Source organism: Amycolatopsis acidicola, from assembly GCF_007713735.2.
Lineage (GTDB): Bacteria > Actinomycetota > Actinomycetes > Mycobacteriales > Pseudonocardiaceae > Amycolatopsis_E > Amycolatopsis_E acidicola.
Genome location: NZ_VMNW02000028.1, coordinates 1 through 57474 on the forward strand (window position 1 = coordinate 1; position 57474 = coordinate 57474).

Consider the following 57474-nt stretch of genomic DNA (forward strand, 5'->3'; position numbering starts at 1 on the left):
TGTTTACCCCTCCCGCGGGCGTGTTTGCCCCTCCCGCGGGCATGTTTGCCCCTCCCGCGGGCATGTTTGCCCCTCCCGCGGGCATGTTTGCCCCTCCCGCGGGCATGTTTGCCGCGTACGGCGGCGTGCTGGCCCGTGGCGCCGGCGCGTTCGCCCCGGCGGCGGCCAACGCACGCACGCGAGCGGCCAACACATACACGCGAGCGGCCAACACACGCACGCGAGCGGCCAAGACGCGCGGGCGCGCGGGCGAGCGGCCCGGCGCCGAGCCCGGGACCTGGGCCGCGCAGGCTCAGGAACTCACTCCGCAGGCGTGTTCGGCGGCTACGAAGCCGAAGACCATCGTGTTCCCGATACTGCCGCCCGCGCCGAGGTACGTGCGGCCCATGACCGTCGAGGTGATGTTGCCGGTGGCGTACAACCCCGGCACGGGCTCGCCGGCCTCACCGAGGACGCGCGCGTGCTCGTCGGTCACCAGGCCGCCGCACGTGCCGACATCGCTCGGGTAGATCCGGAGCGCGTAGAAGGGCGCGCGGTCCAGCGGCCCCAGCGCCGGGTTCGGTTTGTTCCCCGGGTCGCCGAGATGCCGGTTGTACGCCGACTCCCCGCGCCCGAACTCCGGGTCCTCTCCCTTGGCCGCGTGCACGTTGAAAGACTCCACAGTGGACACGAGCCCGGCCGGGTCGATCCCGCAGGCCGCGGCCAGCTCCGCCGGCGTCGCGCCCTTCTTGATCTTCCCGCTCGCCAGCCATTCCTTCGGCAGCCTGCCGACGCTGGTCTGCGAATGCGTGTACTTCCGCCGGTAGTTGTCGTCGAACACCAGCCAGCACGGGACGGCCCTGGCCGTCTTGTCCCGCGCGAACATCGCCTTCCCCACCTCCACATACGAGTTCGCCTCGTTGCAGAAGCGCTTACCGGCCTCGTCCACGTAGATCGTGTGTGCCCGCTGCCGCGCGCTGTTCAGCGCCGACATGCCGAAGTACGAGGACGGGTTGGGCAGCCACCACGCCTCGTCCAGCAGATCCGTCCGCGCGCCGAGCGCCATCGCCGTCGCGAGCACCTCACCCGTGTCGCCCGGGTTCGACATCGACCACTCGCCCGTCGTCCGCTGCTCACCGCCGTGCTCCCGGCGCATCTTTTCGTTGTGCGCGAAGCCTCCCGCCGCGAGCAGCACGCCTTTCCGCGCCTGGATGTTCTTCGCGACGCCGTCGCGGGTGATCCGCACGCCCGTCACCTTGCCGTCCTCGACCACGAGATCGTCCACTGTGGTCTCCAGCCAGATCGGGACACGCCGCTCCACCGCCCGCTCCACCAGCTGCCCGACCAGCGAGGACCCGTTGGTGAGCAAGGGTTTCCGGCGGATCTTCGAGACCAGGCCCCGCAACGCGATCCGGCCCGCGACGCGCAGGCTGCCCAGCGAGCGGTTGAAATGCATCATGGCCGGGATCTCTTCGGTCATCGCGGGGAACCCGATCGACGCCGCGAGCCCCGGCTGGAGCTTGTGCCGCCACTCCCCAAGGCGCCGCCCGTCGTACGGAAGGCCCTCGATGGACCGGCCGGCAGCCTTGCCGCCCTTGCGGTTGTCGTAGTAATCGGGATACCCATCGCACCGCTTGAACCGCATCCCCGCGCCCTGCAGGAAGGTGATCATCCGCGGCCCGTCGGTGAGGTACGCGTGGCGGCGTTCCCGCGAGGAGCCGGGGCCGGAGTCGCCGACCACCTCCTCGAAGTACGCCATCCCGTCCTCGTAGGAGTCTTCGCCGGCCCGCAGCAGCGGGTTGACCGGCAGCCAGACCATCCCGCCGGACATGGCCGTCGAACCGCCGACGAGCGCCTGTTTTTCCAGGACCAGCGCGGAAAATCCGGCGTCCGCGGCGCGCAGCGCGCCCACCAGCCCGCCGCCACCACTGCCCACGCTGACGAAATCGTATACTGAATCCCACTCAGGCATCGTTGCCTCCGGGTCGGTCAGGAAGTGACGGAGCTTTCGTCCACCGGCGTCACGGCCGCAGTCCACATGCCGACGAGCACGTCCACCAGTCCGGTCGCCGCTTCGTCCCAGCCGGCAGGGTGCACCTGCTGCCCGTCCGCGAGCGCGCGCTCGCGTTCGGCGCACATCTGCAGGATCACGTGGCTGGCTATCCGGTATCGTTCGCGCAGCACGGGTTCGGGCAGCTCGGGCAGGCACCCGGCGAGCCCGTCCAGCACCCGCAGCATCGACTCGGACGTCGCCTCCTCGACGACGATCCGGCGCAGCCCCGGGTCGGTCGCCACCTGCGCCATGAACCGCGCGTACCAGGTGGGCGGCCCGCCCGCTTCGAGCAGTTCGAGGTACGGGTGGACGAGGCAGGTGGCCCAGTCGCGGAGCCCGGGTTTCGCGCCGAGGCGGGCTATCCGGTCCTCGCGGGCTTCGTTGACTCGCGCGTTGAACCGGCGGACCAGCGCGCGCACCAGATCGGCCTTGGAATCGAAGTAGTACCCGACCACGGAGGTGTTTCCCTTTCCCGCGGCAGCACCGATCTGGCGGTTCGACACCGCCAGCACCCCCTGTTCGGCGAACAACCGCACGGCCGCTTCGAGGATCGCGTTGCGCGTCGCCACGCCGCGACTGTCCGAAGTGGCCGACTCGCCGCGGGGCGGCAGTGCACCGCCGGCCGCCAGCTTGAACTCATCCACCGGTCCGTGCGCCTTCCCGTTTCGCTTCCCCGCGAATCATACTGGCCTCCCGTGCCCCACCAAGTGCAGCTTCACCGGCGGCGCCGTCGTGCACGGCGCCGTCCAGATGCCGGCCAGCGCGTCGATGAGCCCGCCGGCCAGCGCCCGCCAGCTCGAACGCTCGGTCCGTTCTCCGGCCGCCACGGCCCGTTCCCGTTCCGCGCACATCTGCACGATCACCTGCTGCACGACCTCGTCCCGCGCGGCGGCGACGTCGGCGGGCATCGCGGGCAGGCAGCGCGTCAGCGCTTCCCGCGTGCGGCGGAGGCTCGGCGAGAGGCAGGCCTCCTCGGTGATCACCGCTTTGAGCTTCGCGTCGGTCATCGCCTGCGCGCACAGCCGGGCGAAGTAGGTGGTGCCCTGCGTGGCGAAATGGTCCGTCCACGGATGGATCAGGCAGCCGAGCCACTCCCGGATCCCGGCCGAATCGTCCAGCCGCGTGAGCATCGCCGCGCGCGAGCGTTCGACGTCGACGGTGAACCGGCGCGTGATGGCCCGCACCAGGTCCGCCTTCGTGCCGAAGTGGTACCCCGCCACGGCCGGGTTTCCCTGCCCGGCGGCCTCGCCGATCTGGCGGCTGGTCGAGGCGAAAACGCCTTGTTCGGCGAACATCCGCTCGGCGGTGTCGAGCACGAGCACCCGGCCGGCCCTGCGACGCTCCACAGTGGACAGCGAGGTGGTGGTCATCGCGCCGCCTCACCGGCCCCGGCGATCTTCGCCAGGTCCTCGGACTTGAACGGGGTGCCCGCGGTCGTGCCGCCGTCGACGGGCAGCACGATGCCGGTGATGTACGCGGAGCGCTCGCTCGCCAGGTACAGCGCGGCCTCGGCCACATCGGACGCGGCCCCGTCACGGCGCAACGGCCGGGAAACAGCCATGATCGCGCGGATGGCGGCCACCCTGCCACCGTCCTCTTCGGACATCGAACTCGCCAGCAGCCCGGTGGGGATGTTGCCGGGCGCGATGCAGTTGACCCGCACCCCGTGCTCGGCGAGGTCGATCGCCACCGATTTGCTCATCTGGATCACACCGGCCTTGGACGCGCGGTAACTGATCACGCTCCGGCCGGCGTTGATGCCCCCGACCGAGGTCACGTTGACGACGGCACCGCCGCCGTTGCCCGCCATGTGCCGGGCCGCCTCCTGGGTGCCGACCATCGTCCCCAGCAGGTTGACCGCCATCACGTGGCCGAAGTCGGAGAAGTCCTCGTCGAAGAACCGCGGGTGCATGTTCCCGGACACCCCGGCGTTGTTGACCATCACGTCCAGCCCGCCGAGCGTCTCCACGGCGAACCGGATCAGCCCGCGCACGTCTTCGGGATCGGCGACGTCGGTCTGCCGGAAGACCGCGGCGTCCCCGATGGCGGCGGCCGTGGCCTTGCCCGCTTCGGCGTTCACGTCGGCCAGCACCACACGGGCGCCTTCCTCGGCGAAGCGCCGCGCGATGCCCTGGCCGAGGCCCGAAGCCGCACCGGTGACGACAGCGACCTTGCCCGCGAACTCACTCATCACAAGCCCCCGTCACCAGGACACCGGAAGGGAGTAGACGCCGTAGGCGAGCCGGTCGTGTTTGAACTCGACCTCGTCCAGCGTCGTGGCCAGCCGCAATCCGGGCAGGCGCTTGAAGATCGTGCCGAACACGACCTGCAGCTCGACCCTCGCCAGCTGCTGGCCGACGCACTGGTGGATGCCGTAGCCGAAGGCGTGGTGGTCGCGGGCGGAGCGGCGCAGGTCGAGCCGGGCGGGCTCGTCGAAGGTCCGCGGATCGCGGTTGGCCGTGGCCAGCTCGATGATGATGCCTTCGCCGGACTTGATCTCCACCCCGGCGATGCCGATGTCCCCCTTGGCGATCCGCCGCTGTCCATTGTGGATGATGCCGAGGTAGCGCAGCAGTTCCTCCACCGCGTTCGCGACCACCGCCGGGTCGTCGGTGTCGCGCAGCACGGCCAGCTGATCCGGGTTCCGGAGCAACGCCAGCGTGCCGAGGCCGATCATGTTCGAGCTCGTCTCGTGCCCGGCCACGAGCAGCCCGAGCCCCATCGACGCTGCCTCGAACACCGTGATCTCGTCCGAGACCACTCGCTGGGCCAGATCGGAGATCACGTCGTCCTGCGGCTCGGCCGCGCGCTGTTCGACCAGGCCGACCAGGTACTGCAGCTGCGCCGCGAAGGACTGCATCGCCTGCTCTTCGGAGGCGTACCGGTCCACGGCGATGGTCGCCTGCTCCTGCACGAATTCATGATCCTCATAAGGCACGCCGAGGATCTCGCAGATCATCCGGGTGGGCAGCGGCAGGGCGAGCGCTTCGACGAAATCGGCGGGCGAAGGGCCCGCCGTCATCGTGTCCAGCAGCTCGTCGGTGATCCGCTGGATGACCGGCCGCATCGCCTGTACGCGCTTGAACGTGAAGGGCGCCGTCATCATCCGCCGGTACTTCGTGTGCACCGGCGGGTCGGTGTTGAACACCGAATCGGGCCGGTGCGGCGCCATTTTCGAGATGCCCTCGTTCCAGTGCGGGAACCCCGGCAGCCGGTCGTCCACGCTGACCAGCGGGTCCGACAGGAGCGCGCGCTGTTCGGCGTGCCCGGTGACGATCCACGGCGTGCTGCCGTCCCAGATCCGCACCCGCCGCACGGGCCGTTCGGTGACGCTCGCCCGCAGTTCGGCCGGCGGGTCGAACGGGCACCCCTGTTCCCGGTCCATCGGGAAGTACGGCGCGGTGTCCGCTTCCGGTCCCGACGCCAGTGTCTCGGACATGTGTTCCGGGTTCCTTTCGGTCAGGACTGGATCAGGACTGGAGACGGATCGCCTGCGCGGGGCAGACGGCGGCGGCCGTGCGCACGCCTTCCTCGGCCCCGGCCGGTGCTTCGGGCGCCAGCAGCACCACGATGCCGTCCTCGTCGCGCTGGTCGAAGACGTCCGGCGCGGCGGCGGCGCACTGCCCGGCGGCCACGCACAGGTCCTGCTCGACGCTGATCTTCATGGGCAACCTCGTTCGATCATCACGAAATGAGTGCACCGTTTGAGGGGATGGTAGGCCGCCCGGGAAATTTGAGTCAACCGGTTGACTCAAAACTCTGCGGGGGTGTTCACTCGGGTCTGTGGCGGGCACCACACCGACCGGGAAGGGTCGCCCACGACGAGCTCGCACCGGCCCGCCACCCGTTCGCGGCCCCGGGCCGGCCCGCGCCGGCCCGTGCCTGCCCCCGTACCCCGCCGAGGCCCGTAACCCTTGTGGGACAACGGATTTCACGACCCCAGGAGGATCGACGATGACCGTCCAGGCCACCCCAGCGCAGCCGTTCTACCCGCCGGGCGGGCTCGGCGCGCCCAAGGACCGCCAGGGCCACGCCGCCGGCATCGACGTCGGCCTGCCCGCCGGGACCGAGGTCTTCTCCGCGGACAACCACATCTCGCTCGCCGACGACATCTTCTACGAGCGGCTGCCCGCGGAGTTCCGCGACAAGGCGCCCCGCATCTGGTACGAGGACGGCGCCTACGAGCTGGGCATCGACGGGATGTCCTTCCTGCCGCCGGAATTCACCCAGGTGCTGATGCAGTACGACCCGCTGCTGGGCGCGGGCTCGGGCAACCCGCGGGCGCGCCGCGAGCAGCTCGCCGAAGACGGCGTGCGGAAGGAGCTGGCGTTCCCGAACGCGTTGCTGGCGCTGCTGTTCATGCCGGACCGCGACCTCAAGGAGCGCTGCTTCCGGATCTACAACGAGTACATCGCGGGCATCCAGGAGGCTTCGCCCGGACGGTTCCACGGCGTCGGGCTGATCAACTGGTGGGACGGCGCCGGCGCGCGCCGGACCCTGGACGAGCTGAAATCGCTCGGCCTGCGGACTTTCCTGATGCCGCTCAACGCCGGGCACACCGACGAGGGCCCGGTCGACTACGCCTCGGAGAAGATGGACCCGGTGTGGGAGGCCATCGAGGAGTCCGGTGTGCCGGTCTCACACCACATCGGCGAGTCGCCGCTGTCCGCGCCTTGCGAGCGCAACGGGATCGCGGTCGGGATGGTGCACAACGTCGCGCCGTTCCGCGAGATGTTCGGCCGCTACGTCCTCGGCGGGATCCTCGACCGCCACCCCGGGCTGAAGGTCGGCTGGTTCGAAGGCGGGATCAACTGGGTGCTTTCCGCGCTGCAGGACGCCGAGCACATGGTCGCCTCCTACCGGCACATGTTCAACCACGAGATCCGGCACGAGCCGCGGTACTACTGGGACACCAGCATGTACGCCTCGTTCATGGTCGACCCGCTGGGGCTGCGGCTGATCGACGGCATCGGGGTGGACCGGGTGATGTGGTCCTCGGACTACCCGCACAACGAAAGCACCTACGGCTACTCGGAAAAGTCGATCGCCGCCGTCGTCGACGCCGTCGGCCCCGAGGCCGCCGCGAAGGTCGTCAGCGGCAACGTGCAGCGGTTCCTGGGCCTGGCATGAGCGCGATCGCCATCCCGGAAACCCCCGATCTGCACCGGATGCGGCGGGAGGTCGGCGCCCGGCTGCGCGAGACGATGGCGCAGCACGGCGTGAACGTGCTCGTGCTGATCGGGAACAGCAACGTCAGCTACGCCACCGGCGCCAGCTGGCCGCTCGGCGATTCGGGGCTGGCCCACGTGGACCGCCCGGTCGCCGTCGTACTGGCCGACGACGAGTGGCCCCATCTGTTCATGCCGTTCCGCGAAGGCGTTTCGCCGGATTCGGGGTTGCCGGCCGACCATGTGCACGGCCCGGTGTACCTCGAGTTCGAAGAGGGCGTCGACGAGTTCGCCAAGACGCTGGCCGGTCTCGTGCCCGCCGGCGCGGTGTTCGCGGTCGACGAGCTGACCGGCGCGATGCGGCGGGAGCAGCAGCGCCTGTTCGGGGCGAACCCGCTCGCCGACGCCGCGATCGTGCTCGCCTCCTCGAAGGTGGTGAAGACTCAGGACGAGCTTTCCTGTATGCGCCGGGCTTTGCGGATCACCGAGCAGGCGATGGTCGACATCGACGCGGCCGTCGCGCCCGGAGTGCGCCAGATCGACCTGTCCGCGCGGTTCCTGCGGCGCGCGTTCGAGCTCGGCGCGACGGCGAACCTGCTCGAACCGATCTGGCAGATCATGCCGAACAGCCGGGCGGAAGGCGTGTGGACCACGCACGGCGACCTGGCACTGCCGCTGCTGCCCACCGAGCGGGAACTCGTCCGCGGGGACGTGCTGTGGACCGACGTCAGCATCAACTACGACGGCTACTGCTCGGACTTCGGCCGCACCTGGTGCGTCGGGCAGGACCCGTCGCCGCGCCAGGTCGCGCAGTTCCGGCGGTGGCAGGAGATCGTGGACGCGGTCCTGGCGGTCACGAAGGCCGGGGCGACCGCGGCCGACCTCACCGCGGCCGCGGTCGAGGCGCACGGCGACGGGACCCGGCCCTGGGTCCAGCACTTCTACCTCGGCCACGGGCTGGGCGTCGACGCGGCCGAGATGCCGTTCGTCGGCACCGACCTCGGCCAGGAGTTCGACGAAAACCTGGTGTTGCAGCACGGAAGCGTGCTGGTCCTGGAACCCATCGTCTGGGCGGACGGCACCGGCGGCTACCGCGGCGAGGAGATTCTCGTGATCACCGACGACGGCTACACCCGGCTCACCGACTACACCTACGCTCCCTATGGCGACTGAAAACCTGCCGGACGACCGCGCTCTCCGCTCCGGGCGGCGGGACCGCGCGCTGGCACAGATGGAAGCCCACGACCTCGACGTGCTCGTGCTCGGGCGGACCGCGAACGTGCGGTACGTGACCGGGGCGAAACTGCTGTGGCTGGCCGGGACCCAGCCGTTCGGACCGGCCTGCGTCCTGGTCCGGTCCACCCGCGCGATCCACCTGCTCAGCACCTGGGACGACGGCGTGCCCGAGGACATCCCGCGCGAGAACCTGTTCGGCCTGACCTGGAACCCGATGAACACCATCACGGTTCTGCGGGGCATCGAAGGGGCCGCCGGGGCGAAACGGGTCGGCACCGACGCGCTCTCCCCCACCTTCGCGCAGCTGCTCCCGATGGCGTTCCCCGCCGCCGAACTGGCCGACGGCGAGATCGCGATGCGCGAGGCCCGCCGGATCAAGACCGGCGAGGAACTGGACGCGATCGCGGAATCCGTGGCGGTCGCGGAAACCAGCCTCGCCAAGGCGGTCGCCGAGCTGCGGCCGGGCGTCGGCGAGAAGCAGCTCGACGGGATCCTGCTCGAAGCGGCCGCGGCCGGGGGCATCACCACGCCGGCGGTGCAGGACGCCGTGTGGATCACCAGCCGCGAGCACCAGTGGCGGCGGGTGGACAGCGATCGCACGGTCGAGGCCGGTGATCTGGTGGCCTTCACCGCCGGGGTGGTCGGGCACGGCTACATCGGCGAGGTCGGCCGCACGCATCCGGTGGGCGGCCGGATCAGCGAAGCCGCGGCGGCGCTCTACGCCCGGAATGACGCGCTGTGGCAACGACTTCTGGCGGTCTGCAAGCCCGGTGTCTCGCCCGCGAAGCTGCTGGACGCCTACGAGGAAGCGGGCGAACCACTACCCCCGATGGCTGTCGCGCGCGGGCTGGGGCTCGGGTTCGACCCGCCGGTCGTCACCGCGGGCCTGCCCGCCACCGCGGCCGCGGAGCGGCTCGAAGCGCACAGCGTCCTCGCACTGACCGCCTACGTCTGGGAGCCCGGCGTCGGCGCGGTCTTCCGGCGGGACACCGTTGCCCTCACCGAAGACGGCCCGCGGGTGCTTTCCTCGGGCGCCCCCGTCCCCGGCGCCTGAACCCGTTCTACCGCAAGGAGTTCCCGTGCCCGATCGTCCCACGCCCGAAGAGATCATCCGCTACGAGAAGGATCCGAAGACCAGGATCGCCACCATCACGCTCGACCGCCCGGACCACCTCAACGCCCCGACCGTCGGCGCCCGGCTGCGCTACGCCGAGCTGTTGCACCGCGCCAACATCGACGACGCGGTGAAGGTGCTCGTCATCCGCGGCGCGGGCAACGACCTCGGCAGCGGGGTGGACCTGCCCGAGTTCATGGAGACCTTCGGCTCCGCCGAAGACGGGCCGCGGCTGGCGGAATACGAACTGTCCGAAGAGGACGATGTCGCGCTGCCGCCGCAGGACTCCTTCCGTTACGGGGCCCAGGTTTCCCAGTGGTTCGCGAACCCGCGCTCGGGCTGCCGGACACTGCAGGACTTCCGCAAGATCAGCATCCTGGAGGTCAAGGGGTACTGCTACGGCTGGCATTTCTACCAGGCCGCGGACGCCGACCTGGTGATCTCCTCCGACGACGCGCTTTTCGGGCACGCCGCGTTCCGCTACGCCGGCTGGGGCCCGCGGATGTGGACCTGGGCGCAGACGATGGGGCTGCGCCGGTTCCAGGAGATGGTGTTCACCGGGCGCCCGTTCACCGCCGACGAGATGTACGACTGCGGGTTCCTGAACCGGGTGGTCCCGCGCGGCGAACTGGAGGCCGAGGTCGCCAAGTACGCCCAAGCCTGCTCGCGCACCCGGCCGACGGACACGGTGTACCAGCAGAAGCTGTTCTTCACGATGATGAAACAGCAGCAGGGCGAGTACTTCGGCAGTATCCTCAGTGGACTGATGGAGAGCCTCGGCAACTACGTCCGGCCGGACAACGGGGATCTGGCGCTGGGCGAGGAAACTTTCGGGCGCGGGCTGAACAATGCCGTGAAGGACAACGACTCCCAGTTCCCGCCCGACTTCCGGTTGAGCCGGTCGGGCCGCCGGAAGCCGGAGTAGGGATGGGCGCGGCGCACGAGCACCCGCTTTCCGGCTACACGGTCGTCGATCTCTCGTCCGGGATCGCGGGCGCGTACTGCACGAAGATCCTCGCCGACGGCGGTGCGAGCGTGGTCAAGGCCGAGCCACCGGAGGGCGACGACCTGCGCCGGTGGTCCGCCTCCGGCGCGGAGATCGCGGCCGGTTCGGACGGCGCGCTGTTCAGCTTTCTGGCCTGCTCCAAGCAAAGCGTGGTCGCCGACCCCGAGGACGACGACGCCGTGGAGCGCGTGCACGCCTTGCTGGCGGGGGCCGACGCCGTCGTGTGGTCGCGGGGTTCGCGGCTCGCGGAGCACCCTCGCCTGGCGCCGCAGGCGATCCGGCAGGCGCATCCGCGGCTGACCGTCACGGCGATCACCCCGTTCGGCCTCGATGGGCCGTGGCACGACAAGCCCGCCACGGAGTTCACCCTGCAGGCGTGGTCGGGCGGGATGGTCGGCATCGGCCGCGGCGACCCCGGCCGCGCGCCGGTGCACGTCGGCGGGCAGGTCGGCGACTGGCTTTCCGGCGCCTACGCGGCGGCAGCCACGCTGACGTCGCGGATGCAGTCCCTGCGCACGGGACGGGGCAGGCTGATCGACCTCTCGATGCTGGAAGTGCACATCCTGACGCTGACGTACTACCCGGTCACGTTCCACGAGCTGCTCGGCAGGCCGTTCCGCTCGGTGCGCTCGCTGTTCGTTCCGGGGGTGGCGACGGCGAAGGACGGGCTGGTGGCGATCGGGTGCGCGACCGGGCAGCAGTGGTCGGACCTGTGCGCGATGGTCGGGCATCCGGAGTGGATCGACCCGGACAAGCCGATCTCGATCATGGAGACCGCGGCGAAGGTCGCGCCGGAGCTGTACGCCTGGGTCCGCGAGCGCACCGTCGCCGAGGTGCGTGAGCTGGCGTCGTCGTTCCGCATCCCCAACGCGCCGGTCAGCCATGGGGCGAACATCGCCGGGATGGACCATTTCGCGGAGCGGAAGATGTTCCGGCCCAACCCGCGCGACGGGTTCCTGCAGCCGGATTTCCCGTACCGGCTGAGCCCGGCGGTGTTGCGCGAGCCGGAACCGGCGCCGCGACTCGGCGAGCACGTCGTCGAGCCGAAACCCCGGCAGGACAAGGAAAGTAGCGCGGACTCGGGCTTGCCGTTCGCCGGGCTGCGGGTACTGGACATGACGGCGTTCTGGGCCGGGCCCTCGGGCACGCACCTCCTGGCGATGCTCGGCGCCGAGGTCATCCACCTGGAGTCCTCGACGCGCCCGGACGGTACGCGGATGATCGCCGGGATCCCGTTCACCGAGCCCCAGTGGTGGGAACAGTCGCCGATCTTCGCCGCGCTCAACACCAACAAGAAGAGCGTCACGCTGAACTTCCAGACCGAACGCGGGCTCGCACTGGTGTGCGACCTCATCGCCGGCTGCGACGTGGTAGTGGAGAACTACACGCCGCGCGTGCTCGACCAGATCGGGCTGGACTACGAGGCGATCAAGGCCATCCGGCCGGACGCGATCATGGTGCGGATGCCCGGGTTCGGGCTCGACGGCCCGTGGCGCGACGCGGCCGCTTTCGCTTACGTCATCGAGGATGCGTCGGGCCTGACCTGGCTGACCGGGCATCCCGACCAGAACCCCGTCGAGCCCTACACGCTCGGCGACCCGAACGCGGGCCTGCACGCGCTCAACGGGCTCCTGCTCGCGCTCGAACACCGGCGGAAGACCGGCGAGGGGATGCTGGTGGAGTCGGCGATGGTCGATGCGGCGGTCAACATCGCGGCGGAGCAGGTGATCGAGCATTCCGCGTACGGCGCGCTGCTGAGCCGGGACGGCAACCACGGCCCCGTTTCGGCGCCACAGAACGTGTACCGGACGGCCGAGCAAGACGAGTACGGCGGCCGGGATTCGTGGGTCGCGATCGCCGTCAGCACCGATGAACAGTGGCGGGCGCTCGCCGCCGTGGTCGGGAAACCGGACTGGGCGGCGGATCCGACACTGTCGGATGCCGCGGGCCGCCGGGCGCGGCAGGGCGAGATCGACGAGCACCTCGCGCAGTGGTGCCTGCAGCGGACGGGCGACGAGGTGGTCGACCGGTTGTGGCCCGCGGGTGTTCCGGTCGCGAAGGTACTGAACCCGCATCGCCAACCGGAAATCCCGCAGCTGGACGCGCGGGGGTTCTGGGAGACCGTGACGCATCCGGTCGCCGGGAAGGGGCGGTACAGCACGCTGCCCATGCGGTTCTCGGACTCGGCGGAGCCCGCGCACCGCAGGCACGCGCCGCTGCTCGGCGAGCACAACACCGAGGTGCTCACCGGGCTCGGGCTGACCGAGGAGGAGATCGCCTCGCTGGCCGAGGAAGGGGTGATCGGTGAGCACCCCGCCTGGTGACGCCGACGGAAAGGACTCGGAGCATGGAGCCGAAGACCGGGACGACGCTGCGGAGCACCGTGGACGAAACGACCGTGGTGGTCGTGCGCTGGTCCGCCGGTGCCGCGCCGGTGACCTGCGGTGGCGCGCCGATGGTGGAGAAGGCCTTTTACGACAGCGCCTCGCGGGGCGCGCTGGACCCGGCGCAGGCGGCCGGGACGAAGCTGGGAAAAAGGTACACCGATCCGGAGGGCTCCGTGGAGTTGTTGTGCACCAAGCAAGGGCAGGGGTCGCTCGCGCTGGGCGGCGTCCCGCTGGAGATCAAGACCGCCAAGCCGCTGCCCGCTTCGGACTGACGCCATGAACCTCACGACTCTGCTGGACATGGCCGTCGACGCCGACGAGGAGCGCGCCGCGCTGGCCACCCCCGCCGGGGCCTTGTCGGTCAAGAAGTTCCGCACGGTGTCCCGCCACGGCGCCGCGATGCTGATGCAGACCGGGGCGTCCGCGCTGGTCCACCTCGCCGAGAACGGGCCGGCCTTCCCGGTCGCGCTGTTCGCGGCGGCCATCGCGGGCGTGCCGTTCGTGCCCCTCAACTACCGCCTGGGCGCCGAGCAGCTCAGCGCGTTGCTGGCCGAACATCCGCGCGCGTACGTGATCGCCGACGAGCAGCACACGGCCGTCGCCGAGAGCACGGCCGTGCGCGTACAGACGCCGGACGTGTGGTTCGAGAACACGATCTCGACGATCATGCCGGGCCGCCCGGTGACCGAACCGGCGCCGGACGACCCGGCGGTGATCATCTACACCAGCGGCACCACCTCGGCGCCGAAGCCCGTGGTGCTGCGGCACGCGAACCTCGTCTCTTACGTCATCGGCACGGTGGAGTTCGGGAGCGCGGGCCCGGACGAAGCTTCCTTGATCTGCGTGCCGCCGTACCACATCGCGGCAGTGTCCAATGTGGTCACCAACCTCTACGCCGGGCGGCGGCTGGTGCTGCTGGGCGCCTTCTCCCCCGCCGCGTGGCTGGACGCGGTGCGGCGCGAACGGGTCACGAACGCGATGGTGGTGCCGACGATCCTCGCGCGCATCATGGCGGACGACACCGTGGACCGTTCGGTGCCGAGCCTGCGCACGCTCGCCTACGGCGGTGCCCCGATGCCGCCGCGCGTGATCGAACGCGCGCTGCGCGAGTGGCCGCGGGTGGGGTTCGTGAACGCCTACGGCCTGACCGAGACCAGCTCGACCGTCGCCGTGCTGGGCCCTGAGGAACACCGAAAGGCGTTCGCCGCAACGGATCCCGAGGAGCGCGCCCGGCTGCACTCGGTGGGCACGCCCATTCCCGGGGTGGAGGTGGAGATCCGCGACATCGACGGGAGCCGGCTCTCCGCGGGGCTTTCCGGACGGATCTGGGTTCGCGGCGAGCAGGTCTCCTCGGACGGCTGGTTCGACACCCGCGACCTCGGGCGTCTCGACGGCGACGGGTTCCTGTTCGTCGAAGGACGGGAGGACGACACGATCATCAGGGGCGCCGAGAACATCGCGCCCGCCGAGATCGAGGACGTCCTGCTCCGCCTCGACGGCGTGGCCGACGCGGTGGTGGTCGGCGTCCCCGATGACGAATGGGGCCACCGGATCGCGGCCGTGGTCACGCCGGAACCGGGCGCGGCGCTCGATCCGGAGCAGCTTCGCGAGGCAGTCCGCACCACGCTGCGCGGCTCCAAGACCCCGGACCGCGTAGTGGTCTGGGACGAGTTGCCCCGCACCGACACGGGCAAGATCCGCCGGCGCGATGTCGTGACCGCGCTCGGGCAAGGGTGACGGCCCACGCCGCGGCGGCCACGAGCTGAGCGCCACGAGGTCCACAGTGGACCGTCAGCGGACTGCCTTGAGCGGGGGTCGCTGGGCCTCCGCGGCGACGGCCGTCGCCACTCGGACGAACGCGGCAACCGCCTGCGAACGCGAGATCCGCGGCCACGCCACCACGAGCGCCGACGGCTCCACATCCCGCACCTCGCGGAACACGACGCCGGGCCTAGAATGCCGCCGCGCCACCGAAACGGGCGCGTACCAGACCACACTCCCCAACTCCACCATCGTGAACAGCTGCGCGAAATCCCGGTGCGGCAAGGGAATTCCGGGCGGCGGCAGCTGGTCTCCCCCGAGCTCGGCGGGCATCCCGTCCGGGAGCGTGCGGCCGGCGAGGTCCGCGAGGCTCAGTGAAGGCCGATCGGCCAGCGGGTCCGACGCGGCGAGCGCCACCAGCCGCGGCTCGGTCAGGAGCGGTTCGCTGTCCAGGCCCTGATCGTCGAACGGCGTCGGCAGGATCGCGACGTCGGCGCGGCCGTCCAGCAGCGCGGGCACCTGCTCGCCGCGCCCGCCCATCTGCACCTCGACCGGCAGCGCAGCCTCCTCACGCCGGTACGCGGCAAGGATTTCCGGCAGCAGACCCGCGTCGTAGTCGGCCTTCAGCGCAAGCCGGAGGGTCGGCTCCGCGCGCCCCGCGTGCCGGGCCCGCTCCCCCGCCGCCGTGACAGCCTGCAGCGCCGTCTTCGCGTCGCGCAGCAGCACCTCCCCGGCCGGGGTGAGCGCGACCTGACGGGTGGTGCGTTCGAGCAACTGCACGCCCAGCTGCCGCTCCAGCTCACGGATCGCCCGCGACAGCGGCGGCTGCGCCATGCCCAGCCGCTCGGCCGCGCGCCCGAAATGCAGCTCTTCGGCGACGGCCACGAAATAGCGCAGCTGCCGGGTCTCCAGGTCGTTCATATCCCCAGGGTATCAATTCCGCCCGCATCGGTCCTTCAGGTTCGCGCCGACCCCGGGTTGACTGGATCTCGCGGCCGGCCACGGAGTCCGGCGCTTTCCCTTACACCCCATGCAATTTTGGAGTCGCGATGATCGTCGTCACCACCCCGACGGGCACCATCGGCCGTCAGGTCGCGGACACCTTGCTCGACCGGGGCGCCCCGGTCCGGGTGATCGTCCGCGACCCGGCGCGCCTGAGCGCCCGCATCCGCGAGCAGGCCGAGGTGGTCCAGGGCTCGCATGCCGACGCCGACGTGCTGGCGAAGGCCTTCGCCGGTGCCGACGCGGTGTTCTGGCTCGTGCCGCCGAACCCGCACGCCGACAGCCTCGAAGCCGTGTACTCGGGCTTCAGCCGCGCGGCGTGCGAAGCGTTCGTGACGGAGGGCGTCGGCCGGGTCGTCGGCGTGTCGGCGCTGGGCCGCGGCACCGCCGTCGCCGGACATGCCGGGCACGTCACGGCTTCGCTGAAGCTGGACGACCAGATCGCGGCGACCGGCGTGCCGTACCGGGCGCTCGTGATGCCGTCGTTCATGGACAACCTCCTCGGACAGGCCGGCGCGATCAAGGCACAGGGCCTGTTCTTCGGCACGATCTCCCCCGGCCGGAAACTGCCCACGGCCGCGACCCGCGACATCGCCGCCGCCGCGGTGAAGCTGCTGCTGGACGACTCCTGGACCGGGCACGGCGAGGTCCCCGCGCTGGGCCCGGAGGACCTTTCGCACGACGACCTCGCGCGGATCATGACCGAGGTGCTCGGGAAATCCGTGCGGTACCAGCAGATCCCGCTCGCGGACCTCCGCGCGGGCATGCTCGCCGATGGCCGGTCGCAGGCGATCGCGCAGGGCATGGCCGACATGTCGGACGCCAAGGACAACGGCCTCGACAACGGCGTGGCCCGCACCCCGGAGACCAGCACGCCCACGAGTTTCCGCACCTGGTGCGAGGAGGTGCTCAAGCCCGCCGTCGAAGCCGCTTGACGTATTCCCATATCGGCATACGATGACGGGGTGGCACGAGCAGCGACGACGGCCGACGCGTTCAACGCCGTGGCCGAGCCCCGGCGCCGGCAGATCCTCGACGTGCTCGCCGCGGGCGAGCGCCCGGTGAACGAGCTGGTGGACCAACTCGGGCTGACGCAGCCGCAGGTGTCCAAGCACCTGCGGGTGCTGCGCGACGTCGGCGCGGTGGACGTGCGGGACGACGGGCGCCGACGGCTGTACCGGCTGAATGGCAAGGCGCTCAAGCCGATCCACGACTGGGTCAAGCAGTACGAGCGCACGTGGTCCGAGCGTTTCGACGCGCTCGACACCGTGCTGGCGGAACTCCAGGAGGAGCAGCGAGATGGCGAGTAGCGGAACCGCGAAGATCACCCTGCCCGCGGACGACCAGATCCTGATCACGCGCGAGTTCGCCGCGCCGAGACGGCTGGTGTACCGCGCGTGGACCACGCCGGAGCTGGTCAAACGGTGGTGGGGCGGGCACCGGGGCACGGTGACGAGCGTCGAGATCGATCTGCGGGTCGGCGGCCGGTGGCGGTACGTGCTGGCCGCCGGCCACGGGCAGGAGGTCGCTTTCCATGGCGAGTACCGGGAAATCGCCGAGGCCGAGCGGATCGTGAACACCGAGGTGTTCGAGATGCCCGGCGCCCCGGAGTCCGACGAGGGCGCGCCCGTCGTCACCACCACCTTCACCGAGCACGACGGCCGCACCACCGTCGCCATGCTGTCCGAGTGCGGGAGCAGGGAGCTGCGGGACGGCATCCTGGAGTCCGGGATGGAAACCGGGATGCAGGAGCAGTTCGACCTGCTCGAGGAACTCGCGCAATCCTTGCGGTGACAGGGTTTTCGCCCTCGGTGAAAGCAGCTGCGCGGCACCGGCCGCGGACCGTAGTGTGCCGATCGTGGAGACGATCACGGGTACCGCGGCCGGAGTCCCGTTCACGGCGGTGCCCCCGCCCGGTGGCGGCCCCGCGCCGCTGATCGTGTCCTGGCACATGCTCGACGCGCCGCGCACCGACGCGGCGTTCGCCGCCGCGCTGCCGATGGCCGGGGTGCGCGCGTGGCGGGTACACCTGGGCATGCCGATGTGCGGCGCGCGCATGGTCGACGGCCGGGTGGACGCGGTCGTCGAGCTCGCGCGCGAGGACGCGTTGTTGTCCTTCCTGGCGCCGTTCACCCGCCAGGCCGCCGCGGAGTTCCCGGCCGCGCTCGCCGCGCTGCGCGCTCAGCTGCCGATCGAGGACGGGCCGGTCAGCCTGCTCGGCGCCTCCCTCGGCGGTACGGTGGCGCTGGAAGTGCTTGCCGCGCAAGGGATCCCGGTGCGGTCGGTGGCGCTGGTCAACCCGGCGGCGCGGATCCGGTCCGCGGTGGGGCTCGTCGACGGCCTCGCCGGGCATCCGTACCGGTGGACCCCGGAGGCGCGCGAGGTCGCGCGTGAACTGGACTTCGTCGCCCGCGCCGGCGAGATCGCGGGCGAACCGCCGTTCTTGCTGATCAGTGGCGAGCGGGACCACCCTGATCTTCGCGTGGACGCGGCGGCGCTCGTGGACGCGCTCCGCGGGCGCTATGCCCGGCCGGACGAGGTCGAGCTCGTCACCGTGCCCGGCCTGGCGCACCCGCTGGCCGACGAACCGGGCCTCGAACCCGCGCCGCAGTCACCTGTCGCCAAGGCGGTCGACGAGATTCTGACGACCTGGTTCGCCCGGCAGGTGGCAGGGGAAGGTTCCGGCCGGCGTTAGGTTCGGGCCCGGCGCCAGGTTCCGGTGCGGCGTTAGGTCCGGTGCGGCGTTAGGTTCCGCCGCTCAGTGTGCCGCCTTCGGCCAACTCGCCGACGCCTTCAGCCAACTCGCCCACGGGAACGGCCAACTCGCCCACGGGAACGGCCAACACACCCACGGGAACGGCGAGCCAGCCGTATGGTGCCCCGTCAGCGAAGCGTGAGCGGGGTTTCCGCCTGCACGCGGGTCAGCTTTTCCGGGTTGCGCACGTAGTACAGGCCGGTGACGCGCCCGCCTCCGACGCGGAGCGCCAGCACGCCGTCGATCTCGCCGTCGAGGCGGAGCACGAGCGCCGGGTTGCCGTTGACCACGGTGGGCCCCACGGTGATCGTGGCGTCGGCCTTGCCGGTGCCGCCGAAGATGAACCGGGCCACCTTGTCCGAACCGGACACCGGGCGCAGCGCCGCCTGCTTGACGCCACCGCCGTCACTGACCAGCACGACCTCGGGCGCGAGTACGTCGAGAAGTCCTTGCAGGTCCCCGGTTTCGAAGGCGCGCCGGAACGACTCCAGCACCGCCTTCGTCTCGTCCGGGGTGACCGTCTCGCGCGGGCGGCGCGCGTCGACGTGCTGCCGGGCGCGGTGCGCGATCTGCCGGACCGCGGCCTGGGTTTTCCCCACGGCACCGGCGATTTCGTCGTACCCGACGTCGAAAACCTCGCGTAGCACGAAAACCGCGCGCTCGGTCGGCGACAGCGTCTCCAGGACGAGCATCGCCGCCATCGACACGCTCTCCGCCAGCTCCACGTTTTCGGCCACGTCGGGCGACGTCAGCAGCGGCTCCGGCAGCCACGGCCCGACATACGCCTCCCGGCGGCGCTTCAGCGCGCGCAGCCGGTTCAGCGCCTGCCGGGTGGTGACGCGGACCAGATAGGCACGCTCGTCCCGCACCTGCGCCAGGTCCACCTCCACCCACCGCAGCCAGGTTTCCTGCAGCACGTCCTCGGCGTCGGCCGCCGAACCGAGCATCTCGTAGGCGACGGTGAAGAGCAGGTTGCGGTGCGCGACGAAAACTTCGGTGGCTCGCTCGCTCAACGGGTCCTCCTGTCCGTCCTCATCCTCACGCACCGAACGGCACGGCGCCGAACCGGCCCCACACGACGAACGCCGCGACGGCCAGGTAAATCAGGTTCAGCGCGACGAACCGCGCGGCACCGGCGTACCGCAGATGCGCGATCATCGCGCCGATCATCAGCAGCACCCAGCACAGCGCTGTCACCGGCACCAGCACCGGCGCGATGCCGGTCACCGCGGGCAGGATCAGGCCGAACGCCGCGAGCAGCTCGAGCGCGCCGAGCGTCCGGAGGAACCCGGCGGGCGCGTCCCGGGTCCATTCGCCGCCGGCGGCCGCGGCCAGTTTTTCCCTCGGCAGGAACGCCTTGGTGAACCCGCCGGCCAGTGCGACGGCGGCCAGCAGCCCGGCGGCGATCCACAGGGTGACGTTCATGAGCTTCTCCTCCGTGACGGGGAATCCGCCCACCAGACACCGGCGGCCGCCATCCTGTGACACGTGCCGGGTGACGAAAAAGCCGCGGGCCGGCCACCTCGAGGGTGACCGGCCCGCGGCCGGGGAGAAAGCGCTCTCAGCGACGCCGGTACTTCAGCGTCGACGTCAGCGAGTCGGACCACGGCGAAGCGAGGTCCAGGCGGCGCAGCTCGTCGGCGTGCTGGGCCGCGGCCAGCTCCGCCATCAGCCGGGCGCGCATCCGGTCGTCGTGCGCGGCGTTCGCCGAACGCAGCGCGCGGGCGAGGCGGACCTTGCGGAACGGCGTGGCCCAGGAAGCGCGGGCCAGGTGCGCGGCGCGGCGGGCCGCGCGGTCCCGGGTGCGGGCGAGCGCGTCACGCTCGTCGTCCCCGAGGCCGAGCCGGGACAGGAAACGCTCTTTCAGCTCACGGCTGATCCGCGCCCACGTGGTGACACGGGTGCGGGCGTGCCGCAGCTCGATGCCGAGCGCGAGGTGCAGCATGACCACGCCCAGCACCGGGCCGAGCATGACACGGGCGAGGCCGGAGACCGGGCCCGCGAGGTCGAAGGCCATGTAGCCGGACGCCGCGCACAGCGCCCACAGGATCAGCCGGGCCGGGCCGGGCTTGTTGTCGTGGCTGCGGATCCCCGCGCGCATCGCGAAACCGCAGGCGATCAGCGCGACCTCGACGACCGCGAACATCGCGGCGCGCTCGTAGATGTTGGTGATGCCGAGCTTCTCGCCGAAGAACCGCCACGAGGTGTCCACCGACACCAGCAGCGACATGAACGCGACGAGGTAGAACCCGCCCGAGCCTTCCGGCCGGGACCGGCGGGACTTGCTGGGCGCCTCGATGATGTGCGGGCGGCCGGACTGCGCCGCGTCCTCGGCGGGCTGCGGTTCGGGCTGCGGTTCGGGCTCCGGCTCCGGCTCAGGCTTGACCTCGGTGACCGTGGCCTGCTCGACCGCCGCGATCTCGGTGGTCTCCTCGGCGGCCGTCTTCGCCTTCTCCTCGGCGCGCTGCGCGTCGAGTTCCGTCAGCATTTCCACCGACAGGCGCGGGAGGTCGCCGGTGTCGGCCATGCCGCGCTCTTCGCGCCACTTCTTCACCTGCGCGGCCACGTAGGACCGTTCGCGCTTGGGGTTGGTCACCACCCCGTAGGTGAGCAGGAAGGCCAGCACGTCCGATGTCGACGGTTGTTCCAGGGCTTCACAGGCGTAGCGGATCCGCTCGTCCATGGTGTCCAGCATGACCAGCCGCGCGGCGTGCGCCGCGCTGCTGAGGACGTCCGCTGGCGCAGCCTGCTGGTCGCTCTCGGTTTCCATGTTGTTTACCCTTGTTAAGTTCTCATCGGTGGGGGTGGCGAGCATATCGGGTAGCGGGGGGATTCATACCACCACCCCGCGCGTGTCCGCCAGGGGTGTGTCCGAATCGGAGCGTGGCCGCCCGTACGTACGGTCAGTCCACCCCGAACACGGCACGAAGAGCTCGTTTGTCCACTTTGCCGATGCCCGTCAGCGGCAGGGAGTCCGCGAACTCCACTGTCGCGGGAACATAATGCTCCCGCCCGAAAACGGCCCGCGCGCGGGTCCTGATTTCCTCCGCGCCGACCCCTTCGGCGACCACTACCGCGTGTAACGAGGGGCCGTCCTCCCCCGGCACACCGAACACCGCGACGGCGCGCACGGCGGGGTGCCCGGCGATCGCGTCCTCCACTGTGGACGGTGCGATCTTGGTGCCGTGCTCCCCGACGATCACCACGTCGTCCGCGCGCCCTGACAAGTACAGATAGCCCTCGTCGTCGAACCGGCCGAGGTCTCCGGTGGGCAGCCAGCCCTCGCCCACCGGCGGGGCGCCGAGGTAACCGTCCATCATGGCCAGTCCCCGCACTTCCACCTCACCCTCGGTGATCCGGGCCTCCATCCCGGGCACGATCCGGCCGACCGAACCGAGCCGGCCGGGCCGTCCGGCCAGCTCCGCCGCGGAGATGCTCGCGATCATCGGCGCCTCGGTCAGCCCGTAGCCCTGCCCGGCGACCGGACCGAACACCTCGAGCGCCTGGGCGAGCCGGTGCGGCGGGAGCGGCGCGGCGCCCAGGGAAAGAGCGCGGACGCTGTCCAGCCTGGTGCGCGGCCGCGCCGGGTGATCGAGGAGCGCCGCCAGGCGGGGCGGGGTGAGCGACAGCGCCGTGATCCGGTGCTCCTCGATCGCGGCGAGCACCTCTCCGGCCGCGAAACCGTTGTGCAGCACAACTTTGTCGCCCCGCAACAAACCGCCGACGACGCTCGCGTGGCCGGTCAGGTGGGTCATCGGCGCGACGACGAGCGTGCGCTCGGGCTCGCCCGGCGAGGCCGCGAAGATGTGCGCCATGCCGTCGTAGATCCCGCTGTGCCGGATGATCTTCGGCGCCCCCGTCGTCCCGCCGGACGGGAACAGCACGTCCACCGCTCCAGGCAGCGAGACCGGCGCTGGCTGGCCGAGCAGGTCGCTCACCGTCCGGACGTCCCCGGCGGGCCACGCCTCGGGCCGGTCCGTCACCACCGTCGTGACACCGGCCGCCTCCGCCGCGGCCAGCTCGGCCTGGCGGGGCGCGGAGGCCGCGACGAACAGCACGCGCGCGCCGCGCAGCATCGCCGCGAGCGGCACCAGCAGGGCTTCGGGCCGGTTCTCCAGATCGACGGCGACAACGCCTGCTTCGCCGAGCCCGCCGTGCAACCGGCGCAGCAGTGCGTCGGCCTCGCGATACGTCATCGGCCCGTCGTGGTGGAACAGCACGCGGTCCCCGCCGCGGGCGAGCGCGGCGAGGGCGGCGGACAGGAACGCGCTTTCCCCTGGCACGGGCGCCGACGCTACCCGACGGCGGACGATCACCGCTCATGCCGGTTTCCGGTGACCGCCTTTCGTTGTCCCCCAAGTCATCCAAGCCCTCGATGACCGCGTAGCACCGGCATAGCCTCGACACCGGGACCGACGGGGGGAGCCGAACGATGTCCCAGCACGGGTCCCGCGGCCGGCGAGTTCGCCCGCGCCGGTCACGCCGCTTTCCGGGGAGGGTTCGATGGCCGGAGCAGGGCACGTCGCGGGCGAGCTCGGCGCGTGGGCGGTGGACGCCGTCCCCGCCGCCGAGGCGGCCTCGATCGCCGCGCACCTGAGGGAGTGCCCGGTGTGCGCGGCCGAGGCGGGCCGGTTGAAGGGGGTGGCGAGCCTGCTGGGCGTCGTCGAGTCGGTACCGCCGACGCCGTCACTGGGGGACGCCGTGCTGGCGGCCGCGCTCACGGCGCGGCCGCCAGTGGCGGTGCCCCTGCTGGCGCCGGCCCGCGCGTATGCCGTTCAGGCCGCGGAGATGGACTCGCTCCTCGACACGCTCACCGGCGCGCAATGGTCCCGGCCCGCCGCGAAGTACGGCAGCGTCCGGACGCTGGTGGAGCACCTGGCGGAGAACGACGCGCCGGTGGCCACCGCGCTCGGCGCCCCCACTGTTCCCGCGCCCGGGCGGGCGGGCTGGCGCGCCGGGGCCACCACCCTGCTGCGCGCGCTCGCCTCCGCCGACCAGACCGTGCTCGAGCGCCCCGCGCGGCTCGCCGGTCCGGTCCCGGCCACCGCGCCGATGCGGGATGCGTTGGTGCAGCGTGCCTTCGAGACCTGGACGCACGCCGACGACATCCGCGTCGCGCTCCATTTGCCGGTCCGCGTGCCGCCGCCGGAGCAGATCCGGTCGGTGGTCGGGCTCGGCGTGAGGCTGCTGCCGACGGTGCTGTACGCGGCGGGGACGCATCGTCCCGGCCGCGCGGCGCGGCTGGCGCTTTCCGGGCCGGGCAACGGCGAATGGCTGGTGACGCCGGCGCTGGAACCACTGGGGGGCACGGCGGTCGTGGCGGCGACCATCCGCGCCGAGGCCGTCGACGTGTGCCGGCTGATGGCGGGCCGCATCGACCCGGCGCGGCTGCCACGGTCCGTGGACGGCGACCGGGGCCTGGCCGAAGACCTGCTGGCCGCCGCCGCGACGCTGGGTTGTGATTGACCGTGCGAACCGAACGCGAAAACGAGCATCGGCTGCGCCAGCGCCTGATCGCGGGCGACGCGGAGGCGCTCGCCGAGGCCTACCGGGCGTATTCGCCGATGGTGTTCGGGCTGCTCACCCGGATGCTGACCGATCCGCCCGCGGCCGAGGACATCACGCAGGAGGTGTTCGTGCGGCTGTGGGAAAGACCGGAGCGCTTCGACCCCGAACGTGGCAGGCTGGGGACCTGGCTGTGCACGATGGCGCGCAGCCGGGCGATCGACTCGATCCGCCGCACGCAGACCAGGGAACGCGCCGCCGTCGCGCAGGCGCAGCAGGTGCATCCCGAGTCGGATACCGCGGATCTGGTGGCGCACAACGCGATGGTGCACACCGTGCGCGTCGCCGTGCAGCGACTGCCTGAGGCGCAACGGATCGCGGTGACACTGGCCTACTACGAGGGGCTGACGTACCGCCGCGTGGCCGAGAAGCTCGGGATCCCGGAAGGCACCGTGAAATCCCGCCTGCGCTTCGGCCTGCGGGGAATAGCCGACCACCTGGAAAAGGAGGGCGTGCTCGGCTGACCCCGCGCCCACCCGCCACCCGGCAACGCAACGCGAGCCTTCCCGAGGACCACGCCCGTCCCCAACACCACCCGAAAACCGCCACCCGGCAACGCGAAGCGAGCCTTCCCGACGACCACACCCCTCCGCCGCTCCGATCCCCAGCCTGCTTTTGCGGTCATCGGGCTGGGTCAAGGTACTCTTTCCCGCCTTGACGCGGCCCGATGACCGCGAACACTCACGGATCGGGGCGGCGGAGGGGTGCACCCAGCGCGCCCCGCGCGCGTCCGTTGCCGCCGCAGCCCGCGCCAAGCCACCACACCGCCACCACGAGCCAACACACCGCCCCACCCGGCCAACACACTAACGCGAGCGGCCAACACACCAACCCCGGCCGTCACTCCCGCACAGCCTCCGGCATCTCCCTCAACCGGCCGACCGGCGAAAGCAGCAGCGGCACCAGAATCGCCGAGGAACCGAGCGCGCAGACCCACAGCGCCGCGTGCACGCCGATCGCGCCGCCGAGCAGTCCGGCGAACGGGCCGCCGAGCGCGCCCATACCGAGCAGCAGGGTGCGCATGGCCGAGTTCATCCGGCCCATCAGCCGCATCGGGGTGATCACCTGCCGCAGCGTCACGATGATCACGTTGACCCCGCTCACGCCGAGGAAGTTGAGCAGGAACGCGGCGGCGAACACGGTCACCACCAGCGGTTCCGGCCCGGCCGCCGCCGGGATCAGCAGCGGGGCGAGGAACGTGATCACCAGGAACCCGACGTACGCCCGCCCGACGGTGAACCGCCGGGTGAACCGGCCCGAGACCAGCGAACCCACGACCCCGCCGACCGCGCCCATCGTCAGGATCACCCCGAGCAGCAGTGCCGACAATCCCTTGTCCCGCACCGCGTACAGCACGAAAATGGAGTCGACCGCGATCACGAAGAAGTTGCACAGCGCCCCCACCACGGCGACGGCGCGCAGGTAGCGGTTGCCCACCACGAAGCGCAGCCCCGCCAGCAGCTCCCGCCCGAGATGCCGCCGCTCCGGCCGCGCCGGTTTCGGCTCCGGCGTGCGGATCAGCACCAGCGTGCCCAGCGAAACCAGGTACGACCCCGCGTCCACCAGCATCGCGACGGGCGCGGTCAGCGCGCTGACCAGCGCTCCCCCGATGCCCGGCCCGGCCGCCTGCGCGCCGGACATGCTGGCGCCCAGCTTCGAGTTCGCCTCGATGATCGAACGCCGGTCCTCGACGAGCACCGGTACGAACGACAGGAAGCTCACGTCGTAGAGCACCGTGGCGACCCCGGCCCCGAAGGCCACCACGAACAGCACCCACATGTGCAGCGCGCCGGCCAGCGCCAGCGCCGGGATGAGCCCGATCAGCAGCATGCGGGCGGCGTTCGCGGTGAGCATCGCGGGCTTGCGCCGGTGCCGGTCGACGAGCACGCCGAGCGGCAGGGCCAGCGCGAGCGCGGGCACCAGCTGCAGGAAACTCAGCCAGCCGATCTGCTGCGCCGTCGCGTCGAGCACCAGCACCGCGGTGAGCGGGAAGGCCAGCGAAGTCACCTGGCTGCCGGCCACCGACAGTGTCTCCCCCACCCAGAACTTCAGGAAATCCTTGTTGTGCCACAGGCTTTTCGGGGTGTCCCGGGTTTCCGCCGCGGTCATCCGCCCGCCTCCAGCTCCGCCCGCACGGTCGCGGCGATGGCATGCAGCCCGGCACCCGACCAGATCGAGAAGTGGTCACCGTCCACTGTGTACTCCTGGAACTCGTCGGCGTGGCGCCCCCACCGCATGAACGTGTCCGGCGACGCGGTAGCGCGGATGAGCACCAGGTTGCCGTGGAACGTGCCGCGTGGCCGGTACGCGGCCAGCGCGTCCACGTTCGCCCGGAACACCGCGTAGCGGCGCCGGAGGAACTCGGCGTCCATCTCCGGGGCCAGCGCGCCCGTCCCGGCCAGTTCGGTGAGCGCGGCTTCCGCGTCCACGTCCTGGTCGGCGACCGAGGCGAGCAGTTTCTCCAGCGCGGGCACCACTCCGCCCGGCGTGCCCGCCATCTCCGCGGCGAACTGCCGCAGCAGCAGGTGTTCCGGCAGCACGCCACCCTTCTGACGCAGCTGCGAGTCGACGATGACCAGCAGCGGCACCTCGACCCCGGCGTCCTGCAGCCGCAGGGCCATGTCGAAGGCGACCGTGCCGCCCATCGACCAGCCGAGCAGCCGGTAGGCGCCGGCCGGGCGGGTCTCGCGGAGCGCGTCGACGTACTCGGCGGCCAGCTCCTCGACCGTGCCCAGCGGGGTGCGGTCGTTGTCGAACCCCGGCGCCTCCAGGCTGAACACCGGGTGAGCGTCGAGCAGCCCGGCTAGACCGGAGTACGCGTAGGCGGAACCGGAAACCGGCGGCAGGCAGAACAACGGCGGCTGCTCGCCGTCCGCCTTCAGCACCACGAGCGGGTCGCGGTCGGCGGCCGCCCCGGTCGCGCGAAGGGCGTCGACCGTGCCCGCCACCGCGCTCACCATCGACGAGCCGTAGAGCTGCTTGACGTTCACCTTCACGCCGAACGCCCGGCTCAGCCTGCTGGCCAGCCGCATCGCCTGCAGCGAACTCCCGCCCAGCTCGAAGAAATCGTCCCCGGCGCCGACGCGCGCGAGCGAAAGCACCTCGGCGAACACCTCGGCCACCGTCGCCTCGGTCGGCGTGCGCGGCTCGATCCACTCCGCCACTTCGCGGGCCCGCTCGGGGCCGGCGGCCGGGTCCGGCAGCGCGGCCCGGTCGACCTTGCGCGCGGTGGTCAGCGGGAACTTGTCCAGCACGAGCCAGCTCGACGGCACCATGTACCCGGGCAGCTGATCGCCGACGTGGCGACGCAGGTCGGCCGGAGTGGGCGCTTCCCGTTCCGCGGCCGGCACCACGTAACCGACCAAACGGTTGTCCCCGGCCGGATCCGGGCGCAGCGCGACCGCCGCCGCCGCGACGTCAGGATGACTCAGCAGCGCGGATTCGATCTCCTCCAGCTCGATCCGCAGCCCGTGCAGCTGCACCTGCGTGTCGAGCCTGCCGAAGAACTCCAGGTCCCCGTCCGCGTTCCAGCGCACGAGATCACCGCTGCGGTAGACGCGCCCGGTCGGCCGGAAGGGGTCGCGCACGAACTTCTCGGCGGTCAGCTCCGGCCGGTTGAGGTAGCCGCGGGCGAGCCCTTCCGCGCCCCCGATCAGCAGCTCCCCCGGCACACCCGGCGGCACGAGATTGTTCCACCGGTCCACCACGTACATCCGGCGGTCGGGATACGGCTTGCCGATCGGCGGGGCGCCGCGCCAGTCCCGGTGCGGGCATTCGTACGCCGTGCAGCCGACGGCCGCTTCGGTCGGCCCGTACACGTTCACCAGCCTGCGCTCGCCGGTGTTCCACTTGTTCACCAGCTCGCCGGGCACGGCCTCCCCGCCCGCCATGATCTTGCGCAGCGCCGGGTAGGGTTCCGCGTCCAGCAGGGAAAGCATGGCCGGGGAGAAGCAGACGTAGCTCACCTGCTCGGCCCGCATCAGCTCGGCCAGCGCGTCCGCCGAGCCGCCGGTTTCGGGCGGCACCAGCACCAGCGTCGCGCCGACGGTGAGCCCGGTGAAGATCTCGCCCTGCGACATGTCGAAGGCGAGCGCGGCGAGCTGCAGCATCCGGTCGTCCGGGCCGAGTGAGAACGTGCGCCGGTAGGACTCGATGAACGACGTCAGCGCCCGGTGCTCGATCAGCACACCCTTCGGTTTCCCCGTGGAGCCCGAGGTGTAAAGCACGTAGGCGAGTGAATCGCGGGTGGCGGGCGCACTCTCCACTATGGACGGTGCGGCCTCGATCTCGTCCCATTGCGTGTCGAGGCAGATCATCGCCGGGGCGCGATCGGGCAGCTTGCCCGCGACGGCGGCCTGGGTGAGCACCAGCGGCGCCCCGGTGTCGGTGAGCATGAACTCCTGGCGGGCGGCCGGGTGCGCGGGGTCGAGTACGACGAACGCCGCGCCCGCCTTGAGCACGCCCAGCAGCGCGACGAGGGTGTCCAGTTCGCGTTCCATCGCCACGGCGACGATGCGTTCCGGGCCGATTCCGTGTGCCCGCAGGTAGTTCGCGAGGATCCCGGCCCGGCGGTCCAGCTCGCCGTAGCTGAGCTCCTTGCCCCGGCAGACCGCCGCGATCGCGTCCGGGTCGGCCGCCGCGGTGCGCGCGATGACCTCGTGCACCGGGTCGGCCGGTGCCCCGGATCGCACGCCCTGGCCGTACTCCAGCAGTTGCCTGCGTTCGGCGCGCGATACCAGCGGCAGCTGGGAAATCCGCAGCGACGGGTCGCCGCACATCGCGGACAGGACCCGCTCGACGTGTCCCGCGAGCGCCTGGATCCGCCACTCGTCGAACAGCTCGGTGGAGTACTCGATGCCCAGCGTCAGCTCGTCCCCCGCCTCCACGAACGTCAGCGCGAGATCGAACCGGGACTGCGCCCACTGCGCGTCGATGGGCGCGGTTTCGATGCCGGGGAACGCGAGGCCCCCGGCCGTGGTGCGCGCGCCCAGCAACTGCACGCACACGCCGAACAGCGGGTTCCGGCTGGGATCGCGCACCGGGCGCAGCCGGTCCACGACCTTCTCGAACGGCGCGTCCTGGTTGTCGAACGCGTCCAGGTTGGCCTCGGAAATCCGGGCGAGCAGCTCGTAGGCCGCCGGGTCGCCGGAGAGGTCGGTCCGCAGCACCACCATGTTCGTGAAGAAGCCGACCAGGTCCTCCAGCTCCGGTTCGGTGCGCCCGGGCATGGGCACGCCGAGCGGTACGTCGTCCTGGCCGGTGTAGCGCGAGAGCACCACGTTCACCGCCGCGACGAGCGGGACGAACAGCGAAACCCCTTGTGAGGCGGCGAATTCCCGCGCGCGGCGGAGCAGTTCGGGCGGCAGCGGGGCGCGCAGGGTGGCCCCGGCCGAGCTGAGTCCGGCGGGCCTCGGCCGGTCGGCGGGCAGGTCGAGCACCGGCAGCCCGGCGAGCTGCTCCGCCCAGTACTCCAGCTGCTCGGCGATGACGCCGGTGCCGAGCTGTTCGTGTTGCCAGGCAACGTAATCGCCGTAGCCGGTGGGCAGTTCCGGGAACTCCGGCCGCTCGCCTTCGTACAGCGCGCGGTAGGCGTCGGCGAGGTCGCGGTGGAGGATCGAAGCCGACCAGCCGTCGGTGACGATGTGGTGGATGGTCAGGCAGAGCACGTGCTCCCGCTCCCCGAGGCGGAAGAGCGTGAACCGGTACATCGGCCCTTCGGCGAGGTCGAACGGGGTGCCGATCTCTTCCAGCAACGCGGCGCCGACCTCGTTCTCCGACGCGCCCGTGAAGTCCTGGTATCGCAGCCGGACGGCGAGCTCGGCGGGCGCGATCACCTGGTACGGCGTGCCGTCGTCCGAGCCGAAGGTGGCGCGCAGGCTGTCGTGCCTGGCCACCACGGCCGCGAGCGCTTCGCCCATGATCTCCCGGTCGAGCGCGCCCAGCAGGCGGTGCACGATCGGCACGTTGTAGGTCGGTTCCCCCGGCGCCAGCTGGTCGAGAAACCACAGCTGCTGCTGCCCGTGCGACAACGGCAGCCGCTCCGCGCCTGAACTCTCCATTGTGGACCCCTCCATCTTCAGTGCCTCCCCCGGCGGCCACGGTCATGTCGCGGCCGCCACCTTCGCCGGCCAGGACCGGCGGTAGAGCTCCAGCAGGGCCGGTTTGGTCACGGCGACCGGCGTGTTCTCCAGCACCGGCCGGTAGGTCGCCGCGAGCCCCGCGAGCCGCGGCAGATCCCCGTCCGGCACGCAGTAGGTGTCCAGCCCGGTGGGTACGCCCAGTTCGTCGAGCAGCGCGGCGAACGCGGCGCCGACCTCGGCGGGGCGACCGTGCCAGGCCGCCAGCAGCGCGCCGTGCCGTTCACTGTCGTTCCCGCCCAACATGCTCAGCGCGGCCGGCGCGACGACCGCGTTGGCCCGGCCATGGCTGAGCCCGTACTCGCTGGTCAGCGGGTAGCCCAGCGCGTGCACGACGCCTGCGTTGGTGTTCGCCATCGCCACGCTCGCCAGCAGACAGCCGAAGCCCAGTTCCCGCGACACCCCGGGCTGACCGTCCACAACGGACTGAAGACTACGGGTGATCCGGCCGACCGCCCGCAGCGCGAGGCCACTGGTGACCGGTGTCCCGGCCCGGGCGAAGAACGCTTCGATCGCGTGCAGCAACGAATCCAGCGCGGTGTCCAGCACGACTTCACGCGGCGCCGTCGCGGCCAGCGCCGGGTCGAGGAGCACGGCGCTGGGCCGCAGGCCGAGGCCGCTGACCGCGTACCGGCGGCCGTGCGGACCGGCGATCACCGCGTGCGCCGTGACCTCCGCGCCACCCGGCGTGGTCGGCACGGCGAACACGGGCGGCGCGGCGCCGGTGAACTGGCCGAGCCCTTCGAACTGGGCCAGGCGCGGGCTCCCCGGCTCACCGAGCAGGCCCGCCGCCGCCTTCGCCGCGTCGATGACGCTGCCGCCGCCGACCGCGACCAGCGCGTCGTGCCTGCCGGAGCGGTACGCCTGCGCGCACCGCTCCACCACGGTCTCGCCAGGGCAGCCGTGCACTCCCCGCCAGACGACCGGCTTCCGGTTCGACGCCAGGATCAGCGCCGCCACCAGATCGGCCCAGCCCGCCTCCGACACCCCCGCGTCGGTGACCACGAGCAGCCGCCGGATCCGCTTGTCCGTCAGCACCCGCCGGAGCCCGGTGACCGGGCCGATCCGGACCGGCGGGCGAACCAGCGCGCTCACAGCCGCTCCAACGCCGAGCGAACGCCGTCGCGCACGTGCTCCGCGGAAAGGCCATACCTGGCCAGCATTTCCGGGTATTCGGCGGTGTCGGTGCAGAAGACGTCCGGCACGGCGAAGCGCAGCAGCGGCGCGGGGTGCCGGGTGAGCAGCGTGCTCGCGACCGCCGACCCCAGCCCGCCGTGGATGTTGTGGTCCTCGTAGGTGACGACCAGCCGCGCCACGCGGGCCGCGTCCACGATCGCCTTGGTGTCCAAGGGTTTCAGCGTGTGCATGTTCAGCACGCGCACGCGGAGCCCGTACTCGCCCAGCAGCCCGGCCGCCTCCAGCGCCTGCGGCACGATCTGGCAGCCGGTGGCGATGATCGCGACATCCGGCGAGCCAGTGCCCTCGGCGAGCGTGACCGCGCGGCCGAGGGTGAACTCGTAGTGCTCGCTGTACACCGGCGGCGTGTCGCCCCGGCTGAGCCGCAGGTACACCGGCCCGTCGTGGCGGAACGCGGCGACGGTGGCGCGGTACGCCTCGTACGCGTCGGCCGGCGAAACCACCACCAGGTCCGGGATCGCCCTGGTGATCGCGATGTCCTCGAGGCAGCTGTGCGACGGGCCGGCGTAGCCACCGGAGAGCCCGGTGTAGTAGCCCGCGATCTTCACGTTGCTGCCCGCGTACGCCGCGTCCAGCCGGATCTGCTCACACGCCCGCAGCACGGCGAAAGCCGCGAAGGTGTTGACGAACGGGACCTTACCCGCCATCGCCATCCCGCAGGCGACGCTGACGAGATCGGCCTCCGCGATGCCCAGCTGCAGGTAGCGCGCGGGGAACTCCTTCCCGAACGGGACCGCGGGCAGCCCGAGGTCCCCCTCGACCGAGAACACCCGCTCGTTGAGCCGCGCCAGGTCGAGCTGCGCCTGCCTGCTGGTCACCCGGCTGGACAGGCCGTGCTCGGCGTACCAGTCCGCGAGCGTCATCGCGATCCCTCCCCCGCCACCTTGGCCACGACCCTGCGGATGTCCTCAGTGGACAGTGCGACCGGGTTGAGGCCGAGGTGGAAACCGTCTTCGAGCACCTTCGCCACGAGCGGGCCGATGTGCTCCTCCCGCACGCCGAGTTCGGCGGCGCCCGGGATTCCGCACTTCTCCACCAGCTCCCGGACGGCCGCGACCGCGGACTTGGCCGCCACGTAGTCGTCCGTGCCGTGGTCGGCGACGCCCATCGCCCTGGCGACGGCGGCCAGCCGGCCGGCCAGGTAGGGCAGGTTGAACTCCATCGCCTCGGCGAGGAACAGCCCGACGCCGACCCCGTGGTGCACGTCGAACAGCGCGTTCACCGCGTGCGCGAACGCGTGGTCCGCCGCTCCCCCGCCCTTCATGGAGATCCCGGCGGCCAGGCTGCCGATGGTCATCCACTCGCGGGCCTCGAGGTCCGCGCCGTCGGCCACCGCCACCGGCAGCCAGCGCGAGATCACCGAGATCGCGTACAACGCCATCCCGTCCGTCAGCGGCTGCCGTTCGGACGAGGTGTACGCCCCGATGGCGTGCGCCAGCGCGTCGATCCCCGAGGCCGCCGTGGGGCCGGGCGGGAGCCCGGCCGTCAGCTCCGGATCGCACAGCGCGACCTGCGCCGGCACCGCGACCACGTGCATCTTGAACACCCGCGCGCTGTCGGTGATGATCGCGCCCGCGACCACCTCGCTGCCGGTGCCCGACGTGGTCGGCACCAGCACCAGCGGCGGCACCGGGCTCCCCGGGGCCCTCGCGCCGTCTTCGAACTCGCGGATGTCCGCGCCGCCGGAGGCGACGACGGTCGCGGCGCATTTCGCCACGTCCATCGAGCTGCCGCCGCCGACCCCGAGCACCCCGTCACAGCCCGCCGCGACGTACGCCTCGGCCGCGGCCGCCACCTGCTTCTCGGACGGATTGGTGGCCAGGTCGGAAAACACCGTCACCGCGACGCCTTCGTCGCGCAACGCCGACAGCACCGGCTCGCACACCCCTGCACCGAGCACCCCGGGGTCGGTCACCACGAGCGCGTGCCGGATCCCTTGTGCCTTCGCCAGTCCGCCCGCACTGGCGGCGACCCCGCGTCCATAGTGGACTTCGGGGACCAGCTGGAAGAAACTCGGTTCAGTGAGCATCGCCCACCACCGAATGCCGGGAGCCCGAGACGGCCCAGTCGATCACCGTGAGGATGTCGAACACCGGAACCGGGATCAGCGGCCGGAGTTCGGACAGCACCGCGGGCAGCATCGTGCATTCGCTGACCAGCGCGCCGATGTCGGACTCGCGGGCGAGAAACTCGGTGATCACTTCGAGCAGGTCGTCGCGCAGCCGGGCGCGCAGCTCGCCGTCCATCTCCTTGGTCTCCAGGAAGCGGTTCCACGACCGGTAGCGGCCGACCCCGGCCACGCTGACCGGGGCCTCGGAGCTGCTCCAGCCGCAGGCGGTGAAGTTCTCCTCGCCGACCGCGTCCACGAAGAAGGTGAGAATCCCGACGCGGCGGTGCGGCCCGATCATCCTGGCCACCGTGGGCACGGCGATCAGACTGGACAGCACGACCGGCACGTCGACGGCGTCCGCGACCTGCTGCTGCGCGAGCGCGAGCAGCCCGCAGTTGGCGGTGATCACGTCCACCCCGTCGTCCCGCAGTTCCCGCGCGGCGTCGAGGTAGTTCGGCAGCATCGGCGGGATGTCGGCGGGCCGGCGCGGGGTCGAGGACCCCGAGACCACCTTGCGGTGCACGGGATGCGCGAAGCTCGCGTCGCTGGCCATGCAGCCGGGCACGTCCGCCATCCGGCCCGCCAGCATGAGCACCCCGACGGCGGGTTTTTCCTGTCTGGCCATCACTTCCACCTCCGCAGAGCGGATTCGACCGCCGCGCGCACGCCGGGTACGTCGAGGCCGCACCGGGCCAGCTGGTCGGCGTACGAGCCGACGTCGTGGGCGAACGCGTCGGGCAGGCCGAGCATCCGCATCGGGACCGGGCAGCTCCCGGCGAGCACGTCGGCCACCGCGCCGCCGAGCCCGCCGATCGTCGAATGCTCCTCGACGGTCACCACGAGCCCGGTCGCTTTCGCGGACCGGACAAGGAGTTCCTCGTCGACCGGCTTGATCGTGTGCAGGTCGATCACGGTGGCGTGCACGCCGCGCGCGGCCAGCTGCCGCGCCGCTTCGAGCACCGTCGCGACCGTGGTCAACCCGGCCGCCACGAGGGTCACGTCCGCGCCTTCGGCGAGCACGTTGCCGCGGCCGATCTCGAAGGTCGCGTTCTCGTCGTAAACCTGGGGCGTCGCCTCCACCCCGAGCCGCAGGTACACCGGGCCGTCGAGCTGCGCGGCGGCCAGGGTCAGCTGGTACGCGCTGACCGCGTCGGCCGGCGCGAGCACCGTCATCCCCGGCAGCGACCGCGCCACGGCGAGGTCCTCGCCGCAGTGGTGGGTCGGGCCGGAGAACCCGGCCGCGACGCCGGTGAACGTTCCGGCGATCTTCACGTTCGTCCGGTGGTAGGCCACGTCGAGCCGGACCTGCTCGCAGGCCCGCATCAGCGCGAAACTGCCGAACGTGTTGACGAACGCGACCTTCCCGCGCAGCGCGAGCCCCGCGGCCGCGCCGATCAGGCTCGCCTCGGCGATGCCCATGTCCAGGAACCGCCCCGGATACCTTTCGGCGAACCGCAGCCCGCCGAAGTCGCCGAGGTCGCCCTCCAGCGAGAACACCCGGCCGTCGCGGTCCGCGGCGTGCAGCTGCGCGAGCCGGCAGGTGTCCACGGCGGACAGGCCGTAGCGCTCGACCCAGGCCGTGCTGCCGCACGCCGGTTCCACCACCACGGAGGTCATCTCGCCCCCTGGTCCAGCTCGCCGAGCGCCTGTTCGTACTGCGCCTCGGTGAACTTCCCGTAGTGCCACAGGTGCGTGTTCGAGGTGAACGACAGCCCGTGCCCCTTCTCCGTATGCGCGACGAGACAGGTCGGTTTCCCCGTGGCAGCGGGGACTTTGTGCAGCGCGGCGCTCAGGTCGCCCACGTCGTGACCGTCCACTTCGGTCACTTCCCAGCCGAAGCTGCGCCATTTGTCGGCGAACGGCTCCAGCCGCATGATCTCCTCGGTCGGCCCGTCCTCCTGGAACCCGTTGCGGTCCACGATCGCGACCAGGTTGTCCAGGCGATAGTGCCCCGCGGCCATCGCCGACTCCCACACCGAGCCCTCCTGGCATTCGCCGTCGCCCAGCACGACGAACACGCGGTAGTTCGCGCGGTCGTACGCCCCGGCGAGGGCGAGCCCGGTGCCGACCGGCAGGCCGTGCCCGAGCGAGCCGGTGGCCAGCTCGACCCCGGGGATGCTCCGCGACGGGTGCCCGGCGAACCGGCTGCCCGGGGTCTTGTACCCGGCCAGCTCATCGATGGGGAAGAAGCCCCGCTCGGCCAGCGCGGCGTACAGCGACGCCGAGGAATGTCCCTTGCTGTAGATGAGGAAATCCCGTTCCGGCCAGTCCGGCCGCGCCGGGTCGACCCGCAGCACGTCGTCGAACAGCAGGACGGTCAGGATCTCCACCGAAGACATCGAGCCCCCGACGTGCGCGCCAGGGCTGTGCGTCGCCAGTTCGACGATGTGCCTGCGCAGCCGGTGCGCCATCGCGATGAGATCGGTGTGGTTGGCAACGGTCGTGATACTCATGGCCCCTCTTCCGTGTTTCTGCTGGATCACCACAGCCGGTCGCCGTCCTCCCACGGCTCGGCGTAGTCGATGGTTCGCGCGTACGCGGCCAGCTCCCCCAGCCGGCCGAACACCTTCACGAAGGCGTCCTCGTACGCGGAGATCGCCGCCGGGTCCCGGAACGAAGCCGGGCACAGCCTGCTGCCGACCAGCAGCGAGCCGGAGATCACCGCGAGCGTCGAGGTGTACTCCTCCGGCCGGTATTCGACCGTCCGCGCGGTGTGCCCGCAGGTCCACGGGCAGCCCCGGCCGTAGCCGACGCGCTCGGCGAACAGGCGCTGGCCGGGCAGCGGCCGGTTCTGGTAGCCGATCACCGGGATCCCCTCGGCGGTCAGCGCCTCGCCGACCACGCGTCGGAACGGCCCCGGTGCGACGTCGAGCCCGGCCTGTGCCGGGTCGAACCGCACCCGGAAGTGGTGGTACACATGGGTTCTGCCGTCCGGGACGACCGGCGGCAGCACGCCGGGCAGCTCGCTCAGCGTCCCGGTGAGCCGGTTCGCGCCCGCCCTGGTCTCGTCGATGTAGGTGTCGAGCCGCGCCAGCTGGGAGCGGGTGAACGCGGCGAGGATGGAGCTGAACCGGTAGTTCCAGCCGAGCGTGTGCGCGTGGTAGTCGCGGTGCCCGTCCGGATCGATGGTCTCGCCGAACATCTTCACCGCGTCCGCGCGGTTGCGCAGGCCGGTATCGTTCGTCGTTAGCAGCCCGCCTTCGCCCGCGGTGGCCAGGTTCTTCCCGGCCATGATGCTGAACGCGCCGAGATCGCCGAGCGCGCCGGCCCGCACCCCGTCCACCGTGGCGCCGTGCGCCTGCGCCGCGTCCTCGATCACCACCAGCCCGTGCCGGCGCGCGATCTCGCTGACGGCGGCCATGTCGGCGGGCAAGCCGTGCAGGTGTACCGCGATGATCGCCTTGGTGCGCCGGGAGATCCGGTGCTCCACATCGGACGGATCGAGGGTGAACGTGACCGGGTCGACGTCCGCGAACACCGGGATGCCCTGGTGGTGCAGGACGCAGGTGGCGGAGGCGAGGAAGCTCAGCGCGGGCACGATCACCTCGTCGCCCGGCCCGATCCCCGCCGCCGCGACGGCCGCGTGCAGCGCCGCCGTCCCGCTGTTCACCGCGAGGCAGTGCGCGGTACCGGTGTACCCGGCCCACTCCCGTTCCAGCTCGCGCACCTGGTCGTCGTTCATCCAGCTCAGGCGCCCGGAACGGAGCGTGTCGGTGACCGCGGCGATGTCGGTTTCGGTGACCTCGGGCCAGTTCTCGTCGATCCCCTTCGGCGCCACCGGGGTGCCGCCGAACAACGCGAGCGCGCTCACCGGAGGGTTCCCGGCAGCAGCTGGAGCTCCCTGGGCACCACCTTGCCGGTCAGCACCTCGCAGCCCGTCTCGGTGACGACGACGGTCTCGCTGAACCCGACGTGCCCGTTCAGCTCCGGCACGATCAGCGACGGCACCAGGTGGAAGACCATGTTGGGCCGCAACACGGTTTCGTCGCCGGGGTGGAGGTTCATGATGTGGCTTTCGTTCCAGCCCGGCGGATAGCAGACGCCGATGGAATAGCCGGTCTCGTGCGTGAAGTCCCCGAAACCGTGGCTCACCAGGGTCTTCCGGCACGCGTCGTCCACGGCGCCGGACGTGACCCCGGCACGGATGGTGCCGATCGCTGCCTCCAGCCCGTCGACCACCGCCGCGACGCGGCCGGTGACCGCGGCGGGCGGATCGCCGATGAACGCCGCGCGCATCATCGCCGCGCTGTAGCGGCGGACGCAGCCGGAGAACTCCAGGAACACGATGTCCCCGTCGCGCAGCTCGCGGCCTTCCCAGGTGCCGTGCGGCAATCCCGAACGTTCCCCGCTGATCACGTACGGCGGGCTCCCCGGGTACTCACTGCCGTGGCGCAGCGTGCCGCCGTACACCGCGGCCGCCACCTCGTTCTCGGTCACGCCGGGGCGGGCAGTGTCCAAAGCGGACCGCATCCCGGCCATCGCCGCCCCGGCGGCGAGCCGGATGTAGTCGATCTCGGCGGGCGACTTGACCAGCCGCACCGCCTCGACCAGCCCGCTGCCGTCCACCCAGCGGGTCTGGGGCAGCGCGGCGACGAGCCGGTGGTAGGTGCGGATGGGGAAGAAGTAGCCGCTCTCCTCGATGGAGGTGACCTTCCCCCGCGCGCCGACCTCGTCGAGCGCGTCGACCGTGACCTCGATCGGATCCTGCGTGACGTCGTAGTCGGTGTAACGCTCCAGCCAGGACAGCCGCTGCACGTTGATCCGCTCCTCGCGGTACGTCAGCAGCAGCGGCTCGCCCTCGGCCGGCACCAGCAGGGTCTGGTACATGTAATAGCCGAGCGTGGTGTAGCCGGTGAGGTAGTAGATGTTCTCCGGTACGGAGATCATCGCGACGTCGATCTCCCGCGCCGCCATGCCCTCGCGCACCCGGGCCAGTCTCGTCCGGTACTCGTCGAGCGTGAACGGCAGATTTTCGTTCTCCCGCATGGATTCCCCCTCGTGGTGATGGTCAGCCGGCCGGACGGCCGAATTCGTGCAAGGTGAGCCGTGGCCCGTCCCGGCGCACGAAGGCGCCGCCGTGCCATTCCCAGACCCAGCCGGAGCGGCGCCGTCCGCCATAGGGCGCGAGCGGCAGCCTGCGCCGGTGCTCCAGCCAGGTTTCGCCGGTGAACACCTCGCCGTGCGTGCGGGCGAGTCTCGCCGCGATGTCCGTGGTGCCCCCGAAAACGGTCGCGGTGAGCCCGTAGACCGAGTCCTCCGCCAGTTCGACGGCCTCGTCCGCGGAGTCGGCCTGGACGATCGGGAGCACCGGCCCGAAGGTCTCGGCGCGCATCACGTCCATGTCGTGCCCGACGTCGACGAGCACCGCCGGTTCGATCAGCACGCGGTCCCCGACGTTGTGCGCCTTGCCGCCGTACAGCAGCTTCGCGCCGGCCTTGGTCGCCGCGTCGAGCTGGGCGAGCACCCGGCTCGCCGTCGCACGGTCCAGCGGCGCGATGTCCGTCGCCTCGTCCCAGTGCTCGCCGATCGCCAGCGCCGCGGTCAGTTCCGCGACCTGGCCCACGAACTCCGGGTAGATCTCGCGGTGCACGTAGAACCGTTCCGGCGCGGTGCACGCCTGGCCGGCGTTGTAGAGCCCGGCGGCCACCGCGGCGGCCGCGGCCTCGGGCACGGAAGCGCCGGGCAGCACCAGAAACGGGTCCTTGCCGGGGCCTTCGAACACGAACCGGGTCCCCGTCTTGCGGGCGGGTTCCTCGTAGCCCCGCGCCCAGTTGTCGTCGCCGAACGCCATCACCGCGCCGATCCCGGGGTCGGCCATCGACTCGCCGAGGAAGACAGGCCCGGCCCGGTCGCTGAACTCGACCCTGCCGGACAACGCGGGCCGCAGGAGGTCCGCGAGAATCTCCGCCCAGCGCGCGCGTCGGCCCGGAAGCCGGGCGAGCGTGCGGTTTCCGGCCAGGTAGGACGCACCTATGGTGGCCACCGGGTTGCTCAGGATCGCGTTACCGGGCAGGCACAACGCGACCTTGCCGACCGGCTCCCGCCCCTGCAGCGCGTCGAGCGCGCCGGGAAACGCGCGCAGCCGCGTGATCGCCAGCCGGATGTCCGAACGGATCACCTTGCGGCTGAACGGGAACAGCTCGACCGCGAGGTCCTCCAGCTCACCGGCGGTGTCCTCGACGACGTCAGCCAGCTTCGCCAGCTGTTCCGCGCGCTCCGCCACGGACGACCCGAACCCGTGTCCATTGTGGACTTCGCGCTTCGCCGCCATCGCGGCCGCCTTGCGCTGCAACGCACTCCGCGCGACCTTCTCCGTGGCCGTCACCGGCAGGCGATGCATGATGTGGATCTCACGTGGCCGTTTGAACGGGGCGAGTGCACGGGCACACGCCTGTTCCACCAGCCCGCGGTCCACGACGAACCGCGGCAGCGGCTCCAGGAAGACCTCGATCTCCTGGCCACCGAAGGGATCCGGGACCCCGAGCGCGACCGCCCGGCGCACCCCGGCACAGGCCTCGACCACCCGCTCGATCTCCGCCGGGTCGATGTTCTCCCCGCGCCGCCGGATCAGGTCGTCCGTCCGGCCCGCGAAGGTCAGCATCCCGGCTTCGTCGCGCCGCACCAGGTCGCCGGTGGCGAACCAGTGGCCGGTGAAGGCCTGCCTCGTCGCGGCCGGGGCGCGGAAGTAACCCGACATCATCGCCGGGTTGCGGCGTACCAGCAGCCGTCCGGTGCCCGGCCCGTGGACGGTGGCGCCGACGGCGTCGATCAGCCTGATCCGGACGTGGTCGAGCGGTTCGCCGAGCGTGCCGGGATTCGGCGCGTCCCAGCGCCCGCACAGCAGGGTGTTCGTCTCGGACAGCCCGAAGCCTTCCACGACGGGAACGCCGTAGCGCGCGGTGAAAAGGCGTGCGGTCTCCGCGGGCGCTCCGCCTCCATAGACAACGCGCAGCGTTGTCGAGAGGTCGTCCGGGTCGGCGGGCCGCGCACACAGCACGGCGAGCATCTCGCCGAGGTGGCGGAACACCGTCGCCCGGTACTTCCGCACCTCCGGCCAGAACCGGCTGCCGCTGAACCTGGGCCGCAGCACCACGTGCGCGCCACGGTGGGCGGCCGACGCGAGCAACGACAGCCCTGCCATATGGTGCAACGGAAGGACGTGCAGGACGACGTCCTCGTGGCTGATCCCGAGCCGCTCGCAGAACTCCTCGACCGGCAGCACGAAACTCAGCTGGCTGAGCACGCAGCCCTTCGGCTTCCCGGTCGAGCCCGAGGTGAACAGCACGACCAGCGGGCTCTGCGCCGACACCGGGCCGTCCGGCGGATCGCCACCGCCGGACAGCTCACTGACCACCCGGAAAGGCCCGAGCGTGTCCGCGAGTTCCTTGCGGTGCGGCGGAACCAGCACCAGCGACGGCGCCGCGGTGGTCACCAGCGCGCGCAGTTCCTTGTCGGTCAGGCGTTCGTCCAGCGGCACCAGCACCGCGCCGAGCCGCGCGCAGGCGAACCACAGGAACGCCAGCTCCGGCCCGTTCGGCAGCACCACGGCGACACGGTCGCCGAAACCCACCCGGTGCCGGGCCAGCGCGGCGGCCACCTCGGTGACGTGCTCCAGCGCGGCGCGGTAGGTGACTGTCTCGTCCTGGCCGTCCGGGCGCGTCCAGGTCAGGAACGGCCGTTCGGGATGACGCCCGGCGGTGCGGCGCAGGACGTCGATGACGGTCAGCACGCCGTTCTCCGCTGCAGCACGTACGCGGGATGCGGGCCGGTGCGGCGGAAGTCCACCGCCACGTAGCCGCGCGCGAAGTACTCGGTGAACACCGCGCGGATCTCCGCCCGCCAGGCCCGTGCCGCGCCGAGGTCGGCGTGCTTGATCGCGCCGAGGTCACCGGGTACCGCGACCAGCACGCGCGGCGTCTCCCGGTCCAGGTGCACGGATCGGTTGCAGGGCAAGCCGTTCCGCTCGATCACGCGGTTCGCGGGTGACTCGCTGAGCGAGCCCGGCGCGGTGTTCCGCGGTTCCGGCCACGGGCTGCGGCGCAGCCACCATTCGGCCAGCAGCCGGTCGGTGTCGAGGCCGGCGTTGAGCCCACTGCCGGTGCCGTAGACGTTCACCCGGTAGTCGCGCGCGATCGCGCCGAGCCTGCGCACGTTGAGCGCCGCGTTCCCGGCCAGCAGCGGGTCGAAGGTCCAGGTGATGAGCTCGATCCCGGCGTCGAGCGCCGCCCGGCGCTGCGCCAGCTTCAGGCGCCTGCCGATGCCGTGCGAGCGGTACAGCGGATGCACGCACAACAGCACGGAGCACTGTTTCAGCGCGCCGCCCTGGCTGATCCCCGGAAACGAGTAGACGAACCCCGCGAGCTCCCCGCCGCCGTCGAACGCACCGAGGACGATCCCGCCGTTCTCCTGCGCGGTCAGCAGCTCCAGCAGCGGGATGCCGACGATGTCACTGGTCCCCCAGACCAGGTCCTGCAGACGCTCACACTGGCGGTATTCGTCCGTTCCCCACACCCGCCGGACGGTGACCGCCGGACTCGGTGCCACCGCGGGCGCCTGGGCAGCCCGCATCAAGATCCCGGCCATGTTCCCCCCTCGCAACCGGCCTCCGTTGCCAGTTGTACGGGCGAGGGGCGCCCCCGGATCAGAAATCACCCGGAGTTATTAATCCGACCGGAAGCAGGCGGAAACCAACCGCAGCGGAGTTGCTCGGAGAAACCCATTTCCGCCGTGGCTGTAGTCGGATTAGTAACCAACAGCTCGGTATGTGCTGACTTTTCCGCCGCGGTTCCGGGCAGGAGCCAACAGCGCCTGAGGTGTCCTCAGTGGACGGTCAGGCCACGCGCGCCGCCGGGGGCAGCAGCGCTTCGTCCGCGGCGGGCCAGCCGAACGGATCCGGCCCCAGAGCGGCGAGTTCGGCGACCTGCTGCGCGCACCACGGCGAGACCGTCCGCCCGCCGGCGCCCACCTCGGCCACCAGCTCGTCCCACACCGCCCACTCGTAACCGTCCACTTCGGACGGCTCTGGCCGGGGGTCACCGTCCGTGACCGCGCGGAACACCGGGCACATCTCGTTCTCCACGATGCCGTTCTCCATCACCGCGCGGTAGCGGAACGCGGGCAGCACCAGCGTGATCTCCTCGGCGTCCACGCCCAGCTCCTGCGGGACCCGCCGACGCACGGCGTCGGCGAGTTTCTCGCCCGGCGCGGGGTGGCCGCAGCAGCTGTTGGTGCGCACGCCCGGCCACGTCGGCTTCGTCCGCGCGCGGGTGGTGAGCAGGAGCCTGCCCCGGCCGTCGAACAGGTAGCACGAGAACGCGAGATGCAGCGGGGTGTCGCGGTGGTGCACCGCCGCCTTGTCCATGGTGCCCCTGGCCTGCCCGTCCTCGGTCAGCAGTACGACCTGTTCCATGCTTCTCCGTTCCCGCGCGAGGGCTTGCGTGTCCTGCCGGTCACCCACTGTATGGGCTGGTGCCGCGCGAGAACATCCCCACAAGGTTCAGCTGTTCACCGACGCCGAATCGAGCAGCCAGGCGAACTTCTCCTTCGCGGCGGCGCGACGGGCCGGGACGTGCTCCGATGGCACCTCACGCCGCTCGTACCCCCGCAGGACGCGGCGGGCGACTGTGACCTTGTGCACCTCGTCCGGGCCGTCGTAGATGCGCGCCGCCCTGGCCTGCCGGTACATCGACTCCAGCGGCAGGTCGGTGGTGTAGCCGAGCGAGCCGTGCGCCTGGATCGCGCGGTCGATGACGTTGTAGAGCACCGAAGCCCCGTAGAACTTGATCATCGCGATGTCGGTGAGCGCGGCCGCCGTGCCGCCGGTGTCCATCTTCCACGTTGCCTGCAGGGTCATCAGCCGCGCCGCGGTCATCTCGGCCGCCGAGGTCGCGATCCAGTCCTGCACCATCTGCTTCTCGGCCAGGAAGGAGCCGTGGGTGTACCGCGAAAGGGCACGTTCGCACAGCATGTCGAACGCGCGCTGGGACTGGCCGAGCCAGCGCATGCAGTGGTGGATCCGGCCGGGGCCGAGCCGCTGCTGCGCGAGCACGAACCCGTCGCCCTCGTCGCCGATGCGGTTCTCCACCGGCACCCGCACGTCGCGGTAGATGATCTCGGCGTGGCCACCGGGGCGTCCACTGTGCTCGTCCGGTTCGGCCATCGTCGGCACGTCGCGGAGGATGTCGACGCCCTCGGTGCCCGCCGGCACGACGAACATGGTGGCCCGCCGCCGGGGCGGGGCGTCCGGGTCGGTCACCGCCATCACGATGAGGAAGTCGGCGACCGAACCGTGGGAGGTGAACCACTTGTGGCCGTTGAGGACGTACTCGTCGCCGGAGCGCACCGCGCGCGTGGTCAGCAGCGTGGGGTCCGCGCCCGCGCCGGGCTCGGTCATCGAGAACGCGCTGCGCAGGCGGCCGTCCAGCAGCGGTTCCAGCCACTTCTGCTTCTGCTCGTCGTCGGCGCCGACGGCGAGCAGTTCGGCGTTGCCCGAGTCGGGCGCGTTGTTGCCGAAGATCGCGGGCGCGTAGGCGCAACGGCCGAGGATCTCGTGCATCAGCCCGAGCTTCACCTGCCCGAACCCGCGGCCGCCGAGCGACGGCGGCAGATGCGCGGCCCACAGCCCGCGCGCCTTCACCTCCTCCTTCAACGGCGCGGTGGCGCGCGCGAAGGCGTCCGCGTCGAGGTCGAGGGTTTCGAGCGGGATGATCTCGTCGCGGACGAACCCGCGCATCCAGGCGAGCTTCTCCTCGAACTCCGGTTCGGTGGAAAAGTCCCAGGCCATGGTGTTTTCTCCCGTCAGTTGGCGAGGTCCCGCAGGGCGGCTTCGCAGAGGCGGACACCGTCGTCGGCGCGTTCTTCGAGTGAGAATCCGTCGTCCGCCATGTGCCCGGCCTCGTAGCGCGCCCGCACGCCCACGCCGATGCACGCGGATCGCCATCGCGCGAAGGCGATCCAGTACGGCAGGTCGGCGAGGTCGAGCCCCGACCGGTCGGCGTAGCGCGCCACGATCTCGGCCCGCGACGGAAAGCCGGGCGCCGTGCTCGGCCCCGGCGTGACCGGTGGGGTCTCCTCCCCCGGGTCCTGCCAGCTCGCCGCCAGCCAGCCGAGGTCCGCGAGCGGATCGCCCGACGTGGCCAGCTCCCAGTCGAACACCGCGCGCACGGTGCCGTCCGGACCGAAGCTGAGGTTGCCGGGCCGGTAGTCGCCGTGCACGATTCCGTTGCGCTGCTTCGGGATTCGTTCGGCCAGCCGGTCGTGCACCTCGTCCAGCAGCGCCAGCTCCGGTGCGCCGGTGGCGTGCACCTGCGCGTGCCAGCGCCGCAGCTGCCGCTCGACGTACCCGGTGCGGCGCACGAGATCGCCGAGACCCAGCGCCACCGGATCCAGCGCGTGCAGTTCCGCCAGCACGTCGACGAGGTGCTCGCCGGCGCGGGCGCGAGCCTCCTCCGGAAAGCGGTTTCCGGCTTCGGCATCGGCCAGGACCTCGCCCTCGACGAGGCCCATCACGGAGAACTCGGCGCCGGTGACTTCGGTGTCGGTGCAGTACGCGAGCGGCGGCGCGACGGGGACCGCCGTGCCCGCGAGCGCCGAGATGAAGCTCCACTCGCGCCCCATGTCGTGCGCCGTGCTGAGCACGCCCCCGGTCGGCGGGCGGCGCAACGCTCGGGCCGTACCGGCGCCGTCGGTGACCCGGTACGTGAGGTTCGACCGGCCACCGGAGATCAGCTCGAACGCGGCGGGCTCGACGAAGCCTTCGACATGGTCGCCGAGCCACCGGCTCACCCGCTGCCCGTCGATGCCCGCGGGTTCATCGTCCGACATAGTGGGGCTCCCGCTTCTCCAAGAACGACCGCACACCCTCGCGGTGATCCTCCGTGGTGAACAACTCCCCCAGCGTCGTGCTCACCCACGCCCCGAGGTCACGCCACTCCGGATCGAGCGCGCGCCGGAGCCCGCGTTTGAGCGCGGCGACGGCCAGCGGCGGGTTCGCCGCGATCCGCCCGGCCAGTTCCAGCGCGGCGGGCATCAGGTGATCATCGGGGACGACGCGGCTCACCAGCCCGATCCGCTCAGCCCGTCCGGCATCGATGACGTCCCCGGTGAACAACAGCTCGGCGGCGGTCTCCCGGCCCACGAGTTGCGCGAGCCGGGCGATCCCCGCGACGTCACTGCACAGCCCGCGTTTGACGAACAGCTCCCCGAACCGGGCCGAGGCCGCCGCGACCCGGAGATCGGCCATCAGCGCCAGCTCCATACCCCATCCGACCGCCGGCCCGTTCACCGCCGCGATCACCGGGACATCGGTGTGCAGCAAGGCATCCGCGGCCGGGGTGAGCCGGGGCGGTGGTGGCGGCGCCTCGCCGGTCATCAGCTCGCGGACGTCGTCGCCCGAGCAGAACGACCGTCCGGCGCCGGTGATCACCAGCACGCGGGCCGTGGTGCCGTGGACCAGCTCGGTCAGTTCGTCATAAGTCTTGCGCCGCAAGGCATTGTGCACGTCGGGACGGTTGAGCGTGAGCACTCCGACGTGCTCGCTCTCGGCGTAGCCGATGTCCTGACCGGGACTCACCGCGCCTCCACTTCCGCCGCCAGCACGGGCCGCAGGTCGCGTTTCAGGACCTTGCCGCTCGGCGTGCGCGGCAGCGGCTCCGACCGGATCAGGACGTGCGCGGGCACCTTGAAGGCCGCCAGCCCCGCCGCCACATGCCGCCGGATCTCCTCCGCCGTCACGCTCATTCCCTCGCGCGGCACGACGACCGCGACGGCCTCCTCACCCAGCGTCGGATGCGGCACGCCGACCACCGTCACGTCCTCGACCGCCGGATGCCGGAACAGCACGGCCTCCACCTCGGCGCAGTAGATGTTCTCCCCGCCGCGGATGATCACGTCCTTCATCCGGTCCACGACGAACACCCAGCCCTCGCTGACGCGCCCGAGGTCCCCGGTGTGGAACCAGCCATCGGTGAACGCCGCCGCCGTCGCCTCCGGGTTTTTCCAGTACCCGCGCACGATGTTCGGGCCGCGGAACCACAGTTCGCCGATCTCGCCCTCGCCGACGTCCTCACCGGTCCCCGGATCCACCACGCGCACCTCGGTTCCCGGCTGGCAGCGCCCGACGCTGTCCGGCCGCGCCACGTAGTCCGAGCCGACGTTCGCCACGACCGCCGACGTGGTCTCGGTGAGGCCGTAACCGTTGCTGGGCGCGACAAGCGCGTCGAAGACCTGGTCGACCCCGCCCACGAGATCGGGCGGCACCGGCGCGCCGCCCATGGAGATCCCGGCCAGCGTCCCCAGCCCGTCGGTGTCCTCCGCCGCGTCGTCGAGCAGGGAGCGGATCACCGTCGGCACCCCGGACACCGCGGTGAGCCGTTCGCGCCGGACCAGCGCGCGGGCCTCGTCGCGATCCCATTTGTACTGGGTGACGAGCTTGCCGCCCACCATCGCGGTGTAGCCGATGCTGGTGATCCCGGCGATGTGGAACAACGGGAACGTGCACAGCCCGCCGGGCTGCGGCGCGGCCGGATCCGGGACCACCGGCTCGCCGCCGTTGGCCATCGCGCCGCTGACGAACGCGGACAACGCGGTGTTGAAGAGATTCGTGCAGTGGTTGCGATGGGTGCCGATCGCTCCCTTGGGCTGTCCCGTCGTGCCGGAGGTGTAGAGGATGGTCGCGTCGTCGTCCGGCTCCACGTCGGCGTCCGGCGGCTCCGCGGCGGGGTCGAGCGACGCGAGCAGCTCGTCCCAGCCGCGCCCGGTCGTCCCGGTCCCGCGCACTTCGACGAGCGGCGGGTTGCCGAGGCTGTCGAGGTGCGGCGCCAGCAACGCGGCGCGTTCCCCGTCGACGATCACGAGTCTCGCGCCCGCGTCCTCGATGGCGTACCGCAGCTCCGGCGCGGTCCACCACGCGTTGAGCGGCACCAGCACGATCCCGAGCAGCTGCGTGGCCCAGAACACGGGTGTCCACTCGGGATAGTTGCGCATCGAAACCGCCACCCGGTCCCCTTTGCGCAGCCCGTATTCCTCGCGCAGGCAGCGCGCCAGGCCCGCGATGATCCGCGCCTGCTCGGCGTACGTCCAGCGTTCGTCGCGGAAGACGAGGAACGGCCGTTCGCCGAACGCGCCGAGAGAAAGCGCTATCTCGCGCAACGTCTGCGGCCCCGCCGTGAACACGCGCATCGGGATGCCGCGGACCTCGCGTTCGCCGATCTCGAACGGCTGTCCCGGCGCGGTGAACCGTTCCGTGAGCGCCGCGCGGCTGAGGGTGTCCGTCATCGCCTCCTCCTCACGCCGTGTACGCCAGATCGAGGCCCGGGCAGGGCCATTCCGTGCGGTACAAGCGACCCCGGCCGGACGACGTGATGTACGCCGTGTTCGAGCCCGGGGCGAAACAGATGTTGGTCACGAACGGATCCGGCTCGGGCACCGGCACCTGCCGCAGGAGCGTGCCGTCCGGGGCCAGCACGCTGATCGCGCCGGTGATCAGCGTCGCGACGCACACGTTGCCTTCGCCGTCGACTCCCAGCGAGTCGAGCGGCTGGTAGCCCGGGAACCCGTGCAGCAGCGTCGCGCCGCCGGGCCCGAACGTCGCGCCCGCGCGCACCCGGCCGGGCGCCTCGATCTCCCAGGACCACACGCGCCCCGGTCCGGTTTCGGCCACGTAGAGCCGGGAACCGTCCGGGCTGAGGCCGACGCCGTTCGGCTGGGTCAGCGGGTGGACCACTTCGCGAATGGACGAACCGTCGGCGGCCGCGTAGTAGAGCGCGCCCGTGTCGTGGTCACGCTCGCGGCCCTTCCCCAGATCGGTGAACCAGAACCCGCCGTCGGTGTCGAACACGAGGTCGTTCGGGCCGCGCAGCGGGCGGCCGTCGCATTCGGTGTAGAGATCGGTGACCGAACCGTCGCCGTCCACGCGCTGGATGCGGCCGCCGAGGTAGTCCGCCGGCTGGTGCCCCGGCGCGGTGATCCCGTCCGCCTCCTGCCATTCGAACCCGCCGTTGTTGCACACGTACACGGCGCCGTCCGGCCCGATCGCGGCGCCGTTCGGGCCGCCGCCCACTTCGGCGACCACCGAGATTTCGCCGCCGGGGCGCACCTTCGCCAGCGTGCCGCGCCGGATCTCCACGACGAGCACGGAACCGTCGCGCAGGGCGACCGGTCCTTCGGGGAACTGCAGCCCGCCTGCCACCTCGTCGAGCGGCGGGGCGGTGGGGTCGGCACTGACCATGATCCTGCCTTTCCTGCGAGGGTGTTCGCCGTCAGGTGTCTTCGGACAGATAACGCGGGTTGGCGACGGCGAGCCGGTCGGTCACCGCCGCCCGCACGACTTCGAGCAGCGCCGGGTCCTCCGCGTCGACGGCGCCGGACCGGATCGCGGCGGCGAGCCCGGCCTGATCGACCTGCCCCAGCGTGGCGAGCCGTTCGCGGTGCCGCTGCTCTTGTTCAGGGCCGAGCCGCAGCTCGCGTTCGACGCCGTCGAGCGTGTTCGCCGCGACCCGGGCGAGAAAGTTCAGCCTCCCTTCGGTCCCGGCCATCACGTCTTCGCGGAGGAACGCCGCCACCGCCGCGACCAGTTCGGCTGTGGTGGGCCGCCCGTGCAGATCCGAGCCCGGCGCGCACGGGCCGGGCTCGCGTTTTTCCGCCGGCAGCCCGAGTTCGAGGAGGAGGTCGTGCTCCTGCTCGCACACTCGCCTGCCGACCGCCGCCAGCTCCACCGAAGGCGTCTCGCCGGACAGATGCCGCTCGGCCATCGCCCGGCAGCCCACGGTCCACCGCGTGGTGCCGTAGAGCTGCCACCAGCGCACGGCTTCCGCATCCGGGCGCTCACCCGCGACCTCCGCGTAGCCGTCAAGAAGTTCTTCGACGGTGCCGAAACCGCCTGCGGGCAGCGGCGAGCCGAACCGCCAGCACTTCACGCACAGCCAGCCGAGATCCTCCCGCGGGTCCCCGGCGTGGACCGACTCCCAGTCGAGCACCGCGCGCAGGCCCGAGGGCGCGACGATCAGGTTTCCGGTGCGGAAATCCCCGTGCACCACCGTTTCCGGCACTTCGGGCGGCCGGTGCAGCGCCAGCCAGCGGAGTCCGATCTCGACGGTCGGCAACGGTTCGCCGAGCGCGTCATAGTTCTCGCGCAGCGTTTCCAGCGGGTCGTAAGTGGACAGTCCGGGCACCTCGCGCACCGGGATGGCGTGGATCCTGGCGAGCGTGCGCCCCAGTTCCGCGGCCAGGCCCTTTCTCACCGGCGCGTACTGCTCGTCCCGCAACAGCCGCCGCGCGATGGTCTCGCCGTCGACGTGCTCGGTGATCAGGTACGGCGAGCCGACGACCGCCGGGTCCGTGTCCGCGTCGACCAGCCGCGGTACGGCCACCCCGGCGCGCCCGGCCGCGGCGATCGCCTTCGCCTCCAACGCCATCCCCTCGGGACGCCCGGCACCCGGCGGATCACGGCGCAGCACCAGGCGCCGTTCGTCCCCCGCCGACCGGGCCGTGAAGGACCACGTCTCCCGGCTCGCCCCACCCGTGAGCCGGTGCAGGTTCGCCACCTCGACGGGTTTTCCGGACACCCCGGTCAGCCGGGCCGAGAGCCGCGCGTCGAGCCCGGTCATCGCCCGGACTCCTTGTGGCGCCGGGAAACTAGGGCGCGCCGACCATGTCCAGCGCCAGGCGCTGGTACCGCTCGACGATCTGCTCCCTGCTCACGCGGGACCGCGGAGAGAACCAGCTCGCGACCCCCGTGCACATCACGACGATCGCCCGCGACGCCTCCAGCGGCAGCGAGGTGGTGAACACGCCCTGCTCCACCCCACGCCGCACGACCTGGTCGAACATCCGCTGCTGCTGCCGCCGTTTCGCCAGATGCCTGCCGCGCACCGGCTCCTCCAGCGCCCGCACCTCGCTCGTGCCCAGCAGCGTGCCGCGCTGGTCCTGCAGGTGGAACAGGATCTGCACCGACACCAGCGCCGACAGCTGGTCCACCGGGTCCTCGCCCGCTCCCGCGAGCGCGGTGCGGGTGCTCAGGAGGAGCTGCTTGATGCCCCGCTCCATGATCGTGGCGAGCACGTCCTGTTTCGACTCGAAATGGTGGTACAGCGCCGAAGCGCTGAACCCGGCCTCCTCGGCGATGTCCCGCACCGACGTGCCGTGGTAGCCGTGCTCGGCCATCACCGCTATCGCGGCGCGCAGGATCGTCTCCTCGCCCGGCGAGGCGGCCTCCTCCGCCCGCCGTCCGGCACCTTCCGCCAAGTCCACGCCACCTCCGCCTGGGTCCAGTGTGGACAGAGGAGGACCCTGCCACCGGGGCACGCCACGATACACCCCGGTCCGGCGGATCTTCACCCATCGTGCTCCTCCCCTGATCGGCCGTTCAGTCGCCGAGGCGCCGCTTGCGCGGGCCGGCGAACCCGAACAGGTAGCCGGCGACCTTGCGCATCTGCACCTCCTCCGCGCCCTCGGTGATCCGGTAGCGGCGGTGGTGGCGGTAGATGTGCTCGAACGGCTTGTGCCGGGTGTAGCCGATCCCGCCGTGCACCTGGATCGCGCGGTCGGCGGCGTCGCACACCAGCCGGTTCGCCCGGTAGTTGCACATCGAGACCTTGTCGCTGATCTCCAGGTGCGGCACCCGGTCCAGCTCCCACGCGGTCTTGCGGACCAGCCAGCGCACCATCTCCGCCTCGGTCTGCAGCTCCACCAGCGGCCACTGGATCGCCTGCCGGGTGGCCAGCGGCTGCCCGAAGGTCTTGCGCTGCCTGGCGAATTCGACGCTCTGGTCGATGCAGTACTGCGCCGCGCCGACCCCGGACGCGGCCTGGCGGATCCGGTTCTCGTGCACGAAGGTCTGCGCCACCGCGAGCCCCTCGCCCACTTCACCGAACACGGTGGACCCGGGCACGCGCACGTCGCGCAGCGTGACCTCCGCGTGGTCGGTGGGCATGTTGAAGGTCCACCAGTGGAAGTCGACGGAGAACCCGGGCGTGTCGGTGGGCGTGATGAACGCCGTGATCCCGTGCGCGTCGCCCGGCTCGCCCGAGGTGCGGGCGAACACGACGTCGTGCGTGGCCGAATGCATCCCGGAGTTGAACCGCTTGGCGCCGTTGAGGATCCAGTCCCCGCCGTCGCGGACCGCGGTGGTCTCCATCCACGTCGCGTCGCTGCCGTGCTCCGGCTCGGTCAGCCCGAACCCGATCCGCTTGGTGTGCGTGAGCATCGGTTCGAGGAACTCCTCGCGCTGCCCGGGCGTCCCGTACTCGAGCATCATGTGCACGAACGGGAAATTCCCGACCACCGAGGATTCGTTCTGCAGGTCGTTGTGCAAACCGAGGCCCTTCGCGGCCAGGTGCTCGCGGATGACGGCCATGTCGAGGTTTCCGCCGTCCGAGCCGCCGACCTCCTTCGGCAGCCCGTAGCGCAGCCAGCCCGCCGCGTCGGCGCGCCGGAACATCTCGCCCAGCAGCTCTTCCCACTCGCGCCTCGGCACGCCACCGTTTTCGAAGTCGGTGCGCGCGTATTCCCGGCGGTGGTCGAAGAACCGCTCGTTGTCGTCCTGCTGCTGCAGCGGGACGATCTCGCGCTCGATGAACTCGTCCAGAGCGGCGAGCCGGGCGGTCAGCTCGGCGGGAAGTCCGAAATCCACGACGCCTCCTTAACGATCGTTCAGCTAGGATGACATCCCGGGTGGCGCAAAGGGAAGAGGCCGTGGACGGCGGAAGGATGCGCTCATGGGCGAGCAGCGGGTGAGTCTCACGATCGAGGACGGGGTGGCCGACGTGCGGCTGTCCCGGCCGGAAAAGCGCAACGCGCTCGATCCGGGCATGTTCGCGGGCCTGATCGAGACGGGCGAGCGGCTCAAGAACGAGCCCGGCGTGCGCGCCGTCGTCCTTTCCGGTGAAGGGCCGGATTTCTGCGCGGGCCTGGACTTCGGCTCGTTCCGCGCGATCGCCTCGAACGAAACACGCCCGGCGCTGGAGCCGGACCAGGTCGCCGAAGGTCCCGCGAAGGCGACGGGCCAGCGCGCGGCGTACGTGTGGGCTGAGATCCCGGCGCCGGTCATCGCCGCCATCCGGGGCCACGCGCTCGGCGGCGGGCTGCAGGTGGCGCTGGGTGCCGACATCCGGATCGTCACGCCGGACGCGCGGCTGTCGGTGCTGGAGGTCAAGTGGGGGCTGATCCCGGACATGACCGGCACGCAGCTGCTGCCCGAGCTCGTCGGCCGGGACGTGGCGAAGGAGCTGACGTTCACCGGCCGGGTGATCAGCGGCGACGAGGCGGTCGCGCTCGGCCTCGCCACCAGGGCGGACGCCGATCCCGTCGCCGCGGCCCTGGCGCTGGCGAGGGAGATCGCGGGGAAGAACCCGCACACCGTCCGCGCGGCGAAGCGGCTGCTGGACCTGGCGGGGCGGGTGGAGCTGGCCGAGGGGTTCGCGGCGGAGCAGACGGAGGTCAAGGCGCTCATCGGCAGCCCGAACCAGGTCGAAGCGGTCACCGCGTCGTTCGAAAAGCGGACCCCCGTGTTCGAGGACTAGCGTTCGCCCGGCCGGCGCGGCGCGCTTGAAGTACCAGTTCAGCCCCGTAGCAACGTTTCCGGCCGCTCCAGCTGGCTCACCGTCTACGGCTGAGGTCAGTCCATCAGGGAGTGAGCTCGAAGGGTTCCGGTTCGTGTCCCGTCCAGATCCGGCGCGAGGCTTCCTCCGGATAGGGCAAGGTCTTCGATTCGGCATCGAGCACTCGCGTGAGCCGCTGCCCGGCCCCGTAGGCGGGCCATCCCGGATCGCCGGTCGTGGCGAAGCGAACCCACGCTCGTTGCAGTTCCCGGGACACCGCCAGCACTTCCGCCGACGGCACGTCACCGAAGAGCTGACGGCCGGCCGGCGTGCCCAGTGTGCCGAACGCCAAGGGGACGTCGAGGCTGTGGCAGGCGCGCAGGACTTCGCCGGCCGTCAGCCGCAGCTCGAACAGGTACGACGTGCCGCCCGCCGCTTCATTCGCTTCGGCCAGTTTCAGTGACGGCATCCGGAAGAGCGCGTCGGAGTACACCAGTTCGACCAGCTCTTCGGGCGTCGCTTCGGGATACGCGGCACGGTAGGCGCCGGGGCTCGGAGCGAAGAACTCCAGCGCCGTTCGAGCGTCGTCCTCGGTGAACGTGCCCAGCCTCCCCATCATGACGCTGAACAGCCGGAACTCGTCCCGCGTGTGGCCGACGAGGAGTTCGGTCCCCTCGGCCGCCTGGCCGCAAAGCGCTCTCCACGGCGTTTCCTCGCCGTCGATGACAGGGCACACGGGGACACCGGCCTGCGCGAGCCTGCCCCACCGGCCGGGAACCTCCGCGCTCAAGGCCGTGAGCTCGGTGGCCAGGCGCGCGGGGTCTATGCCGGACAGGGCTTCGACATCGGGCGTCACGCCGACCCGGCCCGCGAGCGCCGCGGCGACTTCTTCCGCCAGCGCGCGAGTGCACAGGTACCCCGGCACCGAGTGCGCGATGGCCCGGCGGAACAACCTGCGCTTCCTCGTCAGCAGGGCCGCGATCGACCCCGCGCCCGCCGACTGTCCGGCGACCGTGACCTGGTCGGGATCTCCGCCGAATACGGCGATGTTGCGCTGCACCCACTCCAGAGCCGAGACCTGGTCCAGGAACCCGCGATTCGCCGGGGCGCCTTCGATGAGCGCGAAGCCCTCGGCGGCTACGCGGTAGTTGACGCTGACCACGACGAGGCCCGCGCTGGTCAGGGCGGCCGGGTCGTACATGGGATCGCTGGAGGTGCCGGCGATGTAGGCCCCGCCGTGGATCCACACCAGCACGGGCAGCCCGGCCGACCCCACGGCCGGAGTGCTGACGTTGAGGGTGAGCCAGTCATCCCCGGCCGAGACCTCGGCGGTCGGCCCCGCCTGCGGGACCACGGGGCCGAACCCGGTCGCCTGCCTCGCGCCCTCCCATCCCTCGACCGGGGTGGGCGCCTGGAAACGCAGCGGCCCGACCGGTGGCCGCGCGTAGGAGATGCCGCGGAACACCGCGCGCTCCCCGTGCCAGCGCCCTTCGACGAGCCCCTCCGCGGTGCGTGCTTTCGGATGTCCTCCCATGCTTCCCCTTTTTACCGGTCACTTGTAATATGTCAACCGTATGAGAACAAGGGAAGGCCGGGATGCCCAAACAGGTGGATCACCGCGAACGCCGTGAAGCGATCGCCCGGGCGCTGTGGCGCGTGGTGGAACAACGCGGCATGGCGCACGCGAGCGTCCGCGAAGTCGCCGAGGAGGCGGGCATCTCGCACGGCGCGGTGCAACACTACTTCGCCACGCGCGCGGAGATGCTGGTGTTCGCGATGGACTTCGCGTCGGAACAGACGTCACAGCGGGTGGCCGCGAGCGTCGGGAAACTCGGCGACCCGCCGCATCCTCGTGACATGCTCCGGGCGATGCTGGTGGAGATGCTCCCGCTGCACGACGACGCCCGCGCGACGAGCCGGATGAGCGCCGCCTACGTCCTGGAAGCCTTGCACGACGCGAACATCCACACGCGAGCGCGCGACGGGCTGAAGCACGGCCGCGATCTCGTCAAGCGGATCGTCCGCCAGGCGATCAAGGAGGGTCACGTCAGCGCGGACCGCGACCCGGTGACGGAGACCACGCTGCTCCTGGCACTCACCGGCCTGACCCCGCTCCTCGAGCTCACCGTGATCTCACCCCGGGAGGCACTGGCCGCGATCGATCAGCACCTCGATCGGCTGTTCAGCCGAAGCGTCAGCGCACCGACACCAGCAGCGCCTCCGGCCCGCGGACGTTGATCCGGCCATTCCACCGCACCTCATCCACCACGACGTCCGGAAAGCGCCGCACGAAGCGGGGAAACACCGTCCGCGCCTCCAGGCGGGCGAGCACCGCGCCGAGGCAGTGGTGCACGCCCGCCCCGAACGACAGGTTCTGGTGGGCGTCCGGCCGTTCGAGACGGAGCTGGTCCGCGTCCGCGCCCCAGAAGTCCGGGTCCCGGTTCGCCGCGGCGAGGCAGCCGACCACGTGACTCCCGGCCGGGATCTCGATTCCGTGCAGCACCAGCGGTTCCCGGGTGATCCTCCGCATCAGGTGCACCGAAGTCTCGTACCGGATCAGCTCCTCCACGGCCACGCCCGCGAGCTCCGGGCGCTGCCGCAGCAGTTCCGCCTGCCCGGGATTCCTTGCCAGCGCGAGGATTCCGTTCGCGAGGAAGTTCACTGTCGTCTCGTGGCCCGCGATGTAGAGGAACATGACCTGCGCGACCAGCTCCTCTTCGGTCAGCGCGTCGTCCTCGTGCCGGGCCTCGATCAGGCCGGTGATCAGGTCTTCGCCGGGGTGCCGCCGCTTGTGGCCGATCAGGTCGCGGGTGATCTCGGTCAGTTCACTGTCGGCCGCGCGGATTTCGGCGAGCAGCGCGGGCGAGGACAGCGGTTCGAGGAAGCGGACGAGCGTGCCGGTCAGCTCGCGGAGCCGGGCGTGCGCCACCGCGGGCACGCCCAGCAGCTCCGAGATCATCGTGAACGGAATCGGGAAAGCCAGCTCCGGCACCAGATCGACGCGCCCGGTGCAGGCGATTCGCTCGAGCGCCTCGTCGACGAGCGTTTCGAGCCGCGGCTGCAACCCCTCGACCGCCCGGCGCGTGAAAGCCTGCGAGACGAGACGGCGGAGCCGGGTGTGGTCCGGCGGGTCCTGGTCCACCATGGACAGTCCGCGCATCGGCCGGTTTTCCTTCAGCGGCACGCCGGAATCGCGTTTCCACTCGGGCACGTGCGTCAGATACCTGTCGTCGACGGAATGCGCCGCGCGCTGGAACAGCGCCACGTCCTCGTAGCGCGACAACAACCAGAAACCGAGCGGATGGTGGTACGCGGGCGCCTTCTCGCGGAGTTCCGCGTAGTGCGGGTACGGATCCTCGGCGAACCCGTCGGCAAAGGGGTCGAACACGTAGCCGGTCGTGGTCACCGGGACTCCTCCGGTCGCTCCAGGAAAGTGGTCAGCAGGCGGACGATCTCGGCGGGCTGTTCGAGGGTGGAGCTGTGGCCGCAGTTCTCCACCACCTCCAGGCGCGCGCCCGCGATCCCGTCCGCCATACGCGCCGATTCCGCCGGCGGTATCGCCCGGTCTTCGGCACCGGCCACCACGAGTGCCGGCACTGTGATGCGGCCGAGTTCGTGCGTCACCGCTTTCCGGTTCGCGACGCCGAGCACCGCCTGCCGCAGCGCCGCACGGTTCGCCCGCGCGATACGGCGGCGCCACTCCCCCACGGCGTCGGCCGGGGCGCCGGGGCCGAACAGCAGCGGCGTCACCCTGCCCAGCACGGGCCGGATCCCGAACACCCGCTGGACGAGCGCGAGGAGCTTGTAGTCATGCGCCTTCGCCGGGTCCTCCGCTTCGGCGCTGGTGTCCAGCAAAGTCAGTGTGCGCAGCAGTTCGCCGTGCCGGACCGCGATCCGCTGCCCGACGAACCCGCCCATCGACAGCCCGACCCAGTGCACCGGCGCGAGCCCGAGCGCGTCGATCAGCGCGACGGCGTCGCCTGTCAACGTGTCCATGTCGTACCCGCCGCGCGCGGGCGGGCTGTCGCCCTGGCCGCGCCAGTCGATCGTCACGCACCGGAACCGGTCGCTCAGCGCTTCGACCTGCGGGCCGAACATCCAGCCACCGAACAGCAATCCGTGTCCGAAGAGGACGGCCGGCGCCCCGCGCGGACCGGTATCGGTGTACGCGAGCGCCGCGCCGTTCACCTCGATCGACGGCACGTCAGACCTTGAGGTTGCGCATGGTCACCAGCGCGGTCACCACGAGGCTCTCTTCCCCGCCGTCCACGGCATACAGATCGGCCGCCGCGACGGTCGTCGTGCGGCCCGCCTTGACCACGCGCCCGCGCGCGATGACCTGCTCCCCCTTGGCCGGCGCGAGGATCTTGACCGTGTAGTCGATCGTCATGTTGACCCACCCGGCGGGAAGCAGCGTGCCCGCGGCCGAGCCACCGGCGAAGTCCGCGAGCGCGCCGAGGATGCTGCCC

General features: G+C 71.4%; 51 protein-coding genes (1 of these 51 only partly in view). 15 read left to right on the forward strand and 36 right to left on the reverse strand.

The features are described from left to right. Nucleotides 1–292: 292 nt before the first annotated feature. From FPZ12_RS19630 to FPZ12_RS19655, 6 genes are read right to left on the reverse strand one after another with little or no spacing between them, the layout of a single operon-like run. Entirely contained in the window at nucleotides 293–1951 is a 1659-nt protein-coding gene (locus tag FPZ12_RS19630; protein ID WP_144756946.1) for an FAD-binding protein, read from the reverse strand. A gap of 17 nt (nucleotides 1952–1968) precedes the next feature. Then, a complete protein-coding gene (locus tag FPZ12_RS19635; RefSeq protein WP_243769920.1) occupies nucleotides 1969–2676 on the reverse strand; it encodes a TetR/AcrR family transcriptional regulator in 708 nt (235 codons plus the stop codon). 36 nt (nucleotides 2677–2712) lie between these two features. Continuing rightward, the gene (locus FPZ12_RS19640; protein ID WP_144756948.1) at nucleotides 2713–3402 is read right to left on the reverse strand and encodes a TetR/AcrR family transcriptional regulator; all 690 of its coding nucleotides are present in this window, start codon (nucleotides 3400–3402) and stop codon (nucleotides 2713–2715) included. After that, the gene (locus tag FPZ12_RS19645; protein ID WP_144756950.1) at nucleotides 3399–4223 is read right to left on the reverse strand and encodes an SDR family NAD(P)-dependent oxidoreductase; all 825 of its coding nucleotides are present in this window, start codon (nucleotides 4221–4223) and stop codon (nucleotides 3399–3401) included. The genes FPZ12_RS19640 and FPZ12_RS19645 overlap by 4 nt, the downstream gene beginning before the upstream one ends. 12 nt (nucleotides 4224–4235) lie before the next feature. After that, entirely contained in the window at nucleotides 4236–5471 is a 1236-nt protein-coding gene (locus FPZ12_RS19650; RefSeq protein ID WP_144756952.1) for a cytochrome P450, read from the reverse strand. 31 nt (nucleotides 5472–5502) lie between these two features. Further along, nucleotides 5503–5697 (reverse strand): ferredoxin, encoded by a 195-nt coding sequence (locus FPZ12_RS19655; protein WP_144756954.1) that lies wholly within the window; start codon nucleotides 5695–5697, stop codon nucleotides 5503–5505. A 289-nt stretch (nucleotides 5698–5986) separates the two neighbouring features. Here FPZ12_RS19655 and FPZ12_RS19660 point away from each other — a divergent pair, with 289 nt between their 5' ends. From FPZ12_RS19660 to FPZ12_RS19690, 7 genes are read left to right on the forward strand one after another with little or no spacing between them, the layout of a single operon-like run. Continuing rightward, entirely contained in the window at nucleotides 5987–7162 is a 1176-nt protein-coding gene (locus FPZ12_RS19660) for an amidohydrolase family protein (RefSeq protein WP_144756956.1), read from the forward strand. Then, nucleotides 7159–8373: a M24 family metallopeptidase gene (locus FPZ12_RS19665; RefSeq protein WP_144756958.1), complete on the forward strand. Its 1215-nt coding sequence runs from the start codon at nucleotides 7159–7161 to the stop codon at nucleotides 8371–8373. Before FPZ12_RS19660 ends, FPZ12_RS19665 begins: the two co-directional genes overlap by 4 nt. Continuing rightward, nucleotides 8363–9490, forward strand: coding sequence for a M24 family metallopeptidase (locus tag FPZ12_RS19670; protein WP_144756960.1), 1128 nt, complete (start codon nucleotides 8363–8365; stop codon nucleotides 9488–9490). The genes FPZ12_RS19665 and FPZ12_RS19670 overlap by 11 nt, the downstream gene beginning before the upstream one ends. A gap of 25 nt (nucleotides 9491–9515) precedes the next feature. After that, a complete protein-coding gene (locus FPZ12_RS19675; RefSeq protein WP_144756962.1) occupies nucleotides 9516–10475 on the forward strand; it encodes an enoyl-CoA hydratase/isomerase family protein in 960 nt (319 codons plus the stop codon). Nucleotides 10476–10477: 2 nt separating this feature from the next. Beyond that, complete coding sequence (locus FPZ12_RS19680; protein ID WP_144756964.1) at nucleotides 10478–12880, forward strand: CaiB/BaiF CoA transferase family protein; 2403 nt, start codon at nucleotides 10478–10480, stop codon at nucleotides 12878–12880. Nucleotides 12881–12903: 23 nt separating this feature from the next. Continuing rightward, nucleotides 12904–13215, forward strand: coding sequence for a hypothetical protein (locus tag FPZ12_RS19685; RefSeq protein WP_144756966.1), 312 nt, complete (start codon nucleotides 12904–12906; stop codon nucleotides 13213–13215). Nucleotides 13216–13219: 4 nt separating this feature from the next. Beyond that, a complete protein-coding gene (locus tag FPZ12_RS19690) occupies nucleotides 13220–14680 on the forward strand; it encodes a class I adenylate-forming enzyme family protein (RefSeq protein ID WP_144756968.1) in 1461 nt (486 codons plus the stop codon). 54 nt (nucleotides 14681–14734) lie between these two features. On the opposite strand, the gene FPZ12_RS19695 is transcribed toward FPZ12_RS19690, so the two are convergent. Then, nucleotides 14735–15625 (reverse strand): LysR family transcriptional regulator, encoded by an 891-nt coding sequence (locus tag FPZ12_RS19695; protein ID WP_144756970.1) that lies wholly within the window; start codon nucleotides 15623–15625, stop codon nucleotides 14735–14737. A gap of 128 nt (nucleotides 15626–15753) precedes the next feature. On the opposite strand from FPZ12_RS19695, the gene FPZ12_RS19700 reads away from it, so the two are divergent. From FPZ12_RS19700 to FPZ12_RS19715, 4 genes are all read left to right on the forward strand, one after another. After that, nucleotides 15754–16641 (forward strand): NmrA family NAD(P)-binding protein, encoded by an 888-nt coding sequence (locus FPZ12_RS19700; protein WP_144756972.1) that lies wholly within the window; start codon nucleotides 15754–15756, stop codon nucleotides 16639–16641. Between the two features lie 30 nt (nucleotides 16642–16671). Next, a complete protein-coding gene (locus FPZ12_RS19705; protein WP_144756974.1) occupies nucleotides 16672–17016 on the forward strand; it encodes an ArsR/SmtB family transcription factor in 345 nt (114 codons plus the stop codon). Further along, nucleotides 17006–17500: an SRPBCC family protein gene (locus FPZ12_RS19710; RefSeq protein ID WP_144756976.1), complete on the forward strand. Its 495-nt coding sequence runs from the start codon at nucleotides 17006–17008 to the stop codon at nucleotides 17498–17500. The genes FPZ12_RS19705 and FPZ12_RS19710 overlap by 11 nt, the downstream gene beginning before the upstream one ends. A 61-nt stretch (nucleotides 17501–17561) precedes the next feature. Continuing rightward, nucleotides 17562–18401, forward strand: coding sequence for an alpha/beta hydrolase family protein (locus FPZ12_RS19715; RefSeq protein WP_166462836.1), 840 nt, complete (start codon nucleotides 17562–17564; stop codon nucleotides 18399–18401). A 188-nt stretch (nucleotides 18402–18589) separates the two neighbouring features. On the opposite strand, the gene FPZ12_RS19720 is transcribed toward FPZ12_RS19715, so the two are convergent. The 4 genes from FPZ12_RS19720 to FPZ12_RS19735 form a co-directional block, all read right to left on the reverse strand. Continuing rightward, nucleotides 18590–19474, reverse strand: a complete 885-nt coding sequence (locus FPZ12_RS19720; protein WP_144756980.1) for an RNA polymerase sigma-70 factor — start codon at nucleotides 19472–19474, stop codon at nucleotides 18590–18592. 25 nt (nucleotides 19475–19499) lie between these two features. Further along, nucleotides 19500–19886, reverse strand: a complete 387-nt coding sequence (locus tag FPZ12_RS19725; protein WP_144756982.1) for a DoxX family protein — start codon at nucleotides 19884–19886, stop codon at nucleotides 19500–19502. A gap of 136 nt (nucleotides 19887–20022) precedes the next feature. Next, nucleotides 20023–21231, reverse strand: a complete 1209-nt coding sequence (locus FPZ12_RS19730) for a hypothetical protein (protein WP_144756984.1) — start codon at nucleotides 21229–21231, stop codon at nucleotides 20023–20025. A gap of 133 nt (nucleotides 21232–21364) precedes the next feature. Beyond that, nucleotides 21365–22744 carry a class I adenylate-forming enzyme family protein gene (locus tag FPZ12_RS19735; protein WP_243769921.1) on the reverse strand — a complete coding sequence of 460 codons (1380 nt, stop codon included), beginning with the start codon at nucleotides 22742–22744 and terminating at the stop codon, nucleotides 21365–21367. 220 nt (nucleotides 22745–22964) lie between these two features. Here FPZ12_RS19735 and FPZ12_RS19740 point away from each other — a divergent pair, with 220 nt between their 5' ends. After that, nucleotides 22965–23927: a maleylpyruvate isomerase mycothiol-dependent enzyme family protein gene (locus FPZ12_RS19740; RefSeq protein WP_144756986.1), complete on the forward strand. Its 963-nt coding sequence runs from the start codon at nucleotides 22965–22967 to the stop codon at nucleotides 23925–23927. Nucleotides 23928–23929: 2 nt separating this feature from the next. Further along, entirely contained in the window at nucleotides 23930–24490 is a 561-nt protein-coding gene (locus FPZ12_RS19745; protein WP_243769929.1) for an RNA polymerase sigma factor, read from the forward strand. Nucleotides 24491–24866: 376 nt separating this feature from the next. On the opposite strand, the gene FPZ12_RS19750 is transcribed toward FPZ12_RS19745, so the two are convergent. The 21 genes from FPZ12_RS19750 to FPZ12_RS19850 all read right to left on the reverse strand — a co-directional run bounded on the left by FPZ12_RS19750 (nucleotide 24867) and on the right by FPZ12_RS19850 (nucleotide 52098). Next, nucleotides 24867–26135, reverse strand: a complete 1269-nt coding sequence (locus FPZ12_RS19750) for an MFS transporter (protein ID WP_144749797.1) — start codon at nucleotides 26133–26135, stop codon at nucleotides 24867–24869. Continuing rightward, nucleotides 26132–30085, reverse strand: coding sequence for a non-ribosomal peptide synthetase (locus FPZ12_RS19755; protein WP_150980412.1), 3954 nt, complete (start codon nucleotides 30083–30085; stop codon nucleotides 26132–26134). The genes FPZ12_RS19750 and FPZ12_RS19755 overlap by 4 nt, the downstream gene beginning before the upstream one ends. Before the next feature lie 42 nt (nucleotides 30086–30127). Next, a complete protein-coding gene (locus FPZ12_RS19760) occupies nucleotides 30128–31258 on the reverse strand; it encodes an iron-containing alcohol dehydrogenase family protein (RefSeq protein ID WP_166462831.1) in 1131 nt (376 codons plus the stop codon). Beyond that, a complete protein-coding gene (locus tag FPZ12_RS19765) occupies nucleotides 31255–32223 on the reverse strand; it encodes a transketolase family protein (protein WP_144749793.1) in 969 nt (322 codons plus the stop codon). The genes FPZ12_RS19760 and FPZ12_RS19765 overlap by 4 nt, the downstream gene beginning before the upstream one ends. Then, nucleotides 32220–33389 (reverse strand): iron-containing alcohol dehydrogenase, encoded by a 1170-nt coding sequence (locus FPZ12_RS19770; RefSeq protein WP_144749791.1) that lies wholly within the window; start codon nucleotides 33387–33389, stop codon nucleotides 32220–32222. The genes FPZ12_RS19765 and FPZ12_RS19770 overlap by 4 nt, the downstream gene beginning before the upstream one ends. Then, the gene (locus tag FPZ12_RS19775) at nucleotides 33379–34095 is read right to left on the reverse strand and encodes an aspartate/glutamate racemase family protein (RefSeq protein WP_144749789.1); all 717 of its coding nucleotides are present in this window, start codon (nucleotides 34093–34095) and stop codon (nucleotides 33379–33381) included. The genes FPZ12_RS19770 and FPZ12_RS19775 overlap by 11 nt, the downstream gene beginning before the upstream one ends. Continuing rightward, a complete protein-coding gene (locus FPZ12_RS19780) occupies nucleotides 34095–35087 on the reverse strand; it encodes a transketolase family protein (protein ID WP_144749787.1) in 993 nt (330 codons plus the stop codon). Before FPZ12_RS19780 ends, FPZ12_RS19775 begins: the two co-directional genes overlap by 1 nt. After that, on the reverse strand, nucleotides 35084–35923 hold the full coding sequence (locus FPZ12_RS19785) for a transketolase (RefSeq protein WP_243769922.1): 840 nt from the start codon (nucleotides 35921–35923) through the stop codon (nucleotides 35084–35086). The genes FPZ12_RS19780 and FPZ12_RS19785 overlap by 4 nt, the downstream gene beginning before the upstream one ends. A 26-nt stretch (nucleotides 35924–35949) precedes the next feature. Beyond that, nucleotides 35950–37281 carry a DegT/DnrJ/EryC1/StrS family aminotransferase gene (locus FPZ12_RS19790; protein WP_166462832.1) on the reverse strand — a complete coding sequence of 444 codons (1332 nt, stop codon included), beginning with the start codon at nucleotides 37279–37281 and terminating at the stop codon, nucleotides 35950–35952. Next, a complete protein-coding gene (locus FPZ12_RS19795) occupies nucleotides 37278–38456 on the reverse strand; it encodes a M24 family metallopeptidase (protein WP_166462833.1) in 1179 nt (392 codons plus the stop codon). Before FPZ12_RS19795 ends, FPZ12_RS19790 begins: the two co-directional genes overlap by 4 nt. Nucleotides 38457–38478: 22 nt before the next feature. Continuing rightward, nucleotides 38479–41199, reverse strand: a complete 2721-nt coding sequence (locus FPZ12_RS19800; protein ID WP_144749781.1) for an aldehyde dehydrogenase family protein — start codon at nucleotides 41197–41199, stop codon at nucleotides 38479–38481. Then, entirely contained in the window at nucleotides 41193–42053 is an 861-nt protein-coding gene (locus FPZ12_RS19805) for a hypothetical protein (RefSeq protein WP_144749779.1), read from the reverse strand. The genes FPZ12_RS19800 and FPZ12_RS19805 overlap by 7 nt, the downstream gene beginning before the upstream one ends. A gap of 247 nt (nucleotides 42054–42300) precedes the next feature. Beyond that, on the reverse strand, nucleotides 42301–42879 hold the full coding sequence (idi, locus tag FPZ12_RS19810; protein WP_144749777.1) for an isopentenyl-diphosphate Delta-isomerase: 579 nt from the start codon (nucleotides 42877–42879) through the stop codon (nucleotides 42301–42303). A gap of 87 nt (nucleotides 42880–42966) precedes the next feature. After that, complete coding sequence (locus FPZ12_RS19815) at nucleotides 42967–44253, reverse strand: acyl-CoA dehydrogenase family protein (protein WP_144749775.1); 1287 nt, start codon at nucleotides 44251–44253, stop codon at nucleotides 42967–42969. Between the two features lie 14 nt (nucleotides 44254–44267). After that, on the reverse strand, nucleotides 44268–45293 hold the full coding sequence (locus FPZ12_RS19820; protein ID WP_144749773.1) for a phosphotransferase family protein: 1026 nt from the start codon (nucleotides 45291–45293) through the stop codon (nucleotides 44268–44270). Further along, complete coding sequence (locus FPZ12_RS19825) at nucleotides 45280–46041, reverse strand: enoyl-CoA hydratase/isomerase family protein (protein ID WP_144749771.1); 762 nt, start codon at nucleotides 46039–46041, stop codon at nucleotides 45280–45282. Before FPZ12_RS19825 ends, FPZ12_RS19820 begins: the two co-directional genes overlap by 14 nt. Next, nucleotides 46038–47744, reverse strand: coding sequence for a class I adenylate-forming enzyme family protein (locus FPZ12_RS19830; protein ID WP_144749769.1), 1707 nt, complete (start codon nucleotides 47742–47744; stop codon nucleotides 46038–46040). Before FPZ12_RS19830 ends, FPZ12_RS19825 begins: the two co-directional genes overlap by 4 nt. Nucleotides 47745–47754: 10 nt before the next feature. Continuing rightward, nucleotides 47755–48696 (reverse strand): SMP-30/gluconolactonase/LRE family protein, encoded by a 942-nt coding sequence (locus FPZ12_RS19835; protein WP_144749767.1) that lies wholly within the window; start codon nucleotides 48694–48696, stop codon nucleotides 47755–47757. 31 nt (nucleotides 48697–48727) lie between these two features. Further along, a complete protein-coding gene (locus FPZ12_RS19840; protein ID WP_144749765.1) occupies nucleotides 48728–50074 on the reverse strand; it encodes a phosphotransferase family protein in 1347 nt (448 codons plus the stop codon). A 28-nt stretch (nucleotides 50075–50102) separates the two neighbouring features. After that, nucleotides 50103–50717: a TetR/AcrR family transcriptional regulator gene (locus FPZ12_RS19845; RefSeq protein ID WP_144749763.1), complete on the reverse strand. Its 615-nt coding sequence runs from the start codon at nucleotides 50715–50717 to the stop codon at nucleotides 50103–50105. Nucleotides 50718–50832: 115 nt separating this feature from the next. Continuing rightward, nucleotides 50833–52098: an acyl-CoA dehydrogenase family protein gene (locus FPZ12_RS19850; protein WP_144749761.1), complete on the reverse strand. Its 1266-nt coding sequence runs from the start codon at nucleotides 52096–52098 to the stop codon at nucleotides 50833–50835. 85 nt (nucleotides 52099–52183) lie between these two features. Here FPZ12_RS19850 and FPZ12_RS19855 point away from each other — a divergent pair, with 85 nt between their 5' ends. Next, nucleotides 52184–52987, forward strand: a complete 804-nt coding sequence (locus tag FPZ12_RS19855) for a crotonase/enoyl-CoA hydratase family protein (RefSeq protein ID WP_144749759.1) — start codon at nucleotides 52184–52186, stop codon at nucleotides 52985–52987. 103 nt (nucleotides 52988–53090) lie between these two features. Here FPZ12_RS19855 and FPZ12_RS19860 read toward each other — a convergent pair whose 3' ends face one another. Next, nucleotides 53091–54539, reverse strand: a complete 1449-nt coding sequence (locus FPZ12_RS19860; protein WP_144749757.1) for a carboxylesterase/lipase family protein — start codon at nucleotides 54537–54539, stop codon at nucleotides 53091–53093. Nucleotides 54540–54601: 62 nt separating this feature from the next. Between FPZ12_RS19860 and FPZ12_RS19865 the strand changes: the two genes are divergently transcribed. Then, a complete protein-coding gene (locus tag FPZ12_RS19865; RefSeq protein ID WP_144749754.1) occupies nucleotides 54602–55243 on the forward strand; it encodes a TetR/AcrR family transcriptional regulator in 642 nt (213 codons plus the stop codon). Here the strand turns inward: FPZ12_RS19865 and FPZ12_RS19870 are convergent. The 3 genes in view from FPZ12_RS19870 to FPZ12_RS19880 are tightly spaced (at most 1 nt apart) and all read right to left on the reverse strand, a layout consistent with a single transcriptional unit that may run on beyond the window. Then, nucleotides 55200–56411, reverse strand: coding sequence for a cytochrome P450 (locus FPZ12_RS19870; RefSeq protein ID WP_208025917.1), 1212 nt, complete (start codon nucleotides 56409–56411; stop codon nucleotides 55200–55202). The two genes, FPZ12_RS19865 and FPZ12_RS19870, sit on opposite strands and share 44 nt — an antisense overlap. After that, a complete protein-coding gene (locus FPZ12_RS19875) occupies nucleotides 56408–57208 on the reverse strand; it encodes an alpha/beta fold hydrolase (RefSeq protein WP_144749752.1) in 801 nt (266 codons plus the stop codon). The genes FPZ12_RS19870 and FPZ12_RS19875 overlap by 4 nt, the downstream gene beginning before the upstream one ends. Before the next feature lies 1 nt (nucleotide 57209). Then, nucleotides 57210–57474, reverse strand: the 3' portion of a protein-coding gene (locus tag FPZ12_RS19880) for a PaaI family thioesterase (RefSeq protein WP_144749750.1). It continues 164 nt past the right edge of the window; the window shows 265 of its 429 coding nt (coding positions 165–429); its start codon lies off the right edge, out of view; it ends in the stop codon at nucleotides 57210–57212.

Coding starts and splice junctions, on each gene's coding strand:
- FPZ12_RS19630 (WP_144756946.1), bottom strand. CDS start 1,951: ATGCCTGAGTGGGATTCAGTATACGATTTCGTCAGCGTGGGCAGTGGT.
- FPZ12_RS19640 (WP_144756948.1), bottom strand. CDS start 3,402: ATGACCACCACCTCGCTGTCCACTGTGGAGCGTCGCAGGGCCGGCCGG.
- FPZ12_RS19645 (WP_144756950.1), bottom strand. CDS start 4,223: ATGAGTGAGTTCGCGGGCAAGGTCGCTGTCGTCACCGGTGCGGCTTCG.
- FPZ12_RS19650 (WP_144756952.1), bottom strand. CDS start 5,471: ATGTCCGAGACACTGGCGTCGGGACCGGAAGCGGACACCGCGCCGTAC.
- FPZ12_RS19655 (WP_144756954.1), bottom strand. CDS start 5,697: ATGAAGATCAGCGTCGAGCAGGACCTGTGCGTGGCCGCCGGGCAGTGC.
- FPZ12_RS19660 (WP_144756956.1), top strand. CDS start 5,987: ATGACCGTCCAGGCCACCCCAGCGCAGCCGTTCTACCCGCCGGGCGGG.
- FPZ12_RS19665 (WP_144756958.1), top strand. CDS start 7,159: ATGAGCGCGATCGCCATCCCGGAAACCCCCGATCTGCACCGGATGCGG.
- FPZ12_RS19670 (WP_144756960.1), top strand. CDS start 8,363: ATGGCGACTGAAAACCTGCCGGACGACCGCGCTCTCCGCTCCGGGCGG.
- FPZ12_RS19680 (WP_144756964.1), top strand. CDS start 10,478: ATGGGCGCGGCGCACGAGCACCCGCTTTCCGGCTACACGGTCGTCGAT.
- FPZ12_RS19685 (WP_144756966.1), top strand. CDS start 12,904: ATGGAGCCGAAGACCGGGACGACGCTGCGGAGCACCGTGGACGAAACG.
- FPZ12_RS19690 (WP_144756968.1), top strand. CDS start 13,220: ATGAACCTCACGACTCTGCTGGACATGGCCGTCGACGCCGACGAGGAG.
- FPZ12_RS19695 (WP_144756970.1), bottom strand. CDS start 15,625: ATGAACGACCTGGAGACCCGGCAGCTGCGCTATTTCGTGGCCGTCGCC.
- FPZ12_RS19700 (WP_144756972.1), top strand. CDS start 15,754: ATGATCGTCGTCACCACCCCGACGGGCACCATCGGCCGTCAGGTCGCG.
- FPZ12_RS19710 (WP_144756976.1), top strand. CDS start 17,006: ATGGCGAGTAGCGGAACCGCGAAGATCACCCTGCCCGCGGACGACCAG.
- FPZ12_RS19725 (WP_144756982.1), bottom strand. CDS start 19,886: ATGAACGTCACCCTGTGGATCGCCGCCGGGCTGCTGGCCGCCGTCGCA.
- FPZ12_RS19730 (WP_144756984.1), bottom strand. CDS start 21,231: ATGGAAACCGAGAGCGACCAGCAGGCTGCGCCAGCGGACGTCCTCAGC.
- FPZ12_RS19740 (WP_144756986.1), top strand. CDS start 22,965: ATGGCCGGAGCAGGGCACGTCGCGGGCGAGCTCGGCGCGTGGGCGGTG.
- FPZ12_RS19750 (WP_144749797.1), bottom strand. CDS start 26,135: ATGACCGCGGCGGAAACCCGGGACACCCCGAAAAGCCTGTGGCACAAC.
- FPZ12_RS19755 (WP_150980412.1), bottom strand. CDS start 30,085: ATGGAGAGTTCAGGCGCGGAGCGGCTGCCGTTGTCGCACGGGCAGCAG.
- FPZ12_RS19765 (WP_144749793.1), bottom strand. CDS start 32,223: ATGACGCTCGCGGACTGGTACGCCGAGCACGGCCTGTCCAGCCGGGTG.
- FPZ12_RS19770 (WP_144749791.1), bottom strand. CDS start 33,389: ATGCTCACTGAACCGAGTTTCTTCCAGCTGGTCCCCGAAGTCCACTAT.
- FPZ12_RS19775 (WP_144749789.1), bottom strand. CDS start 34,095: ATGGCCAGACAGGAAAAACCCGCCGTCGGGGTGCTCATGCTGGCGGGC.
- FPZ12_RS19780 (WP_144749787.1), bottom strand. CDS start 35,087: ATGACCTCCGTGGTGGTGGAACCGGCGTGCGGCAGCACGGCCTGGGTC.
- FPZ12_RS19785 (WP_243769922.1), bottom strand. CDS start 35,923: ATGAGTATCACGACCGTTGCCAACCACACCGATCTCATCGCGATGGCG.
- FPZ12_RS19795 (WP_166462833.1), bottom strand. CDS start 38,456: ATGCGGGAGAACGAAAATCTGCCGTTCACGCTCGACGAGTACCGGACG.
- FPZ12_RS19805 (WP_144749779.1), bottom strand. CDS start 42,053: ATGGCCGGGATCTTGATGCGGGCTGCCCAGGCGCCCGCGGTGGCACCG.
- idi (WP_144749777.1), bottom strand. CDS start 42,879: ATGGAACAGGTCGTACTGCTGACCGAGGACGGGCAGGCCAGGGGCACC.
- FPZ12_RS19815 (WP_144749775.1), bottom strand. CDS start 44,253: ATGGCCTGGGACTTTTCCACCGAACCGGAGTTCGAGGAGAAGCTCGCC.
- FPZ12_RS19820 (WP_144749773.1), bottom strand. CDS start 45,293: ATGTCGGACGATGAACCCGCGGGCATCGACGGGCAGCGGGTGAGCCGG.
- FPZ12_RS19830 (WP_144749769.1), bottom strand. CDS start 47,744: ATGACGGACACCCTCAGCCGCGCGGCGCTCACGGAACGGTTCACCGCG.
- FPZ12_RS19835 (WP_144749767.1), bottom strand. CDS start 48,696: ATGGTCAGTGCCGACCCCACCGCCCCGCCGCTCGACGAGGTGGCAGGC.
- FPZ12_RS19840 (WP_144749765.1), bottom strand. CDS start 50,074: ATGACCGGGCTCGACGCGCGGCTCTCGGCCCGGCTGACCGGGGTGTCC.
- FPZ12_RS19855 (WP_144749759.1), top strand. CDS start 52,184: ATGGGCGAGCAGCGGGTGAGTCTCACGATCGAGGACGGGGTGGCCGAC.
- FPZ12_RS19860 (WP_144749757.1), bottom strand. CDS start 54,539: ATGGGAGGACATCCGAAAGCACGCACCGCGGAGGGGCTCGTCGAAGGG.
- FPZ12_RS19865 (WP_144749754.1), top strand. CDS start 54,602: ATGCCCAAACAGGTGGATCACCGCGAACGCCGTGAAGCGATCGCCCGG.